We start from the raw sequence: 57,671 nt of genomic DNA, 5'->3' as shown, positions 1-57,671 counted from the left end.
TTCTTCCGCATCCAGTTGGTCAGCATGCCCGCTCCAAGGATGAGGGCGATGACGATGAGGATGAATACCCATTCCGGCATCGGACGGCCGTCGAACAGGTGGGAGACCTTCGGCTCTCCGGCGATCATATGTCCGGCCGTATAGCCCAGGACGGCTGCGCCGACGTACAGGATCCAAGGGAGCTTCTCGATCAGCTTGATGAACACCGTGCTGCCCCATACGACAATAGGGATGCTGATAAGAAGGCCGACGATGACGAGCCAAATGTTGCCGTGCGAAGCGCCCGCAACGGCGAGCACGTTGTCGATGCCCATGGCGGCGTCCGCGACGACGATCGTTCCGATCGCGGCGCCGAGCGTGCCGCCCGCCTTGATATTGTCATGGCTGCTGTCCTCTTGCACCAGCAGCTTGTAAGCAATCCAGATCAGCAGGAGACCGCCGGCAAGATGGAGCCATGGAACATCAAGGAGATAAACGACGAGCACCGTCGCGACCATGCGGATGGCGATCGCGCCGAACGTTCCCCAGATGACCGCCTTTTTCTGCTGTTCCTTGGGCAGGTTGCGGGCTGCAAGGGCGATGACGATCGCATTGTCTCCGGCAAGCATAAGATCGATGAAAATGATGGTCAGCAGAGGCCCTAACCATTCCATACAAGCTCCTCCTTCAAGTTCTCTTCGTTAAACCTCATAAGTACCTACCCTTATACGGAGGCATTCGGACAATGGATTCATTTTTTTTAGCAGTCAGAATTTTGTGCATGCCGATGGATTTCCGCGGAACGAGACGAAGGGCGGCTGCCAGCATATTTCCGCAAGCTTGGACATACCTCTGAAATAGAAAGGGGATGTACGGGTGGACAATCTCTGGATTTTTCTGCAGATCATCATGATCAACATTTTGCTCAGCGGGGACAATGCCGTGGTCATTGCGATGGCCAGCCGCCAGCTGCCCTCGCAGCAGCGCAAGCGCGCCGTCTGGTGGGGATCCTTCGCCGCGGTCGGGCTGAGATGCCTGCTGACGCTCGCCGCCATCTCTCTGCTGAAGCTCCCATACCTGCAGGCGGCAGGCTCCGTGCTGCTGGTATGGATCGCCGTCAAGCTGCTGCATGACGCCGAAGCGGGCAGGCGCCCCGGCACTTCCGGAGCGAGGCCGGCTGTCGCCGCGACCTTGGCCGGCGCCGTATGGACGATCGTCACGGCGGACTTCATCATGAGCCTCGACAATGTGCTTGCCGTTGCCGCCGTGGCGGACGGCGAACCTGTCCTTATGATGCTCGGAATCATCCTCAGCATACCGATGATCATCTGGGGCAGCCATGTGCTGGGCAAGCTTCTGGCCCGCTACCCGTCGCTTGTCTACGCAGGCTCCGGCCTGCTGGGATACGCGGCCGGCGAAATGCTGGTCTCCGACCCTGGCCTGCACGGCGCGTTCGCGCGGATTCCGCTCGCGCATGCCGCGATTCCGGTGCTGTTCATTCCGCTCGTTATCGTGCTCGGCATCGCCACGATGAAAAAAAACCGGCCATGACTTTCCGCCGCCCGAGGCGACCCGAAGCCCGCTTCGGGTTTATTTCATTTCCCTGCTTGTTCCTGCTGGTATTTTTATTGCACTTCCTATAGAATAAGAAAGATATGAGCTGTCGTCTTCTGCCGTTGCTTCGGCAGGCGTTATGGGAAACGGGGGGATAGAAATTGATTCGCAATCAATATTCCGCCGGAATTGTTATCCTGCTGGCAGGGATTTTCATTCTTCTGGGCAGATTGGGAGTTTTCAGCTTTATCGGTTCGGTTTTTTGGCCGCTCTTCGTGCTGATTCCGGGCGTTCTGCTGCATGTGCTCTACTTTGGCCGGCTGATTCCTGCGGCAGCGCTGGTTCCGGGCGGTATGTTGTCCGTATATGCACTGGTGTTCCTGTTTAGCAACTGGTTCGGATGGGGGTACATGAAATTTCTGTGGCCTTTCTTCATTCTTGGACTGGCCGTCGGGCTGTACGAATACTACATGTTCGACTCTTCCCACCCAAAAAGCGCCTATTCGATCGCCTTGATTCTGGGCATCGTATGGGCGGCCTGCATGGCTTTCGTACTGCTTTGGAGCTGGGGTATTTACCTCATCGCCATCGTGCTTGTCGCTGTCGGCGGCTGGATGATGATGAGCAAGCGTGTCCGCTGGTAAGCTGGATGTCGGTCTATTTTTGAACACAAAGAGATGGAGTGGATTAGAAGTTATGCAAGCAAGAGAAAACATTCGCAATATCGCCATTATCGCGCACGTCGACCACGGCAAAACGACGCTTGTCGACAAGCTGCTGCAACAGTCCGGAACGTTCCGCGACCATGAAGTCGTCCATGAAAGGGCGATGGACTCCAACGATCTGGAGCGGGAGCGCGGCATTACGATTCTGGCGAAAAACACCGCGATCAACTATAAGAACTACCTCATCAACATCGTCGATACTCCCGGACACGCCGACTTCGGCGGCGAAGTGGAGCGCATCATGAAGATGGTCGACGGCGTACTGCTCGTCGTGGACGCTTTCGAAGGCTGCATGCCGCAGACGAAGTTCGTTCTGCGCAAGGCTCTCGAGCACAACCTGACCCCGATCGTCGTCCTGAACAAGATCGACCGTCCGAACGCGACTCCTGAGGCTGTCGTGGACGAGGTTCTCGATCTCTTCATCGAGCTCGGCGCCAATGACCAGCAGCTCGAATTCCCGGTCGTGTACGCCTCCGCTCTCATGGGCACGTCCAGCATGAGCCTGGATAAGCAGGACGAGAACATGGAAGCCATGTACGAAACGATCGTCCAGCATATCCCGCATCCGACCGAGAGCGTCACGGATCCGCTGCAATTCCTCGTCACGCTGCTTGACTATAACGAATACATGGGCCGCATCGCGATCGGCCGCGTCAACCGCGGCGTCATCCGCCAAGGCCAGACGGTCGCCGTCATGACCCGCGAAGGCGGAATCAAGCAGGCCCGGATCGAGAAGCTGTTCGGCTTCCAGGGACTGAAGCGCGTCGAGGTCGAAGAAGCGGCCGGCGGCGACATCGTCGCCATCGCAGGCATCAAGGACATCAACATCGGCGAGACGATCGCGGATCCCGCGAAGCCTGAAGCCCTGCCGGTGCTGGAGATCGACGAGCCGACGCTGCAGATGACGTTCCTCGTCAACAACAGCCCGTTCGCCGGACGCGAAGGCAAGTGGGTCACTTCCCGCAAGCTTCGCGAGCGCCTCTACAAAGAGCTTGAGACCGACGTCGCGCTGCGCGTCGAAGATACGGACAGCCCGGACGTATTCATCGTATCGGGTCGGGGCGAGCTTCACCTCGGCATCCTGATCGAGAACATGCGCCGCGAAGGATACGAGCTGCAGGTATCCAAGCCTGAGGTCATCGTCAAGGAAATCGACGGCGTGAAATCCGAGCCGTACGAGCGCCTGCTCATCGACGTTCCGGAAGAAAGCATGGGAGCCGTCATGGAGAGCCTCGGTACGCGCAAAGCGGAAATGGTCAACATGGTCAACAACGGCAACGGCCAGGTCCGACTGGAATTCATCATTCCAGCACGCGGCCTGATCGGCTACCGGACCCATTTCCTGACGCTGACGCGCGGTTACGGCATTATGAACCATGCGTTCGACAGCTACGGTCCGATCGCCGGCTCCGGAGTCGGCGGACGCCACCAAGGCGTTCTGGTCGCAACCGAGAACGGCGTATCGACCTTCTACGGCATGATGGGCGTAGAAGACCGCGGCATCCTGTTCCTGGAGCCGGGCACCGAGATCTACGAGGGCATGATCGTCGGCGAGCACAACCGCGATCAGGACATCGTCGTCAACATCTGCAAGGAAAAGCAGCTGACGAACATCCGCTCCGCGACGAAGGACGATACGGTCCGGCTCAAAACGCCGCGCACGTACAGCCTCGAAGCTGCGCTGGAATATCTCAATGACGACGAATACTGCGAAATCACGCCTAAATCCATTCGGATGCGCAAGAAGCTCCTGAACAAGAGCGAGCGCGAGCGCGCCGAGAAGCAGCGCAAAACTTCGGCAAGCGTATAATCGGTTCAAGCGGCTTGCCTGAATCATGAACGTAACAGCGGCGATTGGGGCCGGCCAGCCGGCCGGCATCCAAATTCGCCGCTTGTTCGTCTTTATGATATCGGGCCTGCCGGCACGGATATCCACTCAAGGAGGAGAACTGGGATGCAGCATTGGCTCAGCGAGCATGCGCTCGTATCGTATATCCTGATTCTGGCAGGCGTTATCTATATCTTCAACAAGGTATTCCGTCCGCAGCAGCGCTTGCCGATTCTCAAGGAAATTCTGGTCTACGTCATCATGGCTATCGGTTCGGCCATTCTGGTCGTCTTCCAAATCGACAAGCTTCCGATCATTCAATGCATGGCGGTTGCCGTCCTGTTGATGTTCATGCTGAGGATCCGGCAGTTCAACGACCGCCGGCAAGCCAAACGCCAGAATGCGCCTGGAGCTGGAGAAAGCTAGGCAAGGCCCGAAATACGATGGAAGCACTTGGCCTCCGCCATTGCCGGCGGCGGACATAGCGCTGTGAAGAAAGGAATCGAGGCATGACGCCGTTCCTTTCGGACAGATGAAGGAGAATTTATGACTACAGGCAACGGATCCCCCCCGCGCCGGCCGGGCGGCAGCCCGCCGGCAGGACGAGGCGCACGCAGTGGCGCCGTCAAGAAACGCAAGCCCCGGTTTTGGATGCGAAGATTCATGCTGTTCGCCTCGCTGCTTGTTTTCATTGCGGTCGGTTACGGCGTCTATCTGTTCATGGACGCGAACAAGGCGATCAAGGAGATGAGCTACGGAACGAGCTCCGAAGTCGGTTCCATCGGCAGCAGCCCGTTCGGCATGCTGGTCATGGGAGTCGATACGCGAGGAGAAGGCGGCTTGCTGAATACCGATGTCCTTATGGCGGCCGCGTTCAATCCGAAGACCAAAAGCGCGGTTGTCGTCTCCATTCCGCGCGATTCCAGAATAGAGGTCAAAGGCTACAAGACCCGCAAGGTCAACAGCTATTATTCGGCTTTTCTGCGAAATGCCAAGAGTGAAGGAAAGGGCGTCTCCCAGGAGAATGCGGAGCATGCCGCAGCCAAGGGGATGAAGGATGCCATCGGCCGTTTTCTCGGCATTCCGATCGCGTATTCGGCGAACGTCAACTTCCAAGGCTTCGCCGACGTGGTGGATGCGCTCGGAGGCGTGAACGTCAATGTCGACATGGATATGGACTATGACGATCATGCCGGCCAGCCCGGCGGCACGAGCATCCATCTGCGCAAGGGCGAACAGAAGCTCGGCGGCGAGGATGCGCTTGGATTCGTGCGCTACCGCAAGTCCAACGACGGCAAGAACATGTCGAGCGATTTCGAGCGCAACGAGCGCCAGGAGCAGGTCGTCGGGGCGATTACGGACCGGATGATGTCGGTTCCGGGACTGCTGCGCCTGGGCAATGTATTTGGAGCCGTCGGAGGCAATGTGAAGACGGATATGCCGGCATCGGATATTCGGGAAATGATGAGGGTATACTTCGGCATCTCCAAGGAGGATATCGCCTTCATTCCTTTGACCGGGGAGTGGAGAAGCCCCTACGTGTATCTGGACGAGGCTGTCGTTGCGAAGGCGAGCAAGGCGCTCCAGTCCAAACTGGATGAATGACCATCGTGGACGCCGCATACGTATGTTATACTACACCTACGAAGCCGACATCATGATCCGATTATAATTCCGGGAGGCAGGGCGAATGGCGGAGCTCCGTGCGCATGGCGGCATTACGATTTCCGAAGGCCGTGCATCGACATCCGGCACGCGCCTTCATGGCAGAGGCCCGTCCTCTGCGGCTTGGCCATGGAACTCGCCGCTCCTCCAAAACCAAAAAGCCTAGTGACCTGTCACTAGGCTTTTTGCGCTTTGGCGCCGGTCAGCGATGTGCAGCCGGCGCGCCGGCTTTGTGCATGCCGTCCATCGGAGCCGGCGATGCGGCATTCCGGTTTTCCGGAGCCGTATTGCGAGGCAGCTGCGGCACGATGCGTCCGACGATGTCGGCCATTTCCTCCGCGAAGCCTTGAATCGGGCGTCCGCGGCGGATGTCGGCGCCAAGCTCCGACAGCCGCTGATTGACGTCCATGTCTGCCGTCACGATGGCTCGGACGCCAAGCGGATCATTGCGAAGCGCCTGAGCGACGGCGTATTTGATCGTTCCGACACGGGAGCGGTCGACGCTGCCGTCGACATCGATGCCGACGACGGCTGTGTTGCCGGCCACGACGGCATGGGCTTTGCGCACGCCCTCCACCCGGGAGGCGAGTTCTTCCAGACGTTTGGCGGCCTGGGCCGACCCGACCGTTTTTTCCGGCTGGGGATCGGTTTGCTTCGTACGAATACGCTGGTCTTCAGCAGGGGAAGGAGAATCGCCCTTATGGGCGACCGTGCCGCAGCCGGTCGCCGTCAGGCATAGAATCAAAGCTGCCGACAGCCATTTTTTCATGTTGGGGACACCTGACCTTTCCGTCGATGCTTGATCGTAGAACCGAACCTAGTTTGTCCCTGTTCCGGTAGGGCTATGTAACCATCGCATGTGGACCGGAATTATAAGGCGCCAGGAGGGGTTGCTTCGTGACCAAAATCTTCGTACTGGATACAAATGTGCTGCTTCATGATCCGCAGGCTCTCTACGCTTTCGACGACAACGAAGTCATCATCCCGGCCGTCGTGCTGGAGGAGATCGATTCCAAGAAACGGCTGGCCGACGAGCTGGGACGCAATGCGCGCCATGTGTCGCGGCTGCTGGACGGAATGCGGGAAGAGGGCAGGCTGCATGAAGGCATCTCGCTCCCGAGGGGCGGACTGCTCAAGGTGGAGCTGAACCACCGCAGCTATGTACGGGTGCAGGAAATGTTCGGGGAGATGTCCAATGACAACCGCATTCTGGCTGTCGCCCTGAATTACCATATGGAGGAAGAAGAGGAGGGGGCGGGCCGCGAGGTCGTGCTCGTCAGCAAGGATGTGCTGGTGCGGATCAAGGCCGATGTGCTCGGCCTGCAAGCCGAGGATTATTTGTCCGATCGGGCGGTGGAGCCGTCGGATGTGTACACGGGGACGGCGACGCTGTTCGTCCATCCGTCCATCATCGACGAATTCTATTCCTACCGGTTCCTGAGCATCAAGAGCCTGCAGCTGTCCTCCAGGCTCCATCCCAATGAATTCATCATTCTGAGGGATGAGCTCGGAACCTCCAAGAGCGCCCTGCTGAAGGTGAGCCAGGATGGGGCGAGGCTGGAGCCGCTGTATCTGAGCAATGATCCCGTCTGGGGCATCACCGCCCGCAACGCCCAGCAGCGGATGGCGCTGGAGCTGCTCCTGAACGACGATATTCCGCTCGTGACGCTGACCGGCAAGGCGGGCACCGGCAAGACGCTGCTTGCCCTCGCGGCCGGCCTGCTCAAGATCGAGGATGAGCATAAATACAAGAAGCTGCTGATTGCGCGCCCCGTCGTCCCGATGGGCAAGGATATCGGCTACCTCCCGGGAGAGAAGGACGAGAAGCTGCGCCCGTGGATGCAGCCGATCTACGACAATCTGGAATTCCTCTTCGATACCAAGAAGTCCGGCGATATCGACAAGATTCTGATGGGACTCGGCAGCATTCAGGTCGAGGCGCTGACCTATATCCGCGGGCGCTCCATCCCGGGCCAGTTCATCATCATCGACGAGGCGCAGAATCTCAGCCGGCATGAGGTGAAGACGATTGTCTCCCGCGTCGGCGAGGGGAGCAAGATCGTGCTGATGGGCGATCCTGAGCAGATCGACCATCCGTATCTGGATTCCATGAGCAACGGACTGACCCATATCGTCGAAAGCTTCAAGCAGGAGGGGCTGAGCGGACATATCAACCTGGAAAAGGGAGAGCGCTCGAAGCTGGCTCAGCTTGCGGCCGACCTGCTTTAGAGAATGAGGGAAAGGCCTCCTGATGCAGGAGGCCTTTTTTGGTTGTCCGGCCGAAGACGATCATTTCGTGGAACGGATCCTGAATGCGCCCTTTGCAGTCCTAGTCTGTCGGCCCCAGCCTATGAGCAAGGAGATTGCCGCAAGGAGCATACGGCCTATTTTTTTGCCCGGCCTGGCAGACAGATACCGGAAACTTTGATAGGATGAAGGAAGACGTGTCCGAGGGAGGGCGGCGATGATGGCGAGAAAAAAATACCTGCTGCTGCCGGGAGCCGCTCTCGCCGCCGCTCTGCTGCTCGTGCAGCAGGAGCATCCGGCCGAGGATCCTCCGGGCAGCGCTCAGCCTACCGCCGTCTGGGACGAGCCTCCTGCGGGCGGCGGTGAAAAGGCCGAGCAGCGCGAACGGCTCAGTGTAAGCGTTTCCCTGGATGAACAGGAATACGCCGCGCTGTCGGAACGAAGCCGCCTGTGGGCGCAAAGGCATCCCGGCTGGGATATCCAGCTGGTGAATTCTACGCCGGCAGAGACTGGAACAGGCGAGTGGAGACGCCGGGCGCTGCTTGGAGAGGCAGGGGACATCGTGCTTCTGCCGAGCTCGGAGATCATCCCTCTCGCCGCGGCCGGAGTCCTCCTGCCGCTGGACAAGCTGATGGCGGGCAGCGCCGGCTTCGGAGGAAGCGGGGCATTCTGGGAGCCGCTTTACTGGAACGGCTACTTATGGGGAGTGCCCCGTGATGCGGACCCGGATGTGCTGGTGTGGAAGGACAGCAAGCTGATGGAGGCAGGGCTGCTGCGGCCCCCGACGGCATGGGAAGAGATGGAGCTGGCTGGTGCCGGCCATCCTGGCGTCGCCACCGTCCTCATCGGAAGAAACGATGCCGGAGCAGCCGCAGCGTGGGTCGCCGGATGGAAGCCGGAAGCCGGCGCCGAGCGGCTTCCGGAGCGCCTCAAGCAGGCGCTGTCGGGCAAAGGGGATGGAGGCGGGATGCAGGCGTACTCCTCCTATGAGGAAGCGGAAGCGGCCATGGCGGCGGGCAAGGCGTTTTCGGCCATCATTCCGTGGTCGGAATACAGGCGATGGAATCCCGGAGCAGGCTATACGCCCGATTACCGCCTGGCGCTCGATACCGCTTCGCTGCGGATGAGAAGTTATGGAATCATGGCTACGAGCGCAAGCCCCGACGCCGCTGCGGCGTGGATCGCGGGCATGACGGAGTCGGCTGCCGGGAAGGGGGCTGCGGATGCGGCGTACAGGCTGCTGCCCAAGCAGAGCCTGTACATCGGAGATTCCTCCGGAGAAGGCGGCTTTCCGGCAGACTGGCAGCCGCAGCTATTCCAGGGCAAGGAGGGGCGGCTACATCTCCATGGAGCCGACCTGCTCGCTCCGCTCTGGAAATCCTATTGGAATGCCCGGGGCGGAATGCCGCCGGAGCAGCTGGCGTCTTCCTGGCTTGAGGCCATCGAAAAGCGGCCCTCCGCAAAATGAGGGCCGCCATTCGGCGATGCTTTGGATTCACAGGGAAAAGCCGAACCGGATGACCAGCTCATGCTCCTCGACCTGGACGGAGGTCACTTTGAGAAAGGAAATGAACTTGCCGGGATAAAAGCCGACGTCGAAAGTCCGCAATAGATCATCCATCGTCTCCTTGGGCAGCTTGTAGCCGTTGAAGACGAGCTCATCCATCCGGAACTTGATTCCGTTTTTGGGCGTATCGACGACTTCATAGATGCCGGAAGCCTCCACGCTCATGGCCCCGTCGCTTCCTCCCGCCTGGACCTTGCCGTCCCCGAACCGGAACTGGAAGCCCTTGAGGCTGTCATCCTGCTCGGCGAGGAAGGAATTCAGCGCATCATCCGGCAGCCGGAGCGTGTAGCCGCCGCTTTCCAGCTTGACATAATCGGGATGGCTCTCGAGCCAAGCGGGCAGCTTGTTCATCGCCTTGGACATCAAGCGGAAGTAGGCCTGGACTTCCGCCCGTCCGCTGTTCTGCCATATTTCGCCCAGCTGGGCGATCTGCCGTTTCACGGCTTCCGGATCGCTGCTGCCACCGATGCCTTCCTGAAGCTGGCGATCCAGCTCCTCGGCGCGGGCCTTTTGCTGCAGCAGGCTCTGCTCGGCTGCGTCAAGCGCAGCTTGTTGCCGCTGAAGCTCCGCCTGGCTTGATTTCAGCTCCTCGGATTTGACGCGGTAGTCCGCGATCGCCTTCCTGTCCCCGTCCATCAGCAGATCCATCATGTCCACGATGCGGAACAAATCGCCGAGATTCCGGACCTGAAACAAAGCGTTCCATATCATGTCCTTGCGGCCGGTGTAATAGCGGCTGAGCGCTTCTCCCGCTCTTTGCTTGCGGCCGCGAAGCTGCTCCTCCTGCTGCTTCAGCTGAAGGGCGGAAGCGTCGAGCTGCTTTTGCAGCGCGTCCTTGCGGCCGGCGATCCGTTCCAGCTCCCGGTCCAGCTCCAGGACGGCAAGGCTTTTCTCCATTAGCTGGCGGTCATCGTCCGATGAAGGTACGGGTACGGCTTGCGCATAGACCTCGTCCGCGCCGTTCGGTCCGGAGAAGGGGAACGTTTCAGCCAGCGGGCCGAGGAGGAGGACCGCCAGCAGGGAGAGAAGGATCCGGCCAGGGAGTCTTGTTTTCATGGCGTCTTCGGAAGATCCCCTCCTTCTTGTCCATCGGCTTCCTTCTTACCTTATGCCGTCTCGAGCCCTCAGATGCAAAGAACCGCCCGGACAGAAGTCCGGGCGGTTCTTGTGCGTGAAGGCCTTGGGGCTGAATCAGAACGGCAATCCCATCTTGAAGACGGTCCAATAGCTGAAGCCCAGGAAGGTGAGAATCATATAGGCCCAGAACATCAGTATGTAGGTGCGCTCCGTAAAGTTCAGGTAGCCCAAGAAGAAGAAGGCGATGGCTTGGAAGAAGAACAGAAGCGAAAACTCCGTCATATCTCCAGCGAAGGCCATGAGGGCGATCACAAGACACCAAAAGCCAAGTACGCGAAACATGCGCGCCATGAGGTAATCCCCCTCTCCATCTCGTGTTGCATGCTAAAGAACATTATAGCGTTTCAGGCAATCACTGTAAACCGCTTTCGCAGGTTCTCCGAAGCCTTTTTTGCTTGTCCGCCGCCTGCCGCTTCTAGGATTGCCTGCAGAAAGGACGAATATGTATGAGCCTCTGCAAAATTGGAAATACAATTTAGTAACGATAGATTCTATGAACTCTACCAAGGGCATAGGGATAAAGAAAGTGCGTTTACGTTAGGAGGTTGTAGCGAGCATGACAGCAGTCAGGCAAGATGCATGGAGCCCGGACGACGATCTGATTCTCGCCGAGGTGACACTAAGACATATCCGCGATGGCGGTACCCAGCTCGGAGCATTCGAAGAGGTGGGGGAGAAGATTGCCCGAACGCCCGCGGCCTGCGGGTTCAGATGGAACAGCTGCGTGCGCAAGCGGTATGAGGAAGCGATTCAGCTCGCGAAGCAGCAGCGGCAGAAACGGAATTATTTGAAGAAACAGGCGCCGGCTGCCTCCCATGTTTCCGCCTTGGCGGAACCGGCTTCAGAGCCTGCGGCCTTGCTCGATTCGGCATACGGCGACGATGCGATCGCGGTCGAAGCCGTCATCCGGTATTTGAAGCAATGGAAAACAACCTTCTCCGACCTGCAGCGGCATGTCAAGCGCCTGGAGAGAGAGCTGACCAGCCGCAACGAGGAGCTGAGCAGCCTCAGGGAGATCAACGACCGGCTGTCCCGGGAAGCGAACCATGTCCAGCTGGACTATCAGTCCGTCAACGACGACTACAAGACTTTGCTTCAGATCATGGACCGCGCTAGGCGCCTCACGGTGCTGAACGAGGACGACGAGCTGAAGCCGCGATTCAAGATGGATGCCAACGGCAACCTGGAGCGCATCGAATGATGCCAAGCGAACGGTTCTTCCGGATCAACCGGAAGAACCGTTTTTTTGTTGACCGCGGATGCTGGGGCCATCCGGTTTTTGGTACAATCGCCGAAGGAGGGATGAAGCCATGAAAATAACGGTCATAGGAGCAGGCTCGATCGGACTTCTCTACGCCGCGCGCTTGTCGCTTGCGGGAGAGGATGTGCGCGCTCTCGTCCGCACGAGGCGGCATGCCGAGGCGCTGCGGGAGTCCGGGATCCTGCTCAAGACGCAGGAAGGGGAGTTCGCCGTTCCCATCGAAGCGGCGGCGCTGGAGGATGCCGGCATCGGAAACGGCCATGCGTACGGAAACGGGAATGCCGTGGAGCCCGGCTGGTTCATCCTCAGCGTCAAGCAGACGGCGCTTGACGCGCCGTTTCTTGGCCGGCTGGCCCTGCTTGCAGGCCCGCAGGACGCCATGCTGTGCCTGCAGAACGGCATCGGGCATATGGAGCGCTTGAGTCAGGCTCTTCCGAATGTCGCTCTCTATGCGGGCGTGACGAGCGAAGGAGCGATGAGGGAAGACGCCCGGACCGTAATCCATACCGGCCTCGGAGAGCTCCATTACGGCGCGGCGAACGAAGCGGCGTCTGACAGCCGTTCGCAGAAGCTGCGCGGGAAGTGGCAGCAGGCCGCGGACAAGGCAGGAATCGCCGCTTTTTTGTCGAACGATATGGAAAACCGCATTTACCGCAAGCTGCTGCTCAATGCTGTGATCAATCCGCTTACCGCGCTGTACGGGATCCGCAACGGAGAGCTTCCGACCCATCCGCAGGCCGGCAAGCTGATGGCAGCGCTGCATGAGGAGACGGCGGCCATCCTTGCCCGTGCCGGATTGGCGCTCGACGGCAGCGAGCCTGCACGGCTGCTGGAAGTATGCCGGCTCACGGCCGGCAACGTCTCCTCCATGCTGGCGGATACAAGGGCAGGCCGCAGAAGCGAGGTCGACAGCATCAACGGGGCGGTTGCTTCTCTGGCCGGAACGCTCGGTCTGGACGCTCCGCTGAACCAAGCCGCCGCAGCCATGGTAAAAGCGCTGGAACCGTAGGAAAGGGCGATGTCCGTGTTCGTTTGGGAAAGCTTGAAAACAGCTTACGCACTGCTCGCGATGATACCTTTTATCCCCTTCGCGCTCATTTTCTTCATTGCCCGAGCCGTTACCGGAGACCGCAAGCGATCGCTGCGGCTGGCGATGGATATCACGACCGCGCTGCTGATCGGATGCGTCGCAGTGCTGTTCAACCGGATCTTCTCCAATTCGTTCGGCCTGTACGGCATTCTGCTCGTCATGCTCATCGGCGGCGGCCTGCTCGGCAACCTTCAGTTCCGCAAGCGCGGCCAGGTCGATGTCCGCAAAATATTCCGCGCGATTTGGCGGCTCGGTTTTTTCGCGATGGGAATCATGTACATCGTTCTCATGGCGGCCGGCATCGCCCAGCATATGTTCCAGGTGTAGCAGAATCTGTACTAATTTCAGTTACGGTTTTGACGGGTCCCCGCTCAAGGTGTACAATCGTAGCGAAAGCTTCGCATTTACAGCTGGGGGGTTGCAGGTTACCCGATGAATATGGAGACGATTTGCCTGCCTTTTGGCCAGCCGCTTGCCGATGATTACATCGGCCGCAAGCGCGAGGCGCTTGAGCCGCTGCTCGGCTATCATGCCGCAGATGAGGAACATTGGAAGACGCGGCTGCGCCGGCTCAGAAATCATGAAGGCTTGCGTGCCGACAGCCGAAGCGTGGCTGCCGCAGTGAGGAACTACCAAGAGCCGTTCGGACTCTCCGAACAGGTCCGCTCCAATCTGGACTTCCTGGAGCAAGGGTCGCCCGTCGTCGTCGGCGGCCAGCAGGCCGTACTGTGGACCGGCCCCTTGATGATCATACATAAGGCGGTGACGATCCTGCAGACCGCCGAATGGGCATCGCGCCTGCTCGGCGAGACCGTCGTGCCGGTGTTTTGGATCGCGGGAGAGGACCACGACTGGGACGAGGCCAGCCAGACTTTCGTGCCTGAGGCCGGAGGAACGGCGACCCGCAAGCTGTCCGCGCCAAGACCGGGCACCGGCCGCTCTTCCGTCAGCCGGACGCAGCTGGATCCACGGACGCTTGGGGAGGCTCTGGCGCAGCTCGAAGCGGCTCTGCCCGACAGCCCGCATAAGCTTGCGCTATGCGCAGAGCTGCGGCATGGCTCGGAGAGCTGCAGGACGCTGACGGAATTGTTCGCCTCGATGCTGAACGCCTTGTTCGGAGAGAAGGGCCTGCTCCTCGTCGATGCCGACGATCCGGGACTGCGCAAGCTGGAGGGGCCGATGTTCTCCGAGCTCGTATCGCGCAACGCCCAGCTCGAGCAGGCATTCCTTGCGGGCACAGCCAGTGTGGAGGAGCTTGGATACAAGCCGCAGGCCGACCTTGCGGAAGGAGGCGCCAACCTGTTCCTCTTCCATGAATATGGAGAAGCGGGCAGCGAAGAGCGGGTGCTCCTCCACCGCAGAGGCGACCGTTTCGAGGACCGCAAGGGACTCGTCTCTCTCCCTTCCCGGGAGCTGGCGTCGATCGCCGTGCGGGAGCCTGAGCGGCTGAGCAACAACGTATTCACGCGGCCTCTCATGCAGGAGTTTCTGTTCCCTGTCCTGTCGACGGTTTTGGGACCCGGAGAGATCGCCTATTGGGCTCAGACCGGGGCCGCATTCCGCGAACTCGGGATGGAGATGCCGATCCTGACGCCGCGGCTTTCCTTCACGCTGCTGGAGCCGGCGGCGGCCAAAACGATGGAAACGTACCGGATCTCCTTTGAAGACGCTCTCGGCGGAATCGAAGCCAAGAAGCAGCAGTGGCTCGCCGGCAGCGGCCATCACGGCATCAGCGAGCGCTTCCAGGAAGCGCTACTCCGCATGCAGGACGCCTACAGCCCTGCGCTGGCGATGGCCGCATCCGTGGAGAAGGGATTGGCGAATCTTGGCGAGAACAACTGGAGCCGAATCGCCCGCGAGATCCAGTACATGGAAGACAAGACCAAAAAAGCGCTGGAGAGCAGGGAGCAGACCGCTCTGGACCGGATGGACGCGCTCGGAACGGCAGTATGTCCGGATGGGCGTCCGCAGGAGCGGGTTCTGGCATCCGTGTATTATCTGAACGCATATGGCCGCAGATGGCTGGACGTTCTGCTCGAGGCTCCTTTCGAGCCCTGCACGGGACATAGGCTGGTACGCTTGTAAGCAGCGGCGGCCTGGCGCCGACCGACAACAGAATGGAATCATGGAAGGTGTGTATGCAGCTTATGACAATCAACGCCAAAGAAGCCAGCATCGTGGCCGACAGATCGCTGGCAGCGGAAGGCCGTCTCAAGATCGACTGGGTTCAGGCCCATATGCCGGTATTGAACGAGATCCGTGCCCAGTTCGAGAAGGAGCAGCCTTTCAAAGGGCTGAAGGTATCGGTCTGCCTCCATCTGGAAGCCAAGACCGCCTATCTGGCGGAGGTGGTCCAGGCCGGAGGAGCCGAGGTGACCATAACGGGCAGCAACCCGCTGTCCACCCAGGACGATGTCTGCGCGGCGCTCGTGGAAGCGGGCATCACCGTGTTCGCCAAATACAACCCGGGTCCTCAGGAGTTCAAGGACTTGATGGTCCGGGCGCTCGAGAGCAAGCCCGACCTCATCATCGACGACGGCGGCGACTTCGCCACCATCCTGCATTCCGAGCGTCCCGATCTGATGGAGAACATCCGCGGCGGCGCGGAAGAGACGACGACGGGCATCATCAAGCTGAAGGCGCTGGAGAAGGAAGGCGCGCTGAAGTTCCCGATGGTGGCGGTCAACGACGCCTACTGCAAGCATCTGTTCGACAATCGCTACGGAACCGGCCAATCCGCATGGGACGGCCTCATCCGCACGACCAATCTGGTCGTATCCGGCAAGACGGTCGTCGTCGTCGGTTATGGCTGGTGCGGCAAGGGCGTGGCGATGCGGGCCAAGGGACTGGGCGCCAACGTCATCGTAACCGAGGTCGACGCGATCAAGGCGGTCGAAGCCTACATGGACGGATTCCAGGTCATGCCGATGATCGAGGCCGCCAAGCGGGGAGATATGTTCATCACCGTAACCGGCAACAAGGCCGTCATCAACGGAGAACACTATCCGGTCATGAAAAACGGCGCCATTCTGGCGAACGCGGGCCATTTCGACGTCGAGTTCAGCAAGCCCGACCTGGCCGCTCTCGCTTCCGAGATCCGCACGGTCCGCAAAAACATCGAAGAGTACAAGCTGGAAGACGGACGCAGCATCTATGTCCTCGCCGAAGGCCGCCTCGTCAACCTCGCCGCGGGCGACGGCCATCCGGCCGAGATCATGGACATGACCTTCGCGCTGCAGGCGGTCTCCCTCAAATACGTCAACGATTCCTACAAGGAGCTTGGAGCCAAGGTCATCAACGTTCCTTACGAGCTGGATGAAGGAGTGGCGAGAACGAAGCTGAGCGCGCTCGGCATCGGAATCGACTCGCTCTCCGAAGAGCAGATCAAATATTTGGACAGCTGGTCTTCCTGACCGCTGCCTGGGCCGTCCCCGAGAGGGGCGGCTTTTTTTGACTTTTCCGTTCTCGCTGTTTCCCCATAAACAGGATGCTGATAGTCGCGTAACGAGAACAAGATACACGAGCGCATGGCGCGAAAAGTTTCAAGTATGAGAAAATTTTTAGGTGAAAAAGTTTGCCCGAATCTTCGTTTTGAAGGAGGAAATAGAGTTCAGGCGGCGAATACCAATTTCCTAGTGGGGAGAAGTGGGGCAAAGTGGTGGAATAGGGGGAGGGAGTGGGGCGCCGATGTTTCTGGGAGAACACCAGCACAGCTTGGACGACAAAGGCCGGCTCACGATTCCATCCAAGTTCCGCGAAGCTCTCGGCTCTACCTTTATCGCCACCCGAGGCCTGGACAACTGCTTGTTCGTATATCCCCAAGCCGAATGGAGCGAGCTCGAGCAGAAGATCCGCCGCTTGCCGCTGATGAAGGCGGATGCGCGGGCGTTCAGCAGGTTCTTCTTTTCCGGGGCCGTCGAATTGGAGCTCGACAAACAGGGAAGGGTAAATTTGCCCAGCCATCTGACGGAGTATGCCAAGCTGCAGAAGGATTGCATGGTGCTCGGCGTATCCAGCCGGGTGGAAATTTGGAGCAAGCCGGTGTGGGAAGGCTACTATCAGCAGTCCGAGGATACGTTCAACGAAATTGCGGAAAAATTGACCGATTTCGACATTAATTTCTGATTCACGACCTTATTTTTGGATTAAGTATCGTTGTGCATCCTAGTCAGTCATCAAGAATCATCAGGAGGACACCCCTTTGTTTCATCACATTACCGTACTCAAGGAAGAGGCCGTAGAGGGCCTGAATATCCGTCCTGACGGCATTTACGTCGACTGCACGCTCGGCGGCGCGGGGCACAGCGAGCTGATCGCTTCCCGGCTGTCCGGCAAAGGCCGGCTGATCGCCTTCGATCAGGACGACTGGGCTCATGACAATGCGAAGATCAGGCTGGCTCCTTACATGGACCGGGTGACGCTTGTCCGGAGCAATTTCCGTTATTTGCAGGAACAGCTGACGATGCTTGCGGATATCCCGAAGAACGAGAAAGGCGTGCCGCAAGTAGACGGGATCCTGTTCGATCTTGGCGTCTCCAGCCCGCAGCTCGACGAGGCCGAACGAGGCTTCAGCTACAATCACGATGCTCCCCTGGACATGAGAATGGACCGCGAGGCGGAGCTCACGGCGCATGAAATTGTGAACCACTGGGAAGAGAGCGAGCTGGCGCGGATTTTTTACCGCTATGGGGAAGAGAAGTTTTCCAGGCAGATCGCGCGCGCGATCATCAAGCAGCGGCAGTCCGGGGAGATCAAGACGACGGGGGAACTGGTCGAGCTCATCAAGTCGGGCATACCGGCAGCGGCCCGGCGCACGGGAGGCCATCCGGCCAAGCGCACGTTCCAGGCGCTCCGCATCGCCGTCAACGACGAGCTTGGAGCGGAGGAAGAAGCGCTCGAGCAGGCGGTTGCCTGCCTAGCGCCCAAAGGGCGGGTATCCGTCATCACGTTCCACTCGCTCGAAGACCGGATCTGCAAGCAGCTGTTCGCCGGTTATCTGGAGAAGTGCACTTGTCCGCCGGATTTCCCGAAATGCGTATGCGGAGGCACCGGCACGCTCAAGCTCATTACCCGCAAGCCGGTCCTGCCGGGCGAGGAAGAGCTCGAGGCGAACCCGAGATCGCGGTCGGCGAAGCTCAGAGTCGCCGAGAAGCTGTAAGCCGGAGATGCGGCCTCCAGGCCGCTCCCGGATCTCTGGCACTTCGCACATAAACTTCCAGGTGGTTTCTTATTCACCATGACGCAATGAAATTGAATCAACATGCAGGAGGGGAATCAGCTTTGGCTTACACGAGCGGCAACCTGGCGCTGCAGCCCAAACGAAAGCCGGAACAGCAGCCGGTAAAAGAGACAAAAACAGTCGTGAAGGTCAGGAGGATGATTCCTCCGGCTGAAATGCTTCGCTACCTGTTCTCGGTAGCTATTATCGTCGGCCTTGTCGTCCTTATCATTTTCCGTTATGCGCAGGACTACCGCATGCAGCTGCAGATCAAGACGATGGACTCCACTTATGCCGAGTCGGTCGTGGATATGAAAGTGCTGCAGGCGGAGCTTGCCAAGCTGAACGATCCGGACCGGATCCGCGCCATGGCGATCGCGCAGGGCATGATCGAGCCGGAGCAGTCCGGCACTGAGGAAGCAGCCTCCGCCACGACGGGAAGGTAGCAGCCATGGATACCGTCAAGCGAATCAAACTGCGCACGCTGTTCGTCGGAGGGCTCATCACCCTCCTTTTTCTTGTTTTATTTACCCGCATCTTCTGGGTTCAGGTCGTCAAGGCCGACTTCTGGCTCGGCGAAGCGAAGAAGATCTGGGCGGCATCCGACACGATTCCGGCGGAACGAGGGACGATCACGGACCGCAACGGCAACCTTCTGGCGATGAACATTCCCGCCTACACAGTCGTCGTCAATCCCAAGGTCATTCAGGAGCTGGGCATCGAGGATCAGGTGGCGGACGGGCTCTCGAAAATACTAGGCAAGCCCAAGGCCGACATCGTCAAGCAGGTGAGCTTCCGCAATGCCAAGGGGGAATATTCCCAGTACCGGGAGCTGAGGCCGGAAGGGCTCAACATCGAGAAGAAGAAGTCCGACGAGGTGGCCAAGCTCAGCGTGCAGATCAAGAAGGACCTGGAGGAAAAGCGCGGCAAGAAGATCAGCGGCAGCGACATGGGCATTACGCTGATCAAAGGGTCCAAGCGGCTCTACCCGAACAATACGCTTGCGGCGCATCTGCTCGGCTTCGTCAACAAGCAGGGCGATCCGGTCATCGGCCTCGAGGCGGATTTCAACGACGTCCTCAAGGGAACCGACGGCAAGATCGTGTACGAGAAGGACGGCAACCGGGTTCAGGTGGACAACGGGACGGCCAAGCTCGTGCCTGCCGTGAACGGCAAGAACATCAAGCTGACGATCGACAACGAGATCCAGCATTATGTCCAGGACGCGATCCAGGAAGCCTATGACCTGTACAAGCCGCAGAGCATCACGGCGATCGTCGCCGATCCGAATTCGATGGAGGTTCTGGGGATGGCGAATCTGCCGACCTTCGATCCCAATTCGTATTCGTCGTCGAACCCGATCAACTTCAACAATCTCGCCGTCGGCGGAACCTACGAGCCGGGCTCGACGTTCAAGATCGTGACGCTGGCCGGCGCCGTGCAGGAGAAGATGTTCAATCCGAACGAGGAGTACATGTCCGGCCGGATTTCGGTGCCGGGTCAGGATGTGTACGACATCAAGCGCTCGGGATGGGGACCGATCACTTATCTGGAAGGGCTGAAGCGCTCCAGCAACGTCGCTTTCGTCCATCTCGGAATGGAAAGGCTCGGCAAGGAGAAGCTGACGGATTACATCCGCAACTTCGGCTTCGGCACCAAAACCGGCATTGAAATCAAGCAGGAGGTGCGCGGCAGCCTCAACATCCAGGGCAAGTCCGACGTCGCCCGCGCTTCCTTCGGACAAGGTCCGGTATCGGTGACGCCGATCCAGCAGGTGGCGGCCGTCGCCGCCGTCGCCAACGGCGGCAAGCTGCTGAAGCCGCATATCGTCAAGGAAATCGACGATCCGGCTACGGACAAGAAGACGGAAACGCAGACGGAGCAGGTCCGCCAGGTCATCACGGCGGAAACCTCGAAGCTTACGAGCGGCTTCCTGGAGCAGGTCGTGTCCGACAGCAAGATCGGCACCGGCCGCAACGCCGCCATTCCCGGCTACAGGGTAGCCGGCAAGACCGGCACCGCCCAGAAAATCGTCAACGGCACGTACTCCAAGGACAAATACGTCGTATCCTTCATCGGGTATGCTCCCGTGAGCAATCCGCGCTTCGTCGTATATGTCATCGTGGATTCGCCGAGCGTCCCGGATCCCGGCGGCGGCAAGATCGCGGCTCCGGTATTCAAGAAGATCGTAACCCAGAGCTTGCGTTACATGGGGGTCAAGCCCGATGCCGCCGTGCCTCCGTCCCAGGACAAGAAGCAGCCGCTTACGGTGCCGGACCTGACCGGACTGACGCTCGCAAAAGCGCAGCAGGAGCTGAAGGCGAGAGGATTGGCTTCGAAGGCCGTCGGCAAAGGCGCCAGCGTGCTGAAGCAGATGCCCGCCGCCGGGACGATCGTCTCGGACAGCCAGAGCGTCTATTTGGTGACAGAGGAGGAGAACAAGCTGCAGCTGCCTTCCCTGGCGGGCTCGTCGCTGCGCGAAGCGCTGCAGCTGTGCAGCTCCGTCGGCCGCAAATGCGTAACGGAAGGCGAAGGCTACGTTATCTCCCAGATGGAGGCCAAGCTGAACGGAGAGCCGGTCGTCAAGCTGATCCTGAAGCCTCCTGCGGGCGAAGAGGCGACAAACGCCTCCGCGGCGGGTTCGACCACGGCCGGCGGCAGCTCCTCCGGCGCGAAGCAGGACGGCGGAGCGGATGCGTCCGGCGGCAAGCCGGATGGCTCCAGCGGCAGCGGGGAAAGCGCGCCTCCAGCCGGCGGCGGCTGAGCCGGCTGGCGGGCCTGCAGCGCTGACGCTGTCTGCGGCTCCGTCCGGCATTCCGGTTCCATGGCTGCCTTAAGCCAGCCGCCCCGGGCTTGGCATACGCCGCTGTTTTCCCGAATACGTTAACTTGTACGGACAGACTGTACCTGTCCCATGTTAACGGACGAGAGGGGAACGTGCGGATGAAAGTTTCCAATGTCACCTTGAGGCGCCGCCTCTTTCTAGCGCTTGTCGTCGTTCTGGTCGGTTTTGTCGCGCTTATCGCCCGGCTCGGCTATGTCCAGCTGGTCCGCGGCGGAGAGCTCTCGGCCAAGGCGGAGGACAACTGGAGGCGCGAAGTCGCATTCGCCCCCAACCGCGGGGATATTACGGACCGCAACGGCACGAAGCTGGCCTACAACGTCAGCTCGCCGACGATTGTCGCTATTCCGGTGCAGATCAAGGACAAGGAAGGCACGGCAAAAACGCTCGCGCCCGTCCTCGGCATCTCGGAGACGAAGCTGCTCGGCTTGCTCAAGAAGAAGGCCATGAGCGTCATCATCAAGCCCGAGGGCCTCAAGATTTCCCTGGACAAGGCGCTGGAGATCAAGAAGCTCGGCTTGCCGGGCATCGTCGTCGCCGAGGACAACAAGCGCTATTATCCGTTCGGCGAGCTTGCGGCGAGCGTGCTCGGCATTACAGGCGTCGACGGCGGGCTTACCGGCATCGAGAAGAAATACGACGACAAGCTCAAGGGAGTCAAGGGCAGCATCTCCTATCTGTCGGACGCCAAGGGAGAGATGATGCCGGGCTCGACGGACCGCTACCAGGCGCCGACGGACGGGCTCAATCTGGAGCTGACGATCGACAAGCAGATCCAGACGATCATGGAGCGGGAGCTCGACCAGGCCATGACGAAGTACAAGGCCAACGACGCCATCGCCATCGCGATGGATCCCAATACCGGCGAAGTGCTCGGAATGGCGAGCCGCCCGACCTTCGAGCCGGACAATTACAACGCGTATCCGGCCGAGGTGTACAATCGGATCCTGCCGATATGGATGACCTACGAGCCGGGCTCGACATTCAAGATCATCACCCTGTCCGCTGCTCTGGAGGAAGGCAAGGTCAATCTCAAAAACGAGCATTTCTTCGATCCGGGAGCGGTGGAGATCGGCGGCGCAAGGCTGCGCTGCTGGAAAAAAGGGGGACATGGAAGCCAGACTTTCCTTGAAGTGGTGCAGAATTCATGCAACCCGGGCTTCGTGGCGCTCGGCAATCGGCTTGGCAAAGATACGCTGTTCAAGTATATTAAGGACTTCGGCTTCGGCAAGAAGACGGGCATCGATCTCGGAGGCGAGGAGAACGGCATCCTGTTCAAGCTGAGCCAGGTCGGTCCTGTAGAGCTCGCGACGACCGCATTCGGCCAAGGAGTGTCGGTGACGCCGATCCAGCAGATCGCTGCGGTATCCGCTGCCGTGAACGGCGGCACGCTGTACGAGCCCCATCTGGCCAAGGCATGGACCAATCCGGAGACCGGCAAGGTCGTGCAGGAAATCCAGCCAGAGCCGGTGCGCAAAGTCATCTCCGAGAAGACGAGCGCGCAGGTCCGCGAGGCGCTCGAGAGCGTCGTGGCGCTCGGCACGGGCGGCAACGCCTTCATCGACGGCTACCGCGTCGGAGGCAAGACGGGCACGGCCCAGAAGGTCATCAACGGCCGTTATTCGCCCAATGAGCATATCGTCTCGTTCATAGGCGTCGCCCCGGCCGACAATCCGAAGATCGTCGTGTACGTCGCGGTCGACAATCCGCAGGGCATCCAGTTCGGCGGCGTCGTAGCCGCTCCGATCGTGAGGAACATTCTGGAAGATTCCCTTCAATATATGGGGGTTCCCAAAAGCACTGCCCAGATCGGCAAAAAGTACAAATACGGCGAGACTCCGGTCGTGACGGTCCCGAATCTCGTCGGCAAAACCGTCTCCGACATCTACGAGGACATGAACATGAACTTCAACCTGAGCTCGGCCGGCAGCGGCAATACGGTCATCCGGCAAGCTCCGGCGGCCGGCGCCCGCGTCGACAAGGGCTCCACGATCCGGATCTACCTCGGCAGCGACGCCGATCTTCCCGGCGACGCGGATGCTCACGCCAATCATTGAGTCCCGTCGGACGGCAGCAATGGCCGTGCGGTAAGCGCGGAGCTCGGCTGCGAAGCCCGGATTCCGCGCCATGCAAGGCGCCAGGAAATCCGGGCTTCGGCAGCGGCCGCCGCGTTCAGCCGCTCTGAAGGTTCAGGATGACACCGTTATGGAGCGAATAGAGAGGAGATAGACTATGCGTTTGGAACAATTGGCATTGCAACTCATCACATCACGACTCATCGGGGACGGCGGCGTCCCGATCTCGGGAATCGAGCATGATTCCAGGGAGGTCAAGCCCGGCTGCCTGTTCCTCTGTCTGCCCGGACATACCCAGGACGGACATGACTTCGCCGCTCAGGCGGTAGAGAAGGGAGCGGCCGCGCTTGTGGTGGAGAGGCGGCTCGATCTCGCCGTGCCTCAGCTGCTCGTGAGCGACAGCCGGCTCGCCATGGCCGTTCTTGCGGATCATTTCTACGGACATGCCAGCCGCAAGCTGAAGGTCATCGGCGTCACGGGAACCAACGGCAAAACGACGACCACTTACCTGATCGAAAGCATCCTCGCCGACCGCGGCCACCGTCCCGGCGTCATCGGCACGATCGAGATGCGCTACGGAGGCCGTTCCTACCCGATGAGCCGGACGACGCCGGAGGCGCTCAACCTGCACCGGGACCTCGCCGCCATGCTGGAGGCCGGCTCGACGCATGCGGTGATGGAGGTTTCCTCCCACGCGCTGGAGCAGGGCAGGGTGAAGGGAGTCCGGTACCGCACCGCCATATTCACCAACCTGACGCAGGACCATCTGGACTATCACGGCACGATGGACGTGTACCGTGAAGCCAAGGGCCTGCTGTTCTCGCGTCTGGGCAATGAATACGGCTCCGGCGAAGAGAGCTACGCCGTGCTCAATGCCGACGATCCGGCTTCGGAGCGCTTCCGCGCAATCACTTCCGCAGAAGTCGTCACCTACGGAGTCGAATCGGAGGCCGATGTGCGCGCTTCGGACATCTCCATTGCGGCGGGAGGCACTTCCTTCCATGTCGATACTTTCGCGGGCAGCGCCGACATCACGCTGCAGATGGTCGGCAAATTCAACGTCTACAACGCGCTGGCCGCCCTTGCGGCCGGGCTGATCGAAGGCATTCCCCTGGAGGAGATCAAGGCCAGCCTGGAGCGCGTCTCCGGCGTGCCGGGCCGGGTGGAATCGGTCAACGAAGGCCAGGACTTCGCCGTCGTCGTCGATTACGCCCATACGCCGGACGGGCTGGAGAACGTGCTGAAGGCCGTCAAGGAATTCGCCGCGCGCAAAGTCATCTGCGTATTCGGCTGCGGGGGAGACCGCGACCGGACGAAACGTCCGATCATGGGAGAGATCGCTTCCCGCTATGCGGACTACACCATCGTCACCTCCGACAATCCCCGGACCGAAAACCCGGATACGATCCTGCTCGACATCGAGGTCGGGCTGCAGAAGGCCAACGTGCCGCCAGACCGCTACGAGCTTCAGGCGGACCGCCGGACCGCTATCGAAAAAGCGGTTGAAATGGCAAGCCCGGGAGATGTAGTATTGATTGCGGGCAAAGGCCATGAAACGTATCAGATCGTCGGCGCCGTCTCGCATGACTTCGACGATCGCCTTGTCGCCCGAGATGCGTTGAGGGGACTGCGAAAATGATGATACGGATGCTTAGCGAAATCGCCGCCATGAGCTCGGGCAGGCTCGGGCCCGGATACATAGCTGCCGGCAATGCGGCCGCTGCGCCGGGGGAATGGAGCGACCTGTCCATACGGGGCGTCTACAGGGATTCCCGCGAGGCGGGCAACGGCAGGCTTTTCGTCCCTTTGTCCGGGGATAATTTCGACGGCCATCACTATGCCGAAGCGGCGCTGGCCAACGGAGCCCTGGCTTCGTTCTGGCAAGAGGACCGTGAAATTCCCGCAGGCCTTGCCGGCAAGCCCCTCGTGCTCGTCGACGATCCGCTGGCCGCGCTGCAGCGCCTTGCGTCGGCCTATCGCAGCCAGCTCAAGACGACCATCGTCGGCATTACCGGAAGCAACGGCAAAACGACGACCAAGGACATGGTGGCCGCTGCCCTCGGCTCTGAGCTGCGGGTGCACAAGACGGCCGGCAATCTCAACAATCACATCGGACTGCCTCTTACCGTCCTGTCTCTCGCTGAGGATACGGAGGCGGCCGTGCTGGAAATGGGCATGAGCGGACTGCGGGAGATCGCCCTGCTGACGGAAATTGCGCGGCCGGACATCGCGATCATTACGAACATCGGCGACGCCCACCTGCTGCAGCTCGGCTCCAGGGAGGCGATCGCCCAAGCCAAGCTTGAGATCGCCGAGGGCCTGAAGCCGGGCGGACTGCTGATCGTCAGCGCGGATGAGCCTCTGATCCGGGAACAGCTGAAGAAGACGGCCTTGCCGGAACATGTCGTCGTGCGGACGTTCGGGTCCTCTCCCGCGGCGGATTGGAGAGCGGCCGACATCAAGGTCGGCGCCGTGTCGGCTTCGTTCTCGGTGCAGAGCGGAGCCGCGGCGGCATACTCGCCGGGCGGCAAGGCCGCCCCGCCATCGTATCATTCGCTGCGCATCGAGATCCCGGTTCCCGGCGTGCACAACGTGCATAACGCGCTGGCGGCCATCGCCGCCGCGGCGGCTTGCGGCATCCCGCCGGAAGCGGCTGCCGCCGGCCTTGCGTCGATGCAGCTGACGGGCATGCGCATCCAGCCGATGAAGGCGTCCAACGGGGCGCTCATTCTCAATGACGCCTACAACGCCAACCCGACCGCCGTCAGGGCGGCCGTCGATCTCGTAGCGGGACTGTCCGGCTACCGCCGCAAATGGATCGTGCTGTCGGACATGCGCGAGCTCGGCGCAGCCGAAGCAGACCTGCACCGCGAGACGGGCGCATACATCACGCCGGACAAGGCGGACGCGGTTCTCACCTGCGGAGCCCTGTCCAGCCATACTTCCGAAGGAGCGGCAGCTTCCTTCGGCTCGTCGGCCGCGGCTGCGGTACGGCATTTCGACGACCAGGATTCCCTCATCGGCGCCCTTGCGGCCGAGCTTGATCCCCGCGATCTCGTGCTGGTGAAGGGATCCCGGACGATGCATATGGAAAGGGTCGTAGAAGCGCTTCAGCGCTGACCTTGAGGGGGTGAAAGCATGGACATGCTGGTCATACTGATGACACTTGGCGTATCGTTTCTTCTAGCAGTTATACTCGGACCTCTGTTCATCCCCCTGCTGAGGCGGCTTAAGTTCGGACAGCAGGTGCGCACGGAAGGGCCTCAGAGCCATCTCAAAAAATCGGGAACGCCGACGATGGGCGGCATCATCATCATGCTCGCCATTCTCGTCGCTTTCCTGAAGTTCTCGGAGAAAACGACGGAATTCTGGGTGCTGCTCGTCGGCGCTCTCGGCTTCGGCCTCGTCGGCTTCATGGACGATTACATCAAGATCGTGCTCAAGCGCTCGCTTGGCCTGACGGCCAGGCAGAAGCTCGCCGGGCAGCTGCTCTTCAGCATCATCGTCTGCGTGCTGCTGCACCGGATGGGACAGAGCACGGAGATCGCCGTTCCCGGGACGGATTTCAGCTGGGATCTCGGATGGCTTTATTATCCTTTTGTCGTCATCATCTTTTTCGCTACGACCAATGCGGTCAACTTCACGGACGGAGTGGACGGCCTGCTGGCCGGGACGAGCGCGATCGCGGCAGGGGCGTTCACCATCATCGCGATGCAGGCGACGGAACACGAGAGCGCCGTATTTTCCGCCGCGCTTGTCGGGGCTGCGCTTGGATTCCTGATTTTCAACGCGCATCCGGCGAAGGTGTTCATGGGCGATACCGGCTCGCTCGGGATCGGCGGAGGCCTCGCGGCGGTCGCGATCCTGACCAAGACGGAGATTCTGCTCATTCTGATCGGCGGCGTATTCGTCCTCGAGATGATCTCGGTCATTCTCCAGGTCGGCTCGTTCAAGCTCCGGGGCGGCAAGCGGATTTTCCGCATGAGCCCGATCCACCATCATTTCGAGCTGTCGGGATGGTCGGAATGGAAGGTCGTTACCGTATTCTGGACGGCCGGACTCGTGCTGGCCGCTGCCGGTCTCGTTCTGTACCGGGTCACCGGAGGCTGACGAGCCGCGGCCGCCGCCCTTCAACGGGAAGCGAATGCCGGACGCAGCATAGCTACAAGTGCCGCCGGGCGTTCGGAACCTTCTCTCTCGATGGGGATGAGGCCGTTCGCTTTGGCGGTTTCTTTTCCTTCGGAAGAGACGGGAGCCGGCGGAGCACGAACGCATCGGCCGATCTAAGCGCCGCTTGAACGCCGCCCTGGACATTGTTGAAGGTTAGCTTATTCTTGCAATCCATGCGAAACGAGACCGTCCGGCAACGGACGGCATAGCCGTTGGGCTCGATAAAAGGAGAGATTGGCATGAATCATCCGTCCACATACCGGAATCGCCGCGTCGTCGTGCTCGGCTTGGCGCGCAGCGGAGCCGCGGTCGCCAGGCTGTTCCACCGCCTGGGAGCGAATGTAACGGTCAACGACCGCAAGCCTGCGGAAGAGAGTCCGGAAGCGGCCGAGCTGGCCGCGCTCGGAATTGAAGTCATCTGCGGACATCATCCCGACGGTCTGGTCGATGCCGGGACCGCCCTGCTCGTCAAAAATCCGGGCATTCCGTACAACGCTCCGCCTGTCGCCGCGGCGCTTGCGCTGGGCATCGAGGTCGTGACCGAGGTCGAGGTGGCGGGCCTGCTGTCGCCGGCGCCGATCATCGGCATTACCGGCAGCAACGGCAAAACGACGACGACGACCTGGATCGGCCGCATGCTTGAGGCGGCCGGCCGGCGCCCGATCGTTGCGGGCAACATCGGCCGGCCTCTGTGCGAGGCGGCGGAAGAAGCGGATGCAGGCAACGTGCTCGTCGCCGAGCTCAGCAGCTTCCAGCTGAAGGGCACGAGCAGCTTCCGGCCGCAGGTCGGCCTGCTGCTCAATATCGCGGAGACGCATCTGGATTACCACGGCTCGATGGACGACTACGTCGCCTCCAAAGCAAACCTGTTCGCGAACCAGACGGAGCAGGATACGGCCGTGCTGAATGCGGACGACCCGGCTTGCGCGGCGATCGAAGCCGGCCTGAAGTCGCGCCTGATTCCGTTCTCGCTCTATCACAGGCTCGAGAGGGGCGTCTGGATCGAGCCTCCTTACGAAGCCGCCGGCGCGCCGGACGACGCCGGCAAGCCGGAGCGGATGATCGTATACCGCAGCGGGGACGGGACGGAGCAGGCTATCGTCGCCGTCCGGGAGCTCGGCCTTCCGGGAAGGCATAACGCGGGGAACGCGCTGGCCGCCGTCGCCGCGTGCGTCGCGGTCGGCGTCGAGCCGGCCTTGCTGGCGGCTCCTCTCCGCGACTTCGGAGGGGTGGAGCATCGTCTCGAGTTCGTGCTCGAAGCAGCGGGAGTACGCTACTACAACGACTCCAAAGCGACGAACCCGGTCGCAACGCTCATGGCGACCGGATCGTTTCAGCAGCCCTTGATCCTGATCGCGGGCGGACTGGACCGCGGCTCCGACTACATGGAGCTGCTGCCGCTGTTCGAATCCGGCAAGATCAAGGGACTCGTCCTGCTCGGCGAGACCCGCGGCAAGCTCGCGCGGGTGGCGGAGCTGGCGGGTATGGCGAATGTGGCGGTGGTCGATGCTGAAGGTGACGCCGAATCCGCCATCCGCCAAGCGACGGAAGCCGCAGCCCGGCTCGCTTCGCCGGGGGATGCCGTCCTGCTCTCGCCGGCTTGCGCGAGCTGGGATATGTTCCCTTCCTACGAAGACCGCGGGCGCATGTTTAAGGAATCGGCGCATACCTTGTAAGTAGGGGGCTTGTCCCTACTTTCCCATGCCTGAGGTGGTGCGTCATGCCCAAAGTCCGGTCGGCTCCGGACGTATGGCTAGTCGGAGCGATAGCATTGATTCTTTCCCTTGGACTCGTCATGGTCTACAGCGCAAGCGCGGTCCGTGCGTTCCAGGAATTCGGCGATCCCTACTATTTCGTCAAGCGCCAGGCGATCTTTGCCGTTCTCGGCATCGGAGCCATGATCTTCACGATGAACGCCGACTACCATGTCTGGAAAAAATACGCGAAGCCCGTCCTGCTCATCTGCTTCGGGCTGCTGGTCCTCGTGCTGATTCCCGGCGTCGGCGTCGTCCGCGGCGGCGCCCGCAGCTGGCTCGGCATCAGCTCCTTCGGCATCCAGCCGTCGGAGTTCATGAAGCTCGGCATGATTCTGTTCCTCGCCAAGCTGCTGTCGGACAACCAGCAGCGGATCACGCTGTTCGCCAAAGGACTGCTGCCGCCGCTCGCGCTCATGGGAACCGCCTTCGGCATGATCATGCTGCAGCCGGATCTCGGGACGGGCAGCGTCATGATGGGCGCCTCGCTGCTCGTGCTGTTCGTGGCGGGAGCCCGGCTGAAGCATCTCGGCGGACTTGCGATGATCGGAGCGGCGGGATTCGTCGGCCTTATCCTGGCGGCGCCGTACCGGCTCAAGCGGATCACGTCGTTCCTGGATCCCTGGCAGGATCCGCTCGGCGCCGGCTACCAGATCATCCAATCGCTGTATGCGATCGCCCCTGGCGGGCTTGTCGGCCTCGGCCTCGGGATGAGCCGCCAGAAGTACAGCTACCTGCCTGAGCCGCAGACCGACTTCATCTTCTCGATCCTGGCGGAGGAGCTCGGCTTCATCGGGGGAGGCGCCCTGATCTTCCTGTTCCTGATCCTTGTCTGGAGAGGGATGCGGGCAGCCATCTACGCCCCGGATACGTTCGGCAGCCTGCTGGCGGCAGGCATCACCGGCATCGTCGCCGTGCAGGTGCTGATCAACATCGGCGTCGTCATCGGCCTCATGCCGGTCACAGGCATCACGCTTCCGCTCGTCAGCTACGGCGGATCTTCTTTGACCCTGCTTTTGACCGCACTAGGAATATTGCTCAATATATCCCGTTACTCGAGGTGAACATCATGCGAATCGTACTGACCGGAGGAGGAACTGGGGGGCATATCTATCCCGCCCTGGCCATCGGCAAGCAGATGCAGCAGGAAGAGCCTCGGACGGAGCTGCTCTATATCGGCACGAGCCGCGGGCTCGAGAGCCGGATCGTGCCGGAGGCGGGAGTGCGCTTCGAAGCGGTGGAAATCACCGGCTTCAGGCGCAGGCTGTCGGTCGAGAACGTCAGGACCGTCATCCGCTTCATGAAGGGGGTCAGCCGGTCCAAGGAGCTGCTGAAGGCTTTCAAGCCCGATGCGGTGGTCGGGACCGGCGGATATGTATGCGGGCCCGTCATGTATGCAGCCGCGAGGCTCGGCATCCCGACGCTCGTCCATGAGCAGAATGCCATTCCCGGGCTGACCAACAAGTTCTTGTCCCGTTACGCCGATTGCGTGGCGGTGAGCTTCGAAGCTTCCACCGCATCATTCGGCAAGGCGAAGCGCACGGTCTATGCCGGCAACCCGTGCGCTTCCCATGTCGTCAAGGCGAGCCGCAGCAAAGGCTACGCTTCGCTCGGCATCGCCGAGGGGAGCCGCATCGTGCTCGTCGTAGGCGGCAGCAGGGGGGCGCAGGCCATCAACGATGCGATGGTCGCCATGGCGCCGGCCGCGGCCCGCTCCAGAGCCGTCCATTATGTCTTCGTCACCGGAGAAAGCTATTACGAACGCACCTCTGCGGCCATCAAGGAGGCGGCGCCAGGCATCACCAACCATCTGCATGTCCTGCCATATCTCCATAACATGCCCGAGGTGCTGGCCGCTTCCACGCTTGTCGTCGGGCGAGCCGGCGCTTCGTCGCTGGCCGAGCTGACGGCGCTCGGATTGCCGTCCATCTTAATTCCGTCGCCTAATGTGACGAATAACCATCAGGAAGCCAACGCCCGCAGTCTCGCAGACGCGGGGGCGGCCGAGCTGGTGCTTGAGCGCGAACTCAGCGGTGACGGCCTATGGAGCCGCATCGAAGCGATATTGCAGGACAGCGCCGTACTGCAGCGCATGAAGGAAGCGTCGCGGAAGCTCGGCATGCCGGGATCCGCTTCGATCCTCACGGCGGAGCTGCGCAGGCTGGCGAAGAAATAAGAGGCGGGAAGCGGGCGGGCGGGCTCCTGTCACCATAGAGCCCGGGTAGGCATAGGATATCAGCATAATCGTGTCCGTCACCTAAGGGCGGCCGGTTACCGCATTCCTACAGGGAATGCGGGCATTCACCGAAGCCCGCGAGGGCTTCGGGCTGCAGCCTGACAGCCTTGCCCCGCCTTGAGCACCGCGAATGAAGGAGGAACACCATGAAAGCTTGGATGCAGGAGCTGGAAGAAGCCCATGTGGGCGACATCAGCCGGCAGGTCCCGCTCTCGACGCTTACGACGTGGAGAATCGGCGGGCCAGCCGACGCCGTGGTTGTCCCGAGCGGCAAGGAAGAGCTGGCAAGAACGATTCGCATTCTGCGCAGGCACGAAGTGCCCTGGATGACGCTTGGAAAGGGTTCCAACATGCTCGTCTCGGACAAAGGAATCCGCGGCGTCGTCATCAAGCCGGGGTCTGCGCTGGACTTCGCGGAATTCGACGGCACGCTCGTGCGTGCCGGAGCCGCGTATCCGTTCGTCACGCTTGCAGTTAAGGCCGGCAGGAAAGGGCTGACAGGACTGGAATTCGCCGGGGGAATTCCAGGAACGGTAGGCGGTGCCGTCTATATGAATGCGGGAGCCCATGGATCCGATGTGTCGCGTATATTCAAATCAGCCGACATCGTGCTGGAGACAGGGGAATTGGCGACGTGGGGACCGGAGGAGATGAAGTTCTCCTACCGCCATTCGAGACTGCAGGAGGAAGCAAGCCGCGGCATCGTCGTGGAAGCTCTCTTCGAGCTGGAGAGCGGAGAGGCCGGCGAGATCACGGCTGCGATGGCTGCCCACAAGGATCGGCGCAGAGCCACGCAGCCGCTGCATCAGCCGAGCTGCGGAAGCGTCTTCCGCAATCCTCCGGGCACCTATGCCGCGAAGCTGATCGAAGAAGCCGGGCTCAAAGGCTATTCGGTAGGCGGAGCCCAGGTGTCGACCTTGCACGCCAATTTCATTGTCAACACCGGCCAGGCGGCGGCTGAAGACGTCCTCACCCTGATCGCCCATATTCGCGGCACGGTCAAGGACCGTACCGGCATTGACTTGAAGCCGGAAGTATTGGTGGTGGGTGAGCGGTAACTTGGAGGTGTAGGTTTGGACAAATTGGTGATTGAAGGCGGGCAACCTCTCTCAGGAACCATTGCTATCCAAGGGGCGAAAAACGCAGCTCTGCCGATTCTGGCAGGCAGCATGCTCGCCAGCGGCACGGTCGTGATCGATTCGGTGCCGCAGCTGCTCGATATAGAAGTCATGCTGCACATCTTGCAGGAGCTCGGTTGCCGCGCGGAACATGTCGGCGACACCGTCACGATCAATACGGCGACGGCATACCAGGCCCATATCCCCGAGAAGCTGATGGGCCAGATGCGTTCCTCCATTTTCCTGATGGGACCTCTGCTCGCCCGATTCGGGGAAGTCCATCTCTACCAGCCTGGCGGCTGCGCAATCGGAGAGCGGAAGATCGATCTTCATCTCGAAGGGCTGCGTTCGCTTGGCGCCGAAATCGAGGAATATGGGGATCGGATTTCCTGCCGGGCGGAGAAGCTGCACGGAGCGGATATCCATCTCAGCTTTCCCAGCGTAGGCGCGACGGAGAACATCATGATGGCCGCTGCGCTCGCAGAAGGCAGAACGACGATCACGGGAGCTGCCAGGGAGCCGGAAATCCAGGATCTCCAGCATTTCCTCAACGCGATGGGCGCGCGCATCATCGGAGCGGGCACGGATACGATTACGATCGAAGGAGTCGAGTCGCTCACTCCATGCCGCTACCGGGTCATTCCGGACCGGATCGTAGCCGGCACCGTCATGGTGGCTGCCGCTGCGACCAAAGGAAAGGTTACGCTGACGAACACGAGGCCGGCGCATCTGTCTTCGCTGATCCATGTGCTCCGCCGCGCCGGAGTCGGCATCGGCATCGAGGGGGACGCCATCACCGTCGGAACGTCGGCGAGGCCGAAGGCGGTCGAGCGGATCGTCACTTCTCCCTATCCGGCCTTTCCGACGGATCTCCAGTCGCAGGTGATGGTGCTGCTTGCTCTGGCCGACGGCACGAGCATCATGAAGGAAACGATTTTCGAGGGCCGCTTCAAGCATGTCGACGAGCTCAGCCGCATGGGGGCGGATATCCGCGTCGATCTCAATGCGGCCGTCATCCGGGGCGTATCCAGGCTGTACGGCGCAACGGTCGAAGCGACGGACCTGCGGGCCGGCGCCGCTCTCGTCATCGCCGGACTCGCGGCCAACGGGCGCACAGTCGTCGAGCAGGTACATCATATCGACCGCGGCTACGACAGCATCGAATCGATGCTTGCGCGGCTTGGAGCACGGATTGTCCGCAGCGCGCCGGTGCCCGACAACGGAGCCGTTCCGGGCTGAGCCTCACCATGATTTCCCGTGTGGAGCTTCTGCCCATGGACCATGGATTAATAGAACGAAATGTGCTGCCGCAAAACGGCTCTCCGCGCGGGCGGAGACCGTTTCGCGGCTGAAGGAGGGACAAGCTTGGCTGAATTGATCCCGATCTTGAAGGAGCCGCCGCCGAAGCGGAAGGGCAACCGGAAGCTCGTCTTCATCCTGGTGCTTCTATTCCTTATTTTATTATCGATCCTATTCTTTAATTCCTCGATCAGCAAGGTCAGCGTCGTGACGGTCGAAGGCGAGCAGTTCACGACGGAAGCGCGAATCCGCGAGGCGGCAAGCGTCCGAGCTGGAGACGCCTTCTTCGGCACTCTCTCCTCCAGCGTGGAGCACCGGATCCGGAAGCTCGGCTCGGTCAAGGAAGTCAAGGTGGCCAAAACCTTTCCCGGACAGATCAGGATCACGGTCGAGGAATATCCGCCGGTGGCGTTCGAGCTCGCTGCGAACGGCCAGCTGAGCGCCATATTGGCGAGCGGCTCGATCATCCAGGCCGACCAGGCCAAAGCCGTCGTGGACAAGCCGGTCCTCTCGGGATGGAAGAAGGACGACTCCGTGAAGGGCCAACTGTGCAAGCAGCTTGCCTTGATCGATCCTGCCGCGCTCGGCAATCTGTCGGAGATCATGCCTTCTCCTACCGAATCCTATCCGGACCGGATCCGCATCTACACTCGCAACGGGTTCGAAGTCATTACGGCCGCCTCCCTGCTCAAGGACAAGATCGACACGCTGAATTCGGTCGTCGAGGAGCGGGATCCCGGCCGGGTCACGCTGCTGCTTGCGGATACCTATTCGCCGTTCGTGCAAGCCGCGGGCAGCTCGGGGGAGGCCGGACCCTGAAGCAAAGCCGCTTGGCTCCCGCTCTTTTATTTCGTCCTAAAGAATGGTAGAATTTAAGATATGGCATTTTTCCTAGATGATCATGCCTACAGTCCCTCTTCCGGCCATCTCCGCAGCGGCTTCGGACTCGCTTCCGGCTGGCGGCGAGAGTGCCGGGACGGCAGCCTTTTCTTCATTTTTTTTCTTTGCTGGGTGGAATTGGCAGGCGAAAAAAATGTAGAAAAAAGAGGGAAAATATTAACTGTGTTGAATATGTAGGATCAGATTAAAAAGGAATACCGATAAATGCGACCCGAAACGGAGGTGCCGCGGAATTGGGCAATAACGACATCATTGTCAGTTTGGACATCGGTACATCCAAGGTTCGAGTTATTATTGGCGAAGTGACAGGCGGAGCCATTAATATAATTGGAGTTGGATCGTCCGACTCGGAAGGCATCCGCAAAGGAGCCATCGTAGACATCGACCAGACCGTCAAGTCGATCCGCAACGCGGTCGAGCATGCGGAGAGAATGGTCGACATTCAGATTTCGGAAGTGTACGTAGGCATTCAAGGGAACCATATCGCTCTGCAGAGCAATCACGGCGTCGTGGCTGTCTCCAACGAGGATCGCGAGATCGGCGAGGAAGACATCGAGCGCGTGCTGCAGGCGGCCAAGGTCGTGGCGCTGCCCCCGGAACGCGAAATCATCAATCTCGTGCCGAAGCAGTATCTGGTCGACGGGCTTGAAGGCATTTCGGATCCGCGCGGCATGATCGGCGTCCGTCTCGAAGTGGAATCCACCATCGTGACCGGAGCGAAGACGGCCATACATAATCTGATCCGCTGCGTGGAGAAGGCAGGGCTGCACATCTCCGGCATCATCCTGATGTCGCTGGCTTCCGGCATGATGTCCCTCAGCAAGGACGAGAAGTCGATGGGTACGGCCATCGTCGACATCGGAGCCGGATCCACGACCCTGTCCATCTTTGATCAGGGCGGCCTGGCCGCCACGTCGACGCTGCCGGTCGGAGGGGAATTCGTCACCAACGACATTTCCTACGGCCTGCGCACGCAGACGGACCAAGCGGAGAAGATCAAGCTCAAGTACGGCTGCGCGTCCGTGTACGACGCCGCGGAGGACCAGCGCTTCAAGGTGACGCGGCTCGGCTCCAACGTCGAGAAGGAATTTTCCCAGGTCGATCTGGCGAACATCATCGAGCCGCGCATGGCCGAGATCTTCTACATGATCCGGCAGGAAGTCCGCCGTCTGGGCTATGCCCAAAAAATCCAGGGCTACGTGCTCACCGGAGGCACGGTGAACTTGCCGGGCACGCTGACCGTGGCGCAGCAGGAGCTGGAATCTTCCGTCCGCATCGCCGTCCCTGATTTCATCGGCGTACGCGACCCTGCCTTCGGCAGCGGAGTCGGAATGATCCAATATGTGAGCAAGCATATGACGATTCGCAATTCGGGAGCGGTCAAGAAGCAGGCAAGCCGCAAGACGGGAACCGCAGCCCCCGCTAAACCCGGCATGATTGAACGAATCAAGAACATGTTCAGCGAATTCATCTGATCGGGGGAAATAGAATGTTGGAGTTCGATATTGACTTGGAACAGCTGGCACAAATTAAAGTCATCGGTGTCGGGGGCGGCGGCAGCAATGCGGTGAACCGGATGATCGACAACGGAGTGAAGGGCGTGGAGTTCATTACGGTGAACACCGATGCCCAGGCGCTCCATCTCGCCAAAGCGGAGCATAAGCTCCAGATCGGCGACAAGCTTACGCGCGGCCTCGGAGCCGGCGCGAATCCCGAGGTCGGCAAAAAAGCGGCCGAGGAATCCCGCGATCTCGTCGCCGCCACGCTCAAGGGCGCGGACATGGTGTTCGTGACCGCCGGCATGGGCGGCGGCACCGGTACCGGCGCCGCTCCCGTCATCGCCGAAATCGCCCGCGAATGCGGTGCGCTGACGGTCGGCGTCGTGACCCGTCCGTTCACCTTCGAGGGCCGCAAGCGCTCGAACCAGGCGGAGAACGGCATCGAGGCGCTGAAGGAAAAGGTCGATACGCTGATCATCATCCCGAACGACCGCCTGCTTGAGATCGTCGACAAGAAAACGCCGATGCTCGAGGCGTTCCGCGAAGCCGACAATGTGCTTCGACAGGCCGTTCAAGGCATCTCCGACCTGATCGCCGTCCCGGGCCTCATCAACCTCGACTTCGCGGACGTGAAGACGATCATGACCGAGCGCGGCTCCGCCCTCATGGGCATCGGCATCGCGACCGGCGAGAACCGCGCGGCAGAGGCGGCCCGCAAGGCGATCCAGAGCCCGCTGCTCGAGACGTCGATCGACGGCGCCCGAGGCGTCATCATGAACATCACCGGCGGCATGAACCTGTCGCTGTACGAGGTGAACGAAGCGGCCGAGATCGTCATCGAGGCTTCCGATCCGGAGGTCAACATGATCTTCGGCGCGATCATCGACGAGGATTTCAAGGACGAGATCAAGGTCACCGTCATCGCGACAGGCTTCGAGCACAAGGCGGCGCCTGTTCAGCCGGCCCGCCGCCCGCAGACCCAAAGCCATGGCGCCGCTCCAGAGCCTCAAGAGCAGCGCGCTCCTCAGCCGAGCGCCAAGCCGTTCACCAATACGCCGAGCGACCAGCTGGAGATTCCCGCTTTCCTGCGCAACAACCGCCCGCGCGGCGACCGCTGATCCGCACTCTTATCGAGACCGCATCTTCCGACGGAAGATGCGGTCTTTTTCTATGCCTGAAATCCCGCAGGCGTCCTCGTCTTAGCCTTGTTGAGCTTCATTTTGCCGAGGTCGAAAAGGGAAGAATCAGCTCCGCCGCGCCTCTCAGCTTCCGACAAAATTAGTTGCGGCGGCGCGCCAGGTTTAGACAGACATTGTGCTTGGCGCTGCACTATACTTGTTTCTATCGTTCCCCGGCCTGCTCTGCCGGCAGAGCCGGACGGTGCCGAAGGGTGGACAGGAGGGTGGCTTCAGCTGGCCGTATACGTCGATGTGCTGTTTCTCAAGGAGCTGATGGTGGACGGCTCCATGCTGCTGCTCACTGCCTGGGTGCGCGGAGTCAAGGCCAAGCCATGGCGGGTATTGACCGCTGCCGCCATCGGCGGGATCTATGTGACCTTGATGCTGTTCCCGCCGCTCTCCATGCTGTTTACCGTCATCGTCAAGGCGGCTATATCGCTGATTATAATCGCGGTCGCCTTCGGTTATGCCGATACCCGCAGCTTTGCCCGTCATGTGGGAACGTTTTACGCGGTCAATTTCGTAGCGGCTGGCGCCGTTCTCGGCATCTACTATTTTCTTATGCAAGGATCCGGAAAAGTATGGAGGACGATGACGCTTCTGCGGCATGGAGTAGCATTCGAAGTGCAGATGGGCGGCGTGTACGCGTTCAGCTTCCTATGCATCGGCTTGTACGTGTTCCGCAGCGTCGTGAGCGGACGAAGGCAGAAGGAACTGGTGCTGACTTATCTGGCTGAGGTTTGCGTCGTCATCGGCGGCAAGGAGCATCGCTGCACCGGCCTCGTCGATACGGGCAACCAGCTCTACGACCCGCTCTCCCGGACGCCGGTCATGGTGATGGAAGCCTCTCTGTGGGAGGACGAGATCCCTCCCGGCTGGATGCAGGGAATCCGGGATTCCCAGGTGGACCGGCTGATCGCGGGGCTTGGACAAGAGGAGTTTCCTTGGCAGGACCGCCTGCGGCTCGTCCCCTACCGCGGAATCAACAAAGGGACGCAGTTCATGCTCGCCGTCAAGCCGGATACGGTCGTCATCGTAAGAGAAGGGCAGCGGAGCGAATCGAGCAAAGTGCTCATCGGACTGGATGGAGGCAAGCTGGCAGCTGACGGCTCTTACCGCGCAATCATCCACCCTTCGCTGGTGGAGCATCGGGCCGGCTGACCAACAAAAGAGGAGATGGGGACTACAATGGTTAAATTCCGGCTGAATATGCAGTTGTTCTATTACCGCCTGCTGTTTTTGCTCGGGCTGAAAAGCCAGGAAATCTATTATATCGGCGGCAGTGAAGCGCTTCCTCCCCCGCTTACGCGCGAAGAGGAGGAGTACCTGCTGGAGAGGCTTCCGTCCGGGGACAGCGCGATCCGCGCCATGCTCATCGAGCGCAACCTGCGGCTTGTCGTCTACATCGCCCGCAAGTTCGAGAATACCGGCATCCACATCGAGGATCTGGTGTCGATCGGAGCCATCGGCCTCATCAAGGCCGTCAATACGTTCGATCCCGAAAAGAAGATCAAGCTGGCTACGTACGCTTCGCGCTGCATCGAAAATGAGATTCTGATGTTCCTGCGCCGCAACAGCAAGACGAGGACGGAGGTATCGTTCGACGAGCCGCTGAACATCGACTGGGACGGCAACGAGCTGCTGCTCTCGGATGTGCTCGGCACCGAGAACGACACGATCTACCGCAACATCGAGGAGCAGGTCGACCGCAAGCTGCTGCACAAGGCGCTCGACAAGCTCACGGAGCGGGAGCGCATCATCATGGAGCTGCGCTTCGGGCTTGCCGACGGGGAAGAGAAGACGCAGAAGGATGTCGCCGACCAGCTCGGAATCTCGCAGTCCTATATTTCCCGCCTCGAGAAGCGGATCATCAAGCGGCTGCGCAAGGAATTCAACAAAATGGTCTGATGTGCAGGCAGCGGACTGGAGCGAACAAAAGCCGGCCTCTCCATGGGAGAGGCCGGCTTTTGGCTGAGCGGCAGGACGGGAAAGATGGAGCAGGCGCTTCAGGAAAGGCCGAGCGCGCTGCGTGCGGCATGGATGCCGCTGGCCGCCGCCTGGGAGAGGGAATGGGTCGAGCCGGAGCAGTCTCCGATCGCATACAGCCCTTCGGCCTCCGTCTGGAAGCGGCAGTCGACCGCCAGCCTGGGAGCATAGAATTTGCCGTCGAGCGCGTAGAGTAGCGTATCGCCGTCAAGACGTTCGCCGAGCAGCCGTTCCAGCGCGGCCAGAAATTCCATGGCGGCCCGCACATACAGCTCCGGCAGCTCCTCGGCCAGATTTCCCGGATCCGCCTCGATCGACGGCCTGATCCGGTTGGAGCGGATGCCTTCCAGGCTGGTGGAACGCCCGCTGCGGAGATCGTCCAGCCTTTGGACGGCCAGGCGATCCCCGCCCCGGTTGACCTTGCCCAGCACTTGGCGGGCGCATGCATCGGCATCCTGCAGCGTGGGGAACAGGCGCGGAACGAACAGGGTGAAATTGAGGTTCGAGCTTTTGCTTCCTTGCTCCTTGAAGTTCTGGCCGTCGGCCATGACGAGGCCCTCCTGATGCTTGCGGATGATGCGGCCGCTTGGATTCATGCAATAGGTGGTCGCCGAGAAGCCGTCCCCGTCATAACGCAGCTTGGTCTCGAACGTTTCCTGGAGGATGGAATCCAGCTGTCCTCCCGCCATTTCCAGCCGGATGCCGAGATCCAGCCGCGTCTGCTCCGCCTCCAGGCCGAGCGTCGGAAGCATTTGCTCGAGCCAGCCGGCGCCGCTGCGTCCCGTGGCGAGAAACACCTTTTTGGATGACAAGGTCCTTCCATCCGAAAGGAGAAGGCTGAAGCCTCCCGATTCCCTGTCCAGCGAGACGACCTCGGTCTGGAAGCTGAAGTCCGCCCATGCCGACAGGGCTTCATAGAATCCGTCCAGCACCTGCCGCGACAAGCGGGTGCCCAAATGGCGGACGGTGGAGCCGAGCAGCTTCAAGCCGCCGGCTTCCGCCCTGGCGGCAAGGCTGCTGCTATGCGTCCGGTAAGGAACGGCTTCGCCGGCCCCGTACAGGCACAGGATGCGGTCGACCTCGTCCATCCGTTCCATCGCCAGCCGTTCGCCGAGCAGCGCTTCCAGCTCGCCCCCGAAGTCGGTCGTGAAATTGTATTTTCCTTCGGACCGGCCCAGCCCGCCGAATCCGATGTAAGCCTCGCAGCCGTCGCACTGGCAGCTGCCTCCCCGCTCCAGCGGGCAGCTTCGTTCCCTCGGCGGCTTTCCTTTGTCCGCCACCAGCACCCTGAGTCCGGGCGCGGCTTCCATAAGGGCGTGGGCGGCGAAGATGCCGGCGACTCCGGCGCCGATGATCGTGACATCATACATGAATGAACGCTCTCCTTTACGCTTTCATTTTAGCATGGGAGCAGGCCTTCGGACATGTTGCGGCGCCGGCGAGGGGGAGGGAAGGTTTGAATAAAGCCAAAAAAGGGTTTGACCCTGAGAATGACTATCAATTAGTATAGAGTTTATACAGAATTTTGTATCAAAACCAACCGGAAAAGAGTGAAGACATGCTCCGCCGATTTTTCTCTCATTACCGCCCGTTCCTGGGCCTCTTCATCCTCGACTTCACCTGCGCCGTCGTCGCCGGCCTGCTGGAGCTTGCATTTCCGGTCGCGGTCCAGCAGTTCATCAACAAGCTGCTGCCGGGCGGAGACTGGCAGCTGATCGTCTGGGCTTGCGTCGGCCTGCTGGCGATCTATGCGCTGAATACGGTGCTGAACTATGTCGTCAACTACTGGGGGCATATGCTCGGCATCAACATCGAGACGGAGATGCGGCGCAAGCTGTTCGCGCATGTGCAGAAGCTGAGCTTCCGCTTCTTCGACAACAACAAGACCGGCCATCTCATCGGGAGAATGACCAACGACCTCACCGAGGTCGGCGAGGTCGCGCATCACGGGCCGGAGGATGTATTCATCGCCATCATGACGCTGCTGGGCTCGTTTGCCCTGATGGCCTACATCAATCTGGAGCTGGCGCTGCTCACGTTTGTCATCGTGCCGATCATGGCCTGGCTCGTCATCTTCTTCGGCCGCCGGATGGGCTCGACCTATGGCCGGCTGTTCGGCAATGTCGGCAGCTTCAACGCCCGCATCGAGGACAATGTCGGCGGCATCCGCGTCGTGCAGTCCTTTGCCAACGAGGAGCATGAGAACAAGCTGTTCGCCGTCGACAACCAGAACTTCCGCGCGACGAAGCTGATGGCCTACAAGACGATGTCCAAGAGCATCAGCATCACGTACATGCTCATGCGCCTGATCACGATCTTCGTCATGATCGCGGGAGCGTGGTTCATGATCGAAGGCCGGATCAACCTCGGCGACTTCATGGCGTTCATCCTGCTGTCGAATGTTTTCTTCAAGCCGATCGAGAAGATCAACGCCGTCATCGAGAGCTATCCGAAGGGAATCGCCGGCTTCAAGCGGTATTGCGAGATCATGGACACCGATCCCGACATCCAGGATAAGCCCGGCGCCGCCGAGCTGAAGAACGTCAGCGGCGGCATCGAATTCAGCCATGTCTCCTTCGGCTACGAGCCGGATCGGCCGATTCTGAACGATATCAGCCTCAGCATCAAGCCGGGAGAGACGGTCGCCTTTGTCGGTCCTTCCGGAGCCGGCAAGACGACGATCTGCAGCCTGCTGCCGCGTTTCTACGAGGTGGAGGGAGGCTCGATCATGGTGGACGGCAAGGACATCCGGGACGTGAAGCTGGATTCGCTGCGCCGCCAGATCGGCATCGTGCAGCAGGACGTCTTCCTGTTCTCCGGCACGATCCGCGAGAATATCGCCTACGGCAACCTGCAGGCGAGCGAAGAGGACATCTGGGAGGCGGCGCGCCGCGCATCGCTGGACGAACTGATCCGCAGCATGCCGGAAGGGATGGATACCGTCATCGGCGAGCGCGGCGTGAAGCTGTCCGGCGGACAGAAGCAGCGCATGTCCATCGCGCGCATGTTCCTCAAAAATCCGCCGATCCTCATCCTGGACGAGGCGACTTCGGCTCTCGACACCGAGACGGAGGCGGCCATCCAGGCGGCGCTCGCGGAGCTGTCCGTCGGACGCACGACGCTGGTCATCGCGCACCGGCTGAGCACGGTCCGCAATGCCGACCGCATCGTCGTCGTGAGCAAGGACGGCATCGCGGAGCAGGGCAAGCATCAGGAGCTGATCGCTGCAGGAGGCATCTACAGCCGCCTGCATGTGGCCCAAGCGAGCCAAGCCTAAGGGGGAGCGGGACCGGGCGCCCGCCGCAGGGGATCTCATCCGACAAGCTACGGTGGTGCGCAGGCTCACTCCTTGGAAGGCAGGCCTTACTTCTAGCAAGCCGATGGACGCGACTGTGCGCTCCGTCTATGCATGAGACCGACAGGCAGCCGCGAGGCTGCTTGTTTTTGTGTCGCTTGCGGCTGGCTGGCGACGGCTTCAGGAAAGGCCGCACCGACGCCTTCGAGGCCGCGCATCCGGCTGGGAGAGGCTTTGGCCGGATGGAAAATCATTGCTTACCGTCCGTTCGTTTCCTACAATGAAAAAAGGACAAGGAGGCGACGAGCCATGAAAGCGAACTGCACGATTCTCGACGACTATCAGGAAGCGGCTTTGAACTATGGGGATTGGAGCCGCCTGGACGGCAGGATCGAGCTGTCGGTGCTGACGGAGCATCATGACAGCGAGGATGAGCTGGCGGAGATGCTGAAGGACGAGGAAATCGTCGTCGTCATGAGGGAGCGGACGCCGTTCCGGGAATCGCTGCTGGCGCGGCTGCCGAAGCTGAAGCTGCTCGTGACGACGGGCATGCGCAACGCTTCCGTGGACCTTGAAGCGGCCGGAAGGCTCGGCATCACGGTCAGCGGCACGCGCGGCAGCTCGGAGGCGCCGATCGAGCTGACCTGGGCGCTGCTGCTCGGCCTGGCGCGGCATGTCCGCGCCGAGAGCGACGCCTTCCGCAGCGGCGGACCTTGGCAGAGCACCGTCGGCAGCGACCTGAACGGACGCACTCTCGGCCTGCTCGGTCTAGGCAAGATCGGAACCCGCGTAGCCGAGATCGGACGGGCATTCGGGATGAATATGCTGGCGTGGAGCCAGAACCTCACCGAGGAGCGGGCGGCCCAGGCAGGAGTCCGTCTGGCGGCTTCCAAGGAAGCGTTGCTGGAGGAAAGCGATTATGTGTCCGTGCATCTCGTCCTGAGCGGCCGGACCCGCAGCTTGCTGGGCGCGGAGGAGCTGGCGCTCATGAAGCCGACCGCCTTCCTGGTCAATACGTCCCGGGCGGGCATCGTCGACCAGGAGGCGCTGATCTCAGCCTTGAAGGAGGAGAGGATCGCAGGCGCGGGGCTGGATGTCTTCGACGTCGAGCCGCTGCCGGAGGACCATCCTTACCGGACGCTGCCGAATGTGCTGGCGACGCCGCATATCGGCTACGTGACCGAGAGCAACTACCGGCTCTACTTCGAGGATGCGGTGGAGGACATCGAGGCGTATTTGGCGGGCAGTCCGATTCGCCCGGTTCAGCCCTACAAGGGCTGATCGGGCCGAACATGCCTGGAAAGCGCGGCGGCAGGCGGGATTGCAGCAGGCATCCGGCATCGGCATGAAGGCATGAAGCCATGAAGCCATGAAGCCATGAAGGCAAGAGGTAAGAAAGGCATGATGGCATCCTGAGGCATCCTGCGTGAACCCGGCCTGGATGAATGAACATGCGGGGATGGCCTAGGCTCGATGCCTTGATTCCGCTGGAACGAGAACCCAACAAGCTGTCTATGATCCGCCCCGGGCGGATCATAGACAGCTTGTTTTTTTAGGGAGGCATTGACAACATTGGTGTATGGTGTGCATAATACACATATCGAGTGTATGAACCATATAGTACACACACGAACCGAGGTGCGAGATGGCAGGCGAAGAGGAGTGGCCGGCAGCGGCATTCAACAGCAGGGATCCGGTTTATTTGCAGGTAGTCAAGCAATTCAAGGAAATGATCGCGACCGGGCGGCTGCGCGGCGGCCAGACCGTTCCTTCGCGCAGGGAGCTCGCCTCCCGCATGAAGATCAACCCGAATACGGCCCAGAAAGCGTACAAGGAAATGGAGGATCAGAACTTGATTGTGACTGAAGGAAATTCGCCGAGCCGTATTACGACGGACGCCGACGTGCTGAGGAAGATCCGCTCCGAGCTGCTCGGCGAGGCTGTGGAGGCGTTCGTGGAGTCGGTCCGCAGGCTGGAAGCGCCCGTGGACGAATTGGTGGAGCTGGTCCGGGAGAAGTATGGAGGGTCATCCGCTGCCGCCGACAACAAGGATGATGGAGCAGGAGGAGGCCAGCGATGATCGAGGTAAGCGACATCCGCAAGAGGTACCGCCGCAAAAATGTTTTGAACGGGATTTCGTTCAAGGCGGAGAAAGGTCGAATCACCAGCCTCATCGGTCTGAACGGCGCCGGAAAATCAACGATTCTGAAGGCGATCATGGGACTTACGCCGGTAGATGGCGGAAGCATCCGCATCGGCGGCAGGCCTCTCTCTCCGGAGATCTACCATACGATTGCTTTTGTCCCGGATCGGCTCACGCTGCCGGGCTCCATGAAGCTGCGGGACGGCTTGCAGCTCATGTCGGACTTTTATCCCCGTTGGAATGCCGAAAAGGCCGAGGATCTGATGAGCTTCTTCCGCCTCGAGCGCGGAGATCGGATCGGCCGGCTGTCCAAGGGGACAGCGGCCAAGTTCAACCTCGTGCTCGGCATGGCGCAGGACGTCGACTACGTGCTGATGGACGAGCCGTTCTCCGGCATCGACCTGTTCAGCCGCGAGATGATCGCCGAGGTATTCACGAGCCAGCTGGTCGAGGATCGCGGAGTGCTCATCACAACCCATGAGATCGGCGACATCGAGCATCTCGTCGATCGGGCGGTGATGCTGGATCAAGGTCATGTCATCCGCGACTTCGACTGCGAGGAGATGCGCAGCGATCACGGCAAGTCGATCATCGACGTCATGAGGGAGGTATATCGGACTTGAAAACGTATTTGAAGCTGGTGCATCTGGAGATTTACCGCTTCCGCTTCGCGCTTCTCGGGCTGATGGCCATGACGTCGGCCATCCAGCTGATCGGAATGCAGCTGGCGATGAGCGATCGGCTTCAAGCCATCCGCGAGCAGATGACCCGAGAAGGATTGTCTCTGGCCCAATATTCGGAGAAATACCACGGTATTCCGCTGGGCGAGATTTGGTCTCATAGAGAGAATTGGATGACATTCCCCATCGTGATCTGCATCGGCGGGATCGGATTGTATATCGTTCTCATCTGGTATAGGGATTGGTTCGGCAGGTCGGCTTTTATCTATCGGCTGCTGATGCTGCCGCATTCAAGATTCCTTCTGTATGTGTCCAAATTCACCGCGCTGATGACGTTCGTGTTCAGCCTGTTCGCTCTGCAGATAGGCATCGTAGCCGTTCAGATGACGATGTACCGGCTGCGCATGCCTGACGAGCTGCGCGTTCCGCGAACTCTCGTCGATACGATTCGAGGCATGGATCTTGTCGTCTTCATACCGGTGCGCCTGCAAGAATTTCTGCTGGTCTACGGATTCGGATCGGTGTTCGTGCTCCTGCTGTTCACGACCATTCTTCTGGAGAGAAGCTACCGGTTCAAAGGGCTGCTTGCCGGATTGGCCTACACGGCCGGAACCTTGATGCTGGTCGGATGGATGTGGGGCCAGGCGGATAGGGGGATGGCCTTCCTGTATCCTTCCGAGCTGCTGGCGGCTGCGATTGCTCTCATGGCGCTCAATGCGGCGCTGTCGCTGTGGCTCGGCAGTTGGCTGCTCCGCACCAAAGTCACGGCATAAGGAGGAACTATGAGAAGAAGATACGGATACAGCATCGGGCTTGCTGTCCTAAGCGCCGCTGTCCTGGCCGCTTATGCGGGAGCAGCCGGCGCCGACGGCACGCCCCCATACAAGCTCGTTACGCTGGAAGGAAACGCGGAGGTCATGAAAGGCTTCGTCTTGGAAGGACTCGGTTCCCGATTGTCGGCGGACGGACGAAGGGAAAGGACGGGAAGCCGTTTTTTATCCGCCCCCTTCGAGGATCTGATCAAGCCGGACCGGTACTCTTCCGAGCGGAACCAGCTGATTGTCGCCCATCGCTCCTTCATGCGCGGGCATCGGCAGGATGATTCGTTCTACCGGGACGGGAATTCCGTCATCGGTGCCGATATGGACGACAGCCTGTCGTCCGTGAAGGTTCGAATTCTGGATCTTGCCGCCGGTTCCGGCAGCAAGGAATTCACCGTGCCTGTTCAGACGGGCGCGGCGAAGGCGGACAGCCCCCTTTACAGGGATGAGACCGTAGTGGATATCCAGCAGATAGAAAACCGCATCCACCTGCTGGTGCGCGGGCAGCGTGACAGCCCGGACAATGGCCCGGCGATCTGGACTTTTACGGATTATATCGTCGACAAGGAGAGCGGGAAGCTGCTGCAGGCGGAGGAAATGTACCGGACAGTACCGGATCCCGACCCCTATACGGAGACTACGGTCGAGCTGATCGCCGAAGTGCGGGAGCTGGAGCCCTCTCCTTCCGTGATGCTCAATGTGAAGACGGTCAAGCGCAAGGGACCGGATGCCGATGTGTCCGAACAGGATCCGGTTCTGAAAGGATGGCGCATCATCGGTTACGATTACGCCAGCGGCGATACCTGGGACCTGCCCGAGGCGGGAATGGACCGGATCAAGCAAGGGCTTGCCCCGAGGCTGCACGATGGAAAGCTCTACGCCTTCAACGAGCGGAACGCCGAGCCGCTCATTCATGTCCTCGACACCCGGACGGGAGAGCCGTTGGCAGAGCCGTTGCAGCTTCTTCGAAGCGGCAGTTCGGGATTGCGCAGCATCCGGCTCGAGAAGGGATTGGTTTACGACAATCTGATCCTGGATCGAATTCCCACCGTCATGGTCTACGAGGAGAAGACGCGCAAGGTCATATACCGCGGCGCCGTAGAGCGGACGGACAGCGAGGCGCAGAGCGTCGATTACCAGTATTTCCAGTTCAACTACTACGGGGAATGAATCCCGTTTTCCTCATTTGCCGAGGCCGAGCGCCGAGGCTTTTTTTTTTCGTCGAAGACAGCTCAGCAATTCCTCGCCGCCAGTCGCTTGGATGCGTTTCCAGGCTTCCGCCGGCTCTGTCGGACGCTGTCGGAACAGGAATAAAAATGAAGCCCAAGGAGATAATGCTTATTAATGTTTCTCCTTGGGAGGTAGTCACAATTGACCCGAAATAAAGTCGAGATCTGCGGAGTGGATACTTCCAAACTCCCCGTGCTTACGAACGTCGAAATGAGGGAGCTGTTCACCGCTCTCCAGACCCAGAACGAGTGGTCCGCCAGAGAGAAGCTCGTGAACGGGAACCTGAGGCTCGTCCTCAGCGTCATCCAGCGGTTCAACAACCGGGGAGAATTCGTGGACGACCTGTTCCAGGTCGGCTGCATCGGACTCATGAAGGCCATCGATAATTTTGACCTCAGTCAAAACGTCAAATTTTCCACATATGCCGTCCCCATGATCATCGGCGAGATCCGCCGCTATCTGCGGGACAACAACCCGATCCGGGTGTCGCGGTCGCTGCGGGACATCGCCTACAAGGCGCTGCAGGTCCGCGACAGCCTCACGAACCAGAATTCCCGCGAGCCGACGATCTTCGAGATCTCCGAGGCGCTCGGCGTGCCGAAGGAGGATGTCGTTTTCGCCCTCGACGCCATCCAGGATCCGGTTTCCCTGTTCGAGCCGATCTACCATGACGGCGGCGACCCGATCTACGTGATGGACCAGATCAGCGACGACCGCAACAAGGACATCAGCTGGATCGAGGAGATCGCCCTGCGCGAAGCGATGCACAAGCTGAACCAGCGCGAGAAGATGATCCTGTCGATGCGCTTCTTCGACGGCAAGACGCAGATGGAGGTCGCCGACGAGATCGGCATCTCGCAGGCGCAGGTGTCCCGGCTCGAGAAGTCGGCCATCCAGCAGCTTCAAAAGCATGTCCAGAGCTGAGGCAGCCATGATGCCCGGCTCCATGCCGATCGGTTCCAGGGCGCCTTCGGGCGCCTTTTTGATGCGGGCTTGGGCTGATCCGCCCGTCTCCGTCATATACTGGGAGCACTAGACCTCCATGACGGGAAGTGCGGCGCATGCTCATGAAAATATCCGAATTCCAAACCAAGGACGTCATCAATATCGTGGACGGCAAAAAGCTCGGCCAAATCAGCGACATGGAAATCGATCTGAGGCAGGGACGCATCGATTCCATCGTCGTGCCCAATTTCACCCGCTTCTTCGGCATGTTCGGCAACGGGGCGGATCTCATCATTCCGTGGCGCAACATCGTCAAGATCGGAGCCGACGTCGTGCTCGTCCGGATGGAGAACGCCGGCGGGGCCAAGGCGTATCTCGAGGATGACGACATCCAGGAGAAGCTGTAGGAGAGGCCGAGGCGATTCCGCCCCGCCTTCCCCGCTCCGCGCCGGCCATGGTACACTAGGCTGGAGGTGATGGCAAGTGGAAGCATTCGTTCAGCGCGACAGCGGGAACCCGGCGAAGGAAGCTTCGCTTTTTTTATTGGAATCATGGATCGGGGGCGGCAGCGTCACGGCCGGCTTCACCGGACGGCAGGGCGGCGTCAGCGGCGAGCCCTGGGCATCCCTGAATATGGGACTGCATGTCGGGGACGACGACGCGTCTGTCCGGACGAACCGGATGCGGCTGGCCGACGCGCTCGGCTGGCCCTATGCGTCGTTCACCTGCGGGGAGCAGGTGCATGGCTGCGGCGTCCAGGCGCTTACTCGCGGCGATGCCGGGCGCGGACGGGACTCCCGCGCGACGGCCGTCCCGAATACGGACGCGCTGACGACGGATGAGCCGGGCGTTCTGCTCGTCTCCTTTTACGCCGACTGCGTGCCCCTGTACTTCTGGGATCCCTCCAAGGGAGCGGTGGCGCTTGCCCATGCGGGCTGGAAGGGAACCGTAGGGGAGATCGCCCGCGCGACCGTAGAAGTCATGGGCAGCCGGTACGGCAGCAAGCCTGCCGACATCCGCGGGGCTGTCGGGCCGTCGATCGGAGCCTGCTGCTACGAGGTCGACGAGGCCGTCCTGGGGCGCGTCCGCCCGCTGCTCGGCGAGCTCGCCGAGGCGGGAATCGCTTCCGCCGGGCCGGTCATCCACGGGGAAACGCCGGGCCACGGCAGGCTGAACTTGAAAGAGCTCAACCGACAGATTATGATAAAAGCAGGAATTATGCCGTCGAATATCGAAGTTACGCAGTGGTGCACCGGCTGCCGCAAGGATTTGTTCTTCTCCCATCGGATGGAAGGCGGCAGCACGGGGCGGATGGCAAGCTGGATCGGCATGGAAAGCAGGTGACGCTTTTGTCGCTGACGGAGCGGAAGGCGGAAGTGGATAGAAGGATCGCGGAGGCTTGCGCCCGGAGCGGACGCAGCCCGGAGGAAGTGAACGTCATCGCGGTGACGAAGTATGTGTCCCTCGACAGGACCAGGGAAGCGCTGGACAGCGGCTGCGTCCATCTGGGCGAGAACCGCTGGCAGGACGCCAAGGACAAGTGGGAGGCGTTTCCGGAAGGCTCCTGCGGAGCGGGGGAGGCCCCCGTCTGGCATTTTATCGGTTCACTGCAGACGAACAAGGTGAAGGACGTCATAGGCAAGTTTACATACATCCATTCGCTGGACAGGCTTTCCCTGGCGGATGCGATCGACAAGAAGGCCAGGAGCCTCGGCATCGTGGTCCCATGCTTCATTCAAGTCAACGTATCCGCGGAACAATCCAAGCACGGCATCGCCCCGGAGCAGCTCCGGGATCTCGCCTCGGGTCTCGCGGCCTACCCCGGCGTCAAGCCGGTCGGCCTCATGACGATGGCGCCCCATGACGAGGATTCCGAAGCTGCGCGTCCGGTCTTCCGGAGCCTGCGGGAGCTGATGGAGCTGGCCAACCGCGAGAGCTGGTTTCAGGAGCCGCTGACGGAGCTCTCGATGGGAATGTCGGGCGACTTCGAGGCGGCGGTCGAGGAAGGCGCGACATGGGTGCGGCTTGGAACCATTCTCGTAGGCAAAGAGGAGGAGCTGGTATGAAGGTGCTTAACCGGTTCATGAACTATTTCGGCTTGCAGGATGAAGAAGAGATCATCGAGCGCGAGCCCGTCCAACAGCATGAGGATCACGAAGTTGAAACCTCGGCATCCGAAATGCGTAAACCAACCAAAGGCAGCAATATCGTCAGCATCCATTCGCAGAAGAACATGCGCGTCGTGCTGAACGAACCCCGTTCCTATGACGAGGCGCAGGAGATTGCCGACCATCTGCGCAACCGGCGTTCCGTCATCGTGAACCTGCAGCGCGTCCGGACGGATCTGGCCGTGCGGATCGTCGACTTCCTCAGCGGCACCGTATACGCGCTGAACGGAAGCATTTCCAAGCTCGGCCCGAATATTTTTCTCTGCACGCCGGATTCTGTCGATGTTCAGGGCACCATAACCGAAATGCTTGCTGACGAAGACTACAGAAAAATGAGGTGACCTTGGCTTGGAGCAAGTCAAAGAGATCGTCCACACCCTGGAATCGATTTACTACTTTATGATTTTCGGATACATCCTGCTCTCGTGGCTGCCCAACGCCCGCGAGAGCTTCATCGGCCAGTTCCTCGGCAGGATCGTCGAGCCTTATCTCAGCATCTTCCGCCGCTTCATCCCGCCGATCGGCGGCATGCTGGACATCAGTCCGATCGTCGCCCTGATCGCTCTGCGCTTTGTCGCGCAAGGCATCATCGGCGTGCTGGGCTTCTTCTTCTCTTAAGGCAGCCCTATGGCAGACGGCCTTTATGAGCATTTTCATCCGGAGGAGCGGCCGTTCGTCGACCGCGCCCTGGAGTGGATCGGACGCTCGGCCCAGCTTCACGAGCTGAAGCGGACGGATTTCCTCGATCCCCGGCAGGCATCGATCCTGATGTCGCTCGGAAATCGGGAGCCTGATGTCGGCGTTCGATTGGATGGAGGATACGAGGGAGCGGAGCGCAGGCGGGCGCTGATTGCTCCCTCTTATCGTTATTTGGAGGGCGAGGATACGGGCATATCCGTGCTTGAAGTGTCGGCTGTATCCGGCGGCCATCTGGAGCTGGATCACGGCGATTATCTGGGAGCCGTGCTGGGGCTTGGAATCAAGCGCGACCGCATCGGAGACATCCATGTCGGTCCGGATGGAGCCCAGCTGCTAGTCGCGGACGAGATCGCCGACTTCCTGAACGTGCATTTCCGCCAGGTCCACAAGCTCAGCGTGCTGACGTCGGTCAAGCCGCTGACGGAGCTGCGCCCGGTCGTCAGCCGCATGGAAGAGATGAGCTTCACCGTCGCGTCCATGCGGCTGGACGGCATCTGCAGCGACGTCTACCGGATCAGCCGCGCGAAGATCGTCGAGCCGATCCGGGCGGGACGCTGCCGGGTCAACTGGAAGGGCGAGGAGGATCCCTCGAAGCAGCTGCGCGAAGGGGATGTCGTGTCCATCAAGGGACTCGGCAGGTTCAAGCTGCTGGAGGTCGACGGGATGACCAAGAAAGGCCGGATACGCGTCAAGGCAGGCAAATTCATCTGAATCCGGCTCCTCGGGAGCCTGGACGGCCCGGCTCCATGCGCTGCATGGAGCCATCCTTATATTGACAGCAAAAAATGCCGCCCTCCCGACCGATATAGGGAGGACGGATATTTTTGGCTTGGATCAGAAATTTGCAGGAATTTGCCCGGAACTGTCGAATTGGGATATCACCAACGATCGGCTTACGACGAGAACAAACCAACAGGAGGTGCCCCAATGCCGCTGACGCCATTGGACATACATAACAAGGAATTCGGAAGAAGACTTCGCGGCTACGACGAGGATGAGGTCAATGAATTCCTGGACCAGGTCATCAAGGACTACGAGGCGCTCATCCGCGAGAACAAGGATCTTCAGAATCAGATCCTGAACCTGCAGGAGAAGCTCAACCACTTCGCCAATATCGAGGAGACGCTGAGCAAGACGATCATCGTCGCCCAGGAGGCGGCGGACGAGGTGAGGGGCAACGCCAAGAAGGAAGCGCAGCTGATCATCAAGGAAGCGGAGAAGAATGCCGACCGCATCGTCAACGACTCCATGATGAAATCCCGCAAGGTGTCGCTGGAAGTGGAGGAGCTCAAGAAGCAGGCCTCGATCTACCGGACCCGCTTCCGGACGCTGGTCGAGGCGCAGCTCGAGCTGCTCGCCCAGGACGGCTGGGACAAGCTGGAGAACGCCTCGAGCAGCCTGTCTCTGGAAGGCTCGAACTATTAGAGCGGCGGTTGACACGCAGGGACTGCTGTATGTAGTATAGAAATAGATATTGGCGACGATAATGGACGTGCAGGTCCTTATCGCGACATGATGGATAACAGTCAATTTCGTCGACGAGAACGAGTACGCTGAACGGACGTTCCCCAGAGAGCCGGCATCCTGCTGCAAGCCGGCGTTCGAACTTCAGCCGAACATCCTCTCCGAGAAGCGGAGCCGAACAGCCCGGAGCGAACGATCGCTTCGGGCCGATTAAGCCCCGCCGGCAGTCCCACGTTACAGGGAACGCGGATGGCAGGAACGCATCCGCTGCTGAGATGCCTTTGTTGAGGCGGAGCGCGTGTCCAATCAGGGACCTGTCTCCACCCGCGACAGGGCGATTAGGGTGGTATCGCGAGTCATGCTCGCCCCTTTACACAGGGGCGGGCTTTTTTATTTTCCGAGAGAAGGGCGTGTCCGATATGCAGAGAGTGGATGTCAAGGAAAAGGCGAGAAGCCGCGAGGAGCGGGTGCTGGCGAGATGGAGAGAGGAAGGGACGTTCAAAGCCTCGATCGAAAACCGGGAGGGCAAGCCGAACTTCGTCTTTTATGAAGGGCCGCCGACGGCCAACGGAGCTCCCCACATCGGCCACGTGCTGGGCCGCGTCATCAAGGACTTCATCGGCCGCTACAAGACGATGTCGGGCTACCGCGTCATCCGCAAGGCGGGCTGGGATACGCATGGCCTGCCGGTCGAGCTCGGCGTGGAGAAGCAGCTCGGCATTTCCGGCAAGCAGGAGATCGAGAACTACGGCGTCGAGGCCTTTGTCCAGAAATGCAAGGACAGCGTATTCGAGTACGAGCGCCAATGGCGCGAGCTGACGGAAGCGATCGGTTATTGGACGGATATGGACGATCCCTACATCACGCTGAAGAACAGCTACATCGAGAGCGTATGGCATATCCTTTCCACCATCCACAGCAAAGGGCTGCTGTACCGCGGCCATCGCGTCAGCCCGTACTGCCCTTGCTGCCAGACGACCCTCAGCTCGCATGAAGTGGCGCAAGGCTACGAGGATGTCAAGGATCTCAGCGCGACCGTCAAGTTCCCGCTGAAAAATGGCGAAGGCCATCTGCTCGCATGGACGACGACTCCATGGACGCTTCCTGCGAACACGGCCATCGCCGTCAACCCGGAGCTGGCCTACTCCAAGGTGAAGCGGGACGGAGAGGTGTACTTCGTCGCCGAGAGCCTCGTGGAGAGCGTGTTCAAGGGAGACGACAAGCCGGAAATCGTCGGCAGCGTGAAAGGCTCCGAGCTGGTCGGGCTTGCGTATGATGCGCCGTTCGATTATGTTCCGATCGAGAACGGCCATGTCGTCATCGGCGCGGACTTCGTCAGCGACTCCAGCGGCACGGGCATGGTCCACATCTCGCCGGCCCATGGCGACGACGACTACAAGGCCGCCCGCAAAAACGGCATCGGCCTGCTGGCCGTCGTCAACTCGCAGGGCCGCTACATCGACGAGGTGACGGACTGGGCCGGCCGCTTCGTCAAGGACGGAGAGGTCGACATCGAGATCGTGCGCAAGCTGAGCGAGAAGGGGCTGCTCTTCTCCAAAGAGAAGTACGAGCACAGCTATCCGTTCTGCTGGCGCTGCAAGTCGCCGCTGCTGTACTACGCCACGGAGAGCTGGTTCATCGAGACGACGGCCGTCAAGGATCAGCTCATCGCCAACAACAACGGCGTGGACTGGTATCCGGGCCATATCCGCGAGGGACGCTTCGGCAAATTCCTCGAGGATCTCGTCGACTGGAACATCAGCCGCAACCGCTACTGGGGAACGCCGCTCAACGTCTGGATCTGCGAGGAGACCGGCAAGGAATACGCGCCGTCGAGCCTGGCCGACCTGCGGGCGCGCGCGACGACGGAGCTGCCGGAGGACTTCGAGCCTCACAAGCCGTATGTCGACGAAGTGAAGCTGCACAGTCCGTTCGCGGAAGGGGCGGTCATGACCCGCACGCCTGAAGTGATCGACGTCTGGTTCGACAGCGGCTCCATGCCGTTCGCCCAGCAGCATTATCCGTTCGAGAACGAAGGCCGATTCGCCGAGCAGTATCCGGCGGACATCATCTGCGAGGGCATCGACCAGACGCGCGGCTGGTTCTTCAGCCTGCTGGCCGTCTCGACGCTGTACAACGGACGCGCACCTTACAAGGCCGTCATCTCCACGGGCCATGTGCTCGACGAGAGCGGCCAGAAGATGTCGAAGTCCAAAGGCAACGTCATCGACCCGTGGGAAATCATCAACGAATACGGCACGGATGCGTTCCGTTGGGCTTTGCTGGCCGACAGCGCCCCATGGAACAGCAAGAAATTCTCGCGCGGCATCGTCGGAGAAGCCAAGTCGAAGGTGATCGACACGATCGTCAACACGCATGCGTTCTTCGCTCTGTATGCAGACATCGACGGATACGACCCCGCTGCCGATAAGCATCTGGCTTCCGGGGCGAAGCTGGACCGCTGGATCGTCTCCCGTCTCAACTCGCTCGTGCGCGGCGTCGTCAAAGGGCTTGAGGGCTGGGATTTCATGGGCTCCGCCAAGGCGATCGAAGCATTCGTCGACGAGATGAGCAACTGGTACATCCGCCGCTCGCGCGACCGCTTCTGGGGCAGCGGCCTGACCGGCGACAAGCTGGATGCCTACCGCACGCTGCGCGATGTGCTGCTGACGCTGTCCAAGCTGATCGCTCCATACGCGCCGCTGCTTGCGGAGGACGTCTATGGAAATCTCGGCGGAAAGGGCAGCGTCCATCTCGCCGACTATCCGGTCGTCGACGATGCCGCCATCGACGAAGCGCTCGAGCGCGATATGGCGACGGCCCGCCAGATCGTGGAGCTGGCCCGCAACGTGCGCAACGAGACGGGCATCAAGACCCGCCAGCCGCTGTCCGAGCTGATCGTCTCCCTGAGCGGCGATTTCGAGCTTGCCGAATACGAGGACATCATCAAGGATGAGATCAATGTGAAGGGCATCGCGGTGGAGCATTCCGACAGCGGCTTCGTCGACTTCGCGCTGAAGCTCAACCTCAAGGTCGCGGGCAAGAAATTCGGCAAGAGCGTCGGGCCGATCCAGACTCATCTGAAAGCTCTCGATGCCGACACGGCCCGCGCGATCGTTCAAGGAGGAAGCTTCGTCTTCACGACGCCTGACGGCGAGGACGTTCCGGTCGCCCTCGACGAGCTGCTCGTGGAGAAGCAGGCGAAGCCGGGCTTCGCGTCCGCATCGGGCGGCGGCCTCACGGTCGCGCTCAATACGGACATCACGCCGGAGCTGGAGCAGGAGGGCTGGGTGCGCGAAGTCATCCGCGCCGTGCAGGACACGCGCAAGAAGCTCGATCTGCCGATCGAGAAGCGCGTCGACCTCGTGCTTGACGCCGACGCGGAGCTGACGGCTGCGCTCCAGGCATTCGACAGCCTGCTGCAGGACAGCGTCCTGCTGAACAGCGTTTCGTTCGAAAGCGCCGAAGGCATGGAAAGAGCCGCTTTCGGAGAACGCGAGTTCGGCCTGCTCATTCGCTGAACCGCTCGGTCCGGGCCGGCTGCGGAATGATCGCCGGCCTTGTCCATGGCGCCAGCCAAAGCCGACCCCCTGAAGGATTTCCTTCAGGGGGTTTCTTTTTCTCCTCCTCGGCTGCGTCCGGCTTAGGGGAGGAAGAATCCTCCAGACTCCAAACGGACATACTAGAAATCGAATGGGCGAAGGTCCCAGCCTCTTTTTTCCGTCTAGAAAGCAAAGCAGCCGGAGGAAGAGAGGAAGTTCAGGAAAAAGGAGCGGAGGCGGGGCATGGGCGAAGACAAGCGCAGGGAAGAACGGGCTGAGCTCGAAAAAAGCAGCCGGCTCGAGGACCGGCTGGAGAAGATCGCAATGGATCTGGAACGCTCCCAAATGGCCGGATATGTGGATCTGCTCAATCGGCCGCTGTCGCTCATATGGCGCAACGTCGTCGCCGGCATTTCCAGAGGGGTCGGGTACGCGATCGGACTGACCGTTTTTGCCGCGACGATATTGTACATCCTTCAAGCCCTCGGCCAGCTGAATCTTCCCATTATCGGCGACTACATCGCGGACATAGTCCGGATCGTCCAAATCCAGCTGGAGGGCAAGAACGGCTATCAATAAAGATTCAAGCGTTCATTCGTCAGAGGAAGGATGCGGACCGGACCGGAAGCATCCCAATCAAGCAGGATGCCGGCGGCATCGCTTTGCCGCATCGGACCGAAGCTGCGGCAAGGCGGAGGAGAAGGGCTGCAGGCACGCAGCCGTCCGGCTACTCCTCCTCTCCGAGCTCCTCGCCCTCTCCTTGATCCATGTACTGCTTGTACTCCCGGTTCCGGACGACAGAGACATGCGTGCCGGTAATATCGGTGGCGAGAAAGCTCTCCAGAGGCTCGACGTACCCTTCGTTCTCGCCGACCTCATTGCCCACATTGTCGTAGCTGTCCCCTGGAATCTCAGCCATGGCCGGGGAGTCGGCGTTGCCCCAGCGCTCGACGATCTGCCAGGCGTCCTCGCCGTCGAAGCCGTTGTACGCGTCGTCGTCCTTGTCGGACTGGCCGAAGGGCATCGGCAGCAGGGACAGGGCGTCGGAACGGCTGTGCGACACATGGTCGCGGGGCGCATGATCGATGCAATAGCGTGTATCGGGCAGCGCTTCAAGACGCTCCGAGGGAATGTCGGCGCCGCATTGGATGCAGGTTCCATAGGAGCCGTCCTCCATCGCGGCAAGCGCGGATTCCACCCGGACCAGCTGCATGTCCTGCTTGTCCTGGAGCAGGAGATCCTTCTCGCGCTCGAACATTTCCGTGCCGATATCTCCCGGATGGTTGTCGATCGTGGACAGCTCGCCTGTCTCGTCCCGAAGGGAATTGAGCAGACCGTCATGCTGGGTTTCCTTGC

The 57,671-nt window shown here is 60.6% G+C and carries 52 protein-coding genes (2 of these 52 only partly in view); 46 read left to right on the top strand and 6 right to left on the bottom strand.

What is annotated here, in order from left to right; genetic code table 11:
* A protein-coding gene (locus tag CIC07_RS15615) for a TerC family protein (protein WP_076354825.1) crosses the window boundary here: on the bottom strand, positions 1 to 653 show its 5' portion. The gene continues 40 nt to the left of window position 1, outside the view; 653 of the gene's 693 nt are visible here — the first part of the coding sequence; its start codon is at positions 651 to 653; the stop codon falls past the left edge of the window.
* Positions 654 to 855: 202 nt separating this feature from the next.
* Between CIC07_RS15615 and CIC07_RS15610 the strand changes: the two genes are divergently transcribed.
* The 5 genes from CIC07_RS15610 to CIC07_RS15590 all read left to right on the top strand — a co-directional run bounded on the left by CIC07_RS15610 (position 856) and on the right by CIC07_RS15590 (position 5,691).
* Positions 856 to 1,530 (top strand): TerC family protein, encoded by a 675-nt coding sequence (locus tag CIC07_RS15610; RefSeq protein ID WP_183084671.1) that lies wholly within the window; start codon positions 856 to 858, stop codon positions 1,528 to 1,530.
* 164 nt (positions 1,531 to 1,694) lie between these two features.
* Positions 1,695 to 2,177: a hypothetical protein gene (locus tag CIC07_RS15605; RefSeq protein WP_021877501.1), complete on the top strand. Its 483-nt coding sequence runs from the start codon at positions 1,695 to 1,697 to the stop codon at positions 2,175 to 2,177.
* 52 nt (positions 2,178 to 2,229) lie between these two features.
* Positions 2,230 to 4,068, top strand: coding sequence for a translational GTPase TypA (typA, locus tag CIC07_RS15600; RefSeq protein WP_076354829.1), 1,839 nt, complete (start codon positions 2,230 to 2,232; stop codon positions 4,066 to 4,068).
* A 144-nt stretch (positions 4,069 to 4,212) separates the two neighbouring features.
* Positions 4,213 to 4,512, top strand: coding sequence for a YlaH-like family protein (locus CIC07_RS15595; protein WP_048744427.1), 300 nt, complete (start codon positions 4,213 to 4,215; stop codon positions 4,510 to 4,512).
* A gap of 120 nt (positions 4,513 to 4,632) precedes the next feature.
* Entirely contained in the window at positions 4,633 to 5,691 is a 1,059-nt protein-coding gene (locus CIC07_RS15590; protein ID WP_076354831.1) for an LCP family protein, read from the top strand.
* A gap of 262 nt (positions 5,692 to 5,953) precedes the next feature.
* On the opposite strand, the gene CIC07_RS15585 is transcribed toward CIC07_RS15590, so the two are convergent.
* A complete protein-coding gene (locus CIC07_RS15585; protein WP_076354833.1) occupies positions 5,954 to 6,520 on the bottom strand; it encodes a YhcN/YlaJ family sporulation lipoprotein in 567 nt (188 codons plus the stop codon).
* Between the two features lie 128 nt (positions 6,521 to 6,648).
* On the opposite strand from CIC07_RS15585, the gene CIC07_RS15580 reads away from it, so the two are divergent.
* Positions 6,649 to 7,980, top strand: coding sequence for a PhoH family protein (locus tag CIC07_RS15580; protein ID WP_076354835.1), 1,332 nt, complete (start codon positions 6,649 to 6,651; stop codon positions 7,978 to 7,980).
* Between the two features lie 235 nt (positions 7,981 to 8,215).
* Entirely contained in the window at positions 8,216 to 9,466 is a 1,251-nt protein-coding gene (locus CIC07_RS15575; RefSeq protein ID WP_076354837.1) for a type 2 periplasmic-binding domain-containing protein, read from the top strand.
* Positions 9,467 to 9,493: 27 nt separating this feature from the next.
* On the opposite strand, the gene CIC07_RS15570 is transcribed toward CIC07_RS15575, so the two are convergent.
* The gene (locus CIC07_RS15570; RefSeq protein ID WP_076354839.1) at positions 9,494 to 10,621 is read right to left on the bottom strand and encodes a coiled-coil domain-containing protein; all 1,128 of its coding nucleotides are present in this window, start codon (positions 10,619 to 10,621) and stop codon (positions 9,494 to 9,496) included.
* Between the two features lie 135 nt (positions 10,622 to 10,756).
* Positions 10,757 to 10,993: a DUF2626 family protein gene (locus CIC07_RS15565; protein ID WP_048744429.1), complete on the bottom strand. Its 237-nt coding sequence runs from the start codon at positions 10,991 to 10,993 to the stop codon at positions 10,757 to 10,759.
* A 265-nt stretch (positions 10,994 to 11,258) separates the two neighbouring features.
* Between CIC07_RS15565 and CIC07_RS15560 the strand changes: the two genes are divergently transcribed.
* The 23 genes from CIC07_RS15560 (at position 11,259) to sigE (ending at position 39,250) form a co-directional block, all read left to right on the top strand.
* Positions 11,259 to 11,903 carry an RsfA family transcriptional regulator gene (locus tag CIC07_RS15560; RefSeq protein WP_076354841.1) on the top strand — a complete coding sequence of 215 codons (645 nt, stop codon included), beginning with the start codon at positions 11,259 to 11,261 and terminating at the stop codon, positions 11,901 to 11,903.
* A 109-nt stretch (positions 11,904 to 12,012) separates the two neighbouring features.
* Positions 12,013 to 12,972, top strand: coding sequence for a ketopantoate reductase family protein (locus tag CIC07_RS15555; RefSeq protein ID WP_076354843.1), 960 nt, complete (start codon positions 12,013 to 12,015; stop codon positions 12,970 to 12,972).
* A gap of 9 nt (positions 12,973 to 12,981) precedes the next feature.
* Positions 12,982 to 13,380: a DUF3397 domain-containing protein gene (locus CIC07_RS15550; protein ID WP_076354845.1), complete on the top strand. Its 399-nt coding sequence runs from the start codon at positions 12,982 to 12,984 to the stop codon at positions 13,378 to 13,380.
* 105 nt (positions 13,381 to 13,485) lie between these two features.
* Complete coding sequence (bshC, locus tag CIC07_RS15545) at positions 13,486 to 15,138, top strand: bacillithiol biosynthesis cysteine-adding enzyme BshC (RefSeq protein WP_076354847.1); 1,653 nt, start codon at positions 13,486 to 13,488, stop codon at positions 15,136 to 15,138.
* A gap of 62 nt (positions 15,139 to 15,200) precedes the next feature.
* Positions 15,201 to 16,466 carry an adenosylhomocysteinase gene (locus CIC07_RS15540; RefSeq protein WP_076356882.1) on the top strand — a complete coding sequence of 422 codons (1,266 nt, stop codon included), beginning with the start codon at positions 15,201 to 15,203 and terminating at the stop codon, positions 16,464 to 16,466.
* A gap of 274 nt (positions 16,467 to 16,740) precedes the next feature.
* Positions 16,741 to 17,178: a division/cell wall cluster transcriptional repressor MraZ gene (gene mraZ / locus CIC07_RS15535; RefSeq protein WP_048744436.1), complete on the top strand. Its 438-nt coding sequence runs from the start codon at positions 16,741 to 16,743 to the stop codon at positions 17,176 to 17,178.
* Between the two features lie 76 nt (positions 17,179 to 17,254).
* Positions 17,255 to 18,211 carry a 16S rRNA (cytosine(1402)-N(4))-methyltransferase RsmH gene (gene rsmH, locus CIC07_RS15530; RefSeq protein WP_076354849.1) on the top strand — a complete coding sequence of 319 codons (957 nt, stop codon included), beginning with the start codon at positions 17,255 to 17,257 and terminating at the stop codon, positions 18,209 to 18,211.
* A 122-nt stretch (positions 18,212 to 18,333) separates the two neighbouring features.
* Positions 18,334 to 18,717 (top strand): hypothetical protein, encoded by a 384-nt coding sequence (locus CIC07_RS15525; protein WP_076354851.1) that lies wholly within the window; start codon positions 18,334 to 18,336, stop codon positions 18,715 to 18,717.
* Positions 18,718 to 18,722: 5 nt separating this feature from the next.
* Entirely contained in the window at positions 18,723 to 21,035 is a 2,313-nt protein-coding gene (locus tag CIC07_RS15520; protein WP_076354853.1) for a penicillin-binding transpeptidase domain-containing protein, read from the top strand.
* Between the two features lie 179 nt (positions 21,036 to 21,214).
* On the top strand, positions 21,215 to 23,170 hold the full coding sequence (locus tag CIC07_RS15515; protein ID WP_076354855.1) for a stage V sporulation protein D: 1,956 nt from the start codon (positions 21,215 to 21,217) through the stop codon (positions 23,168 to 23,170).
* 175 nt (positions 23,171 to 23,345) lie between these two features.
* Positions 23,346 to 24,827 carry a UDP-N-acetylmuramoyl-L-alanyl-D-glutamate--2,6-diaminopimelate ligase gene (locus CIC07_RS15510; RefSeq protein WP_076354857.1) on the top strand — a complete coding sequence of 494 codons (1,482 nt, stop codon included), beginning with the start codon at positions 23,346 to 23,348 and terminating at the stop codon, positions 24,825 to 24,827.
* Positions 24,824 to 26,308 carry a UDP-N-acetylmuramoyl-tripeptide--D-alanyl-D-alanine ligase gene (locus tag CIC07_RS15505; RefSeq protein WP_076354859.1) on the top strand — a complete coding sequence of 495 codons (1,485 nt, stop codon included), beginning with the start codon at positions 24,824 to 24,826 and terminating at the stop codon, positions 26,306 to 26,308. The genes CIC07_RS15510 and CIC07_RS15505 overlap by 4 nt, the downstream gene beginning before the upstream one ends.
* Before the next feature lie 18 nt (positions 26,309 to 26,326).
* Complete coding sequence (gene mraY / locus CIC07_RS15500; RefSeq protein WP_076354861.1) at positions 26,327 to 27,298, top strand: phospho-N-acetylmuramoyl-pentapeptide-transferase; 972 nt, start codon at positions 26,327 to 26,329, stop codon at positions 27,296 to 27,298.
* Between the two features lie 299 nt (positions 27,299 to 27,597).
* Positions 27,598 to 29,034, top strand: a complete 1,437-nt coding sequence (gene murD, locus CIC07_RS15495; RefSeq protein WP_076354863.1) for a UDP-N-acetylmuramoyl-L-alanine--D-glutamate ligase — start codon at positions 27,598 to 27,600, stop codon at positions 29,032 to 29,034.
* A 44-nt stretch (positions 29,035 to 29,078) separates the two neighbouring features.
* Positions 29,079 to 30,176 carry a stage V sporulation protein E gene (gene spoVE, locus CIC07_RS15490; RefSeq protein ID WP_076354865.1) on the top strand — a complete coding sequence of 366 codons (1,098 nt, stop codon included), beginning with the start codon at positions 29,079 to 29,081 and terminating at the stop codon, positions 30,174 to 30,176.
* 5 nt (positions 30,177 to 30,181) lie between these two features.
* On the top strand, positions 30,182 to 31,288 hold the full coding sequence (gene murG / locus CIC07_RS15485) for an undecaprenyldiphospho-muramoylpentapeptide beta-N-acetylglucosaminyltransferase (protein WP_076356884.1): 1,107 nt from the start codon (positions 30,182 to 30,184) through the stop codon (positions 31,286 to 31,288).
* A 206-nt stretch (positions 31,289 to 31,494) separates the two neighbouring features.
* Complete coding sequence (murB, locus tag CIC07_RS25200; protein ID WP_076354867.1) at positions 31,495 to 32,406, top strand: UDP-N-acetylmuramate dehydrogenase; 912 nt, start codon at positions 31,495 to 31,497, stop codon at positions 32,404 to 32,406.
* Positions 32,407 to 32,421: 15 nt separating this feature from the next.
* Positions 32,422 to 33,705 (top strand): UDP-N-acetylglucosamine 1-carboxyvinyltransferase, encoded by a 1,284-nt coding sequence (gene murA / locus CIC07_RS25195; RefSeq protein WP_076354869.1) that lies wholly within the window; start codon positions 32,422 to 32,424, stop codon positions 33,703 to 33,705.
* 126 nt (positions 33,706 to 33,831) lie between these two features.
* On the top strand, positions 33,832 to 34,584 hold the full coding sequence (locus CIC07_RS15475) for a cell division protein FtsQ/DivIB (protein ID WP_076354871.1): 753 nt from the start codon (positions 33,832 to 33,834) through the stop codon (positions 34,582 to 34,584).
* Between the two features lie 314 nt (positions 34,585 to 34,898).
* A complete protein-coding gene (gene ftsA / locus CIC07_RS15470; RefSeq protein ID WP_076354873.1) occupies positions 34,899 to 36,140 on the top strand; it encodes a cell division protein FtsA in 1,242 nt (413 codons plus the stop codon).
* Between the two features lie 14 nt (positions 36,141 to 36,154).
* On the top strand, positions 36,155 to 37,282 hold the full coding sequence (gene ftsZ, locus CIC07_RS15465; RefSeq protein ID WP_076354875.1) for a cell division protein FtsZ: 1,128 nt from the start codon (positions 36,155 to 36,157) through the stop codon (positions 37,280 to 37,282).
* Positions 37,283 to 37,594: 312 nt separating this feature from the next.
* A complete protein-coding gene (gene spoIIGA, locus CIC07_RS15460; RefSeq protein ID WP_234992889.1) occupies positions 37,595 to 38,503 on the top strand; it encodes a sigma-E processing peptidase SpoIIGA in 909 nt (302 codons plus the stop codon).
* Positions 38,504 to 38,530: 27 nt separating this feature from the next.
* The gene (gene sigE / locus CIC07_RS15455) at positions 38,531 to 39,250 is read left to right on the top strand and encodes an RNA polymerase sporulation sigma factor SigE (protein WP_076354877.1); all 720 of its coding nucleotides are present in this window, start codon (positions 38,531 to 38,533) and stop codon (positions 39,248 to 39,250) included.
* Positions 39,251 to 39,348: 98 nt separating this feature from the next.
* Here the strand turns inward: sigE and CIC07_RS15450 are convergent, their stop codons facing one another.
* Entirely contained in the window at positions 39,349 to 40,698 is a 1,350-nt protein-coding gene (locus CIC07_RS15450) for an NAD(P)/FAD-dependent oxidoreductase (protein ID WP_076354879.1), read from the bottom strand.
* Positions 40,699 to 40,886: 188 nt separating this feature from the next.
* On the opposite strand from CIC07_RS15450, the gene CIC07_RS15445 reads away from it, so the two are divergent.
* The 16 genes from CIC07_RS15445 to CIC07_RS15370 all read left to right on the top strand — a co-directional run bounded on the left by CIC07_RS15445 (position 40,887) and on the right by CIC07_RS15370 (position 56,894).
* A complete protein-coding gene (locus CIC07_RS15445) occupies positions 40,887 to 42,605 on the top strand; it encodes an ABC transporter ATP-binding protein (RefSeq protein WP_076354881.1) in 1,719 nt (572 codons plus the stop codon).
* Positions 42,606 to 42,932: 327 nt separating this feature from the next.
* The gene (locus tag CIC07_RS15440) at positions 42,933 to 43,904 is read left to right on the top strand and encodes a D-2-hydroxyacid dehydrogenase family protein (protein ID WP_076354883.1); all 972 of its coding nucleotides are present in this window, start codon (positions 42,933 to 42,935) and stop codon (positions 43,902 to 43,904) included.
* Positions 43,905 to 44,268: 364 nt separating this feature from the next.
* Complete coding sequence (locus CIC07_RS15435; protein WP_076354885.1) at positions 44,269 to 44,703, top strand: GntR family transcriptional regulator; 435 nt, start codon at positions 44,269 to 44,271, stop codon at positions 44,701 to 44,703.
* Complete coding sequence (locus CIC07_RS15430) at positions 44,700 to 45,389, top strand: ABC transporter ATP-binding protein (RefSeq protein WP_076354887.1); 690 nt, start codon at positions 44,700 to 44,702, stop codon at positions 45,387 to 45,389. Before CIC07_RS15435 ends, CIC07_RS15430 begins: the two co-directional genes overlap by 4 nt.
* Entirely contained in the window at positions 45,386 to 46,219 is an 834-nt protein-coding gene (locus CIC07_RS15425) for a hypothetical protein (RefSeq protein ID WP_076354889.1), read from the top strand. Before CIC07_RS15430 ends, CIC07_RS15425 begins: the two co-directional genes overlap by 4 nt.
* A gap of 9 nt (positions 46,220 to 46,228) precedes the next feature.
* The gene (locus tag CIC07_RS15420) at positions 46,229 to 47,437 is read left to right on the top strand and encodes a hypothetical protein (protein WP_076354891.1); all 1,209 of its coding nucleotides are present in this window, start codon (positions 46,229 to 46,231) and stop codon (positions 47,435 to 47,437) included.
* 201 nt (positions 47,438 to 47,638) lie between these two features.
* Positions 47,639 to 48,421 (top strand): RNA polymerase sporulation sigma factor SigG, encoded by a 783-nt coding sequence (gene sigG / locus CIC07_RS15415; protein WP_076354893.1) that lies wholly within the window; start codon positions 47,639 to 47,641, stop codon positions 48,419 to 48,421.
* Positions 48,422 to 48,564: 143 nt separating this feature from the next.
* Positions 48,565 to 48,849, top strand: a complete 285-nt coding sequence (locus CIC07_RS15410; RefSeq protein ID WP_076356888.1) for a YlmC/YmxH family sporulation protein — start codon at positions 48,565 to 48,567, stop codon at positions 48,847 to 48,849.
* A gap of 76 nt (positions 48,850 to 48,925) precedes the next feature.
* Complete coding sequence (gene pgeF / locus CIC07_RS15405; RefSeq protein ID WP_076354895.1) at positions 48,926 to 49,786, top strand: peptidoglycan editing factor PgeF; 861 nt, start codon at positions 48,926 to 48,928, stop codon at positions 49,784 to 49,786.
* Positions 49,787 to 49,791: 5 nt separating this feature from the next.
* A complete protein-coding gene (locus CIC07_RS15400; RefSeq protein WP_076354897.1) occupies positions 49,792 to 50,508 on the top strand; it encodes a YggS family pyridoxal phosphate-dependent enzyme in 717 nt (238 codons plus the stop codon).
* Positions 50,505 to 50,951 (top strand): cell division protein SepF, encoded by a 447-nt coding sequence (locus CIC07_RS15395; protein WP_076354899.1) that lies wholly within the window; start codon positions 50,505 to 50,507, stop codon positions 50,949 to 50,951. Before CIC07_RS15400 ends, CIC07_RS15395 begins: the two co-directional genes overlap by 4 nt.
* 58 nt (positions 50,952 to 51,009) lie before the next feature.
* Positions 51,010 to 51,228, top strand: coding sequence for a YggT family protein (locus CIC07_RS15390; protein ID WP_234992934.1), 219 nt, complete (start codon positions 51,010 to 51,012; stop codon positions 51,226 to 51,228).
* Positions 51,229 to 51,237: 9 nt separating this feature from the next.
* Positions 51,238 to 52,020, top strand: coding sequence for a YlmH family RNA-binding protein (locus tag CIC07_RS15385; protein WP_076354903.1), 783 nt, complete (start codon positions 51,238 to 51,240; stop codon positions 52,018 to 52,020).
* Positions 52,021 to 52,236: 216 nt separating this feature from the next.
* Positions 52,237 to 52,734 carry a DivIVA domain-containing protein gene (locus CIC07_RS15380; protein WP_048748558.1) on the top strand — a complete coding sequence of 166 codons (498 nt, stop codon included), beginning with the start codon at positions 52,237 to 52,239 and terminating at the stop codon, positions 52,732 to 52,734.
* Positions 52,735 to 53,192: 458 nt separating this feature from the next.
* Entirely contained in the window at positions 53,193 to 56,294 is a 3,102-nt protein-coding gene (ileS, locus tag CIC07_RS15375) for an isoleucine--tRNA ligase (RefSeq protein WP_076354905.1), read from the top strand.
* Positions 56,295 to 56,558: 264 nt separating this feature from the next.
* Complete coding sequence (locus CIC07_RS15370; protein ID WP_048748556.1) at positions 56,559 to 56,894, top strand: DUF5665 domain-containing protein; 336 nt, start codon at positions 56,559 to 56,561, stop codon at positions 56,892 to 56,894.
* A 148-nt stretch (positions 56,895 to 57,042) separates the two neighbouring features.
* Here CIC07_RS15370 and CIC07_RS15365 read toward each other — a convergent pair whose 3' ends face one another.
* Positions 57,043 to 57,671, bottom strand: the 3' portion of a protein-coding gene (locus CIC07_RS15365; protein WP_076354907.1) for a TraR/DksA C4-type zinc finger protein. The gene runs 76 nt beyond the window's last position; only the last 629 of its 705 coding nucleotides appear in the window; its start codon lies beyond the right edge, outside the window; the stop codon is at positions 57,043 to 57,045.

The sequence above is a fragment of the Paenibacillus sp. RUD330 genome, assembly GCF_002243345.2.
Taxonomy (GTDB): domain Bacteria; phylum Bacillota; class Bacilli; order Paenibacillales; family Paenibacillaceae; genus Paenibacillus_O.
The sequence above is the reverse complement of the archived record's forward strand: the minus strand, read 5'-3'. Positions and strand labels throughout refer to the sequence as shown.

Coding starts and splice junctions, on each gene's coding strand:
- CIC07_RS15575 (WP_076354837.1), top strand. CDS start 8,216: ATGATGGCGAGAAAAAAATACCTGCTGCTGCCGGGAGCCGCTCTCGCC.
- CIC07_RS15590 (WP_076354831.1), top strand. CDS start 4,633: ATGACTACAGGCAACGGATCCCCCCCGCGCCGGCCGGGCGGCAGCCCG.
- bshC (WP_076354847.1), top strand. CDS start 13,486: ATGAATATGGAGACGATTTGCCTGCCTTTTGGCCAGCCGCTTGCCGAT.
- CIC07_RS15435 (WP_076354885.1), top strand. CDS start 44,269: ATGGCAGGCGAAGAGGAGTGGCCGGCAGCGGCATTCAACAGCAGGGAT.
- CIC07_RS15540 (WP_076356882.1), top strand. CDS start 15,201: ATGACAATCAACGCCAAAGAAGCCAGCATCGTGGCCGACAGATCGCTG.
- CIC07_RS15385 (WP_076354903.1), top strand. CDS start 51,238: ATGGCAGACGGCCTTTATGAGCATTTTCATCCGGAGGAGCGGCCGTTC.
- CIC07_RS15570 (WP_076354839.1), bottom strand. CDS start 10,621: ATGAAAACAAGACTCCCTGGCCGGATCCTTCTCTCCCTGCTGGCGGTC.
- murG (WP_076356884.1), top strand. CDS start 30,182: ATGCGAATCGTACTGACCGGAGGAGGAACTGGGGGGCATATCTATCCC.
- CIC07_RS15380 (WP_048748558.1), top strand. CDS start 52,237: ATGCCGCTGACGCCATTGGACATACATAACAAGGAATTCGGAAGAAGA.
- CIC07_RS15510 (WP_076354857.1), top strand. CDS start 23,346: ATGCGTTTGGAACAATTGGCATTGCAACTCATCACATCACGACTCATC.
- CIC07_RS15505 (WP_076354859.1), top strand. CDS start 24,824: ATGATGATACGGATGCTTAGCGAAATCGCCGCCATGAGCTCGGGCAGG.
- CIC07_RS15450 (WP_076354879.1), bottom strand. CDS start 40,698: ATGTATGATGTCACGATCATCGGCGCCGGAGTCGCCGGCATCTTCGCC.
- CIC07_RS15560 (WP_076354841.1), top strand. CDS start 11,259: ATGACAGCAGTCAGGCAAGATGCATGGAGCCCGGACGACGATCTGATT.
- mraY (WP_076354861.1), top strand. CDS start 26,327: ATGGACATGCTGGTCATACTGATGACACTTGGCGTATCGTTTCTTCTA.
- mraZ (WP_048744436.1), top strand. CDS start 16,741: ATGTTTCTGGGAGAACACCAGCACAGCTTGGACGACAAAGGCCGGCTC.
- CIC07_RS15550 (WP_076354845.1), top strand. CDS start 12,982: ATGTCCGTGTTCGTTTGGGAAAGCTTGAAAACAGCTTACGCACTGCTC.
- CIC07_RS15555 (WP_076354843.1), top strand. CDS start 12,013: ATGAAAATAACGGTCATAGGAGCAGGCTCGATCGGACTTCTCTACGCC.
- CIC07_RS15595 (WP_048744427.1), top strand. CDS start 4,213: ATGCAGCATTGGCTCAGCGAGCATGCGCTCGTATCGTATATCCTGATT.
- ileS (WP_076354905.1), top strand. CDS start 53,193: ATGCAGAGAGTGGATGTCAAGGAAAAGGCGAGAAGCCGCGAGGAGCGG.
- CIC07_RS15395 (WP_076354899.1), top strand. CDS start 50,505: ATGAAGGTGCTTAACCGGTTCATGAACTATTTCGGCTTGCAGGATGAA.
- CIC07_RS15445 (WP_076354881.1), top strand. CDS start 40,887: ATGCTCCGCCGATTTTTCTCTCATTACCGCCCGTTCCTGGGCCTCTTC.
- CIC07_RS15520 (WP_076354853.1), top strand. CDS start 18,723: ATGGATACCGTCAAGCGAATCAAACTGCGCACGCTGTTCGTCGGAGGG.
- CIC07_RS15410 (WP_076356888.1), top strand. CDS start 48,565: ATGAAAATATCCGAATTCCAAACCAAGGACGTCATCAATATCGTGGAC.
- CIC07_RS15440 (WP_076354883.1), top strand. CDS start 42,933: ATGAAAGCGAACTGCACGATTCTCGACGACTATCAGGAAGCGGCTTTG.
- spoVE (WP_076354865.1), top strand. CDS start 29,079: ATGCCCAAAGTCCGGTCGGCTCCGGACGTATGGCTAGTCGGAGCGATA.
- murB (WP_076354867.1), top strand. CDS start 31,495: ATGAAAGCTTGGATGCAGGAGCTGGAAGAAGCCCATGTGGGCGACATC.
- ftsZ (WP_076354875.1), top strand. CDS start 36,155: ATGTTGGAGTTCGATATTGACTTGGAACAGCTGGCACAAATTAAAGTC.
- CIC07_RS15515 (WP_076354855.1), top strand. CDS start 21,215: ATGAAAGTTTCCAATGTCACCTTGAGGCGCCGCCTCTTTCTAGCGCTT.
- CIC07_RS15370 (WP_048748556.1), top strand. CDS start 56,559: ATGGGCGAAGACAAGCGCAGGGAAGAACGGGCTGAGCTCGAAAAAAGC.
- sigE (WP_076354877.1), top strand. CDS start 38,531: ATGGTTAAATTCCGGCTGAATATGCAGTTGTTCTATTACCGCCTGCTG.
- CIC07_RS15420 (WP_076354891.1), top strand. CDS start 46,229: ATGAGAAGAAGATACGGATACAGCATCGGGCTTGCTGTCCTAAGCGCC.
- CIC07_RS15430 (WP_076354887.1), top strand. CDS start 44,700: ATGATCGAGGTAAGCGACATCCGCAAGAGGTACCGCCGCAAAAATGTT.
- CIC07_RS15565 (WP_048744429.1), bottom strand. CDS start 10,993: ATGGCGCGCATGTTTCGCGTACTTGGCTTTTGGTGTCTTGTGATCGCC.
- CIC07_RS15390 (WP_234992934.1), top strand. CDS start 51,010: ATGATTTTCGGATACATCCTGCTCTCGTGGCTGCCCAACGCCCGCGAG.
- typA (WP_076354829.1), top strand. CDS start 2,230: ATGCAAGCAAGAGAAAACATTCGCAATATCGCCATTATCGCGCACGTC.
- CIC07_RS15585 (WP_076354833.1), bottom strand. CDS start 6,520: ATGAAAAAATGGCTGTCGGCAGCTTTGATTCTATGCCTGACGGCGACC.
- murD (WP_076354863.1), top strand. CDS start 27,598: ATGAATCATCCGTCCACATACCGGAATCGCCGCGTCGTCGTGCTCGGC.